Source organism: Variovorax sp. GW458-11-26-14-LB1 (assembly GCF_059423965.1).
In genome coordinates, this window is the sequence record NZ_JBWKYW010000002.1 from 226,766 (window position 1) to 282,326 (window position 55,561).

51 protein-coding genes and 1 riboswitch (2 of these 52 cut by a window edge) are annotated in these 55,561 nt (G+C 69.2%); of the genes, 14 read left to right on the forward strand and 37 right to left on the reverse strand.

Annotated elements, in window-relative coordinates:
- From rpsI to AC07YS_RS02440, 4 genes are all read right to left on the reverse strand, one after another.
- On the reverse strand, positions 1-103 hold the 5' end (the start) of the coding sequence (gene rpsI, locus AC07YS_RS02425) for a 30S ribosomal protein S9 (protein WP_062479216.1). 290 nt of this gene lie to the left of the window's left edge; only the first 103 of its 393 coding nucleotides appear in the window; the start codon lies at positions 101-103; the stop codon falls past the left edge of the window.
- A 12-nt stretch (positions 104-115) separates the two neighbouring features.
- Complete coding sequence (gene rplM / locus AC07YS_RS02430) at positions 116-547, reverse strand: 50S ribosomal protein L13 (protein ID WP_062479213.1); 432 nt, start codon at positions 545-547, stop codon at positions 116-118.
- Between the two features lie 205 nt (positions 548-752).
- A complete protein-coding gene (locus AC07YS_RS02435; RefSeq protein WP_495267104.1) occupies positions 753-1,994 on the reverse strand; it encodes a S1C family serine protease in 1,242 nt (413 codons plus the stop codon).
- 5 nt (positions 1,995-1,999) lie between these two features.
- On the reverse strand, positions 2,000-2,602 hold the full coding sequence (locus AC07YS_RS02440) for a hypothetical protein (protein WP_495266994.1): 603 nt from the start codon (positions 2,600-2,602) through the stop codon (positions 2,000-2,002).
- Between the two features lie 162 nt (positions 2,603-2,764).
- On the opposite strand from AC07YS_RS02440, the gene AC07YS_RS02445 reads away from it, so the two are divergent.
- Positions 2,765-3,724, forward strand: coding sequence for a 23S rRNA (adenine(2030)-N(6))-methyltransferase RlmJ (locus AC07YS_RS02445; RefSeq protein ID WP_493195635.1), 960 nt, complete (start codon positions 2,765-2,767; stop codon positions 3,722-3,724).
- Positions 3,725-3,734: 10 nt separating this feature from the next.
- Here AC07YS_RS02445 and AC07YS_RS02450 read toward each other — a convergent pair whose 3' ends face one another.
- Genes AC07YS_RS02450 through ahcY form a run of 4 tightly spaced genes read right to left on the reverse strand, consistent with a single transcriptional unit; the run spans position 3,735 to position 7,540 of the window.
- Entirely contained in the window at positions 3,735-4,373 is a 639-nt protein-coding gene (locus AC07YS_RS02450; protein WP_095746890.1) for a septal ring lytic transglycosylase RlpA family protein, read from the reverse strand.
- 53 nt (positions 4,374-4,426) lie between these two features.
- Entirely contained in the window at positions 4,427-5,251 is an 825-nt protein-coding gene (metF, locus tag AC07YS_RS02455) for a methylenetetrahydrofolate reductase [NAD(P)H] (RefSeq protein WP_070062884.1), read from the reverse strand.
- 10 nt (positions 5,252-5,261) lie between these two features.
- Positions 5,262-6,095, reverse strand: coding sequence for a TlyA family RNA methyltransferase (locus tag AC07YS_RS02460; protein WP_495266993.1), 834 nt, complete (start codon positions 6,093-6,095; stop codon positions 5,262-5,264).
- A gap of 5 nt (positions 6,096-6,100) precedes the next feature.
- On the reverse strand, positions 6,101-7,540 hold the full coding sequence (gene ahcY / locus AC07YS_RS02465) for an adenosylhomocysteinase (RefSeq protein ID WP_070062885.1): 1,440 nt from the start codon (positions 7,538-7,540) through the stop codon (positions 6,101-6,103).
- Between the two features lie 65 nt (positions 7,541-7,605).
- Positions 7,606-7,674, reverse strand: a riboswitch (S-adenosyl-L-homocysteine riboswitch).
- A 251-nt stretch (positions 7,675-7,925) separates the two neighbouring features.
- Here ahcY and phaP point away from each other — a divergent pair.
- The 6 genes from phaP (at position 7,926) to AC07YS_RS02495 (ending at position 13,255) form a co-directional block, all read left to right on the forward strand.
- Positions 7,926-8,423, forward strand: coding sequence for a TIGR01841 family phasin (gene phaP, locus AC07YS_RS02470; RefSeq protein WP_062482351.1), 498 nt, complete (start codon positions 7,926-7,928; stop codon positions 8,421-8,423).
- Positions 8,424-8,445: 22 nt separating this feature from the next.
- Entirely contained in the window at positions 8,446-9,375 is a 930-nt protein-coding gene (locus AC07YS_RS02475) for an alpha/beta fold hydrolase (RefSeq protein ID WP_159272801.1), read from the forward strand.
- Between the two features lie 45 nt (positions 9,376-9,420).
- On the forward strand, positions 9,421-9,861 hold the full coding sequence (locus AC07YS_RS02480; RefSeq protein WP_495266992.1) for a hypothetical protein: 441 nt from the start codon (positions 9,421-9,423) through the stop codon (positions 9,859-9,861).
- The gene (locus AC07YS_RS02485) at positions 9,858-10,931 is read left to right on the forward strand and encodes an alpha/beta fold hydrolase (RefSeq protein WP_495266991.1); all 1,074 of its coding nucleotides are present in this window, start codon (positions 9,858-9,860) and stop codon (positions 10,929-10,931) included. The genes AC07YS_RS02480 and AC07YS_RS02485 overlap by 4 nt, the downstream gene beginning before the upstream one ends.
- A gap of 25 nt (positions 10,932-10,956) precedes the next feature.
- Positions 10,957-11,550, forward strand: a complete 594-nt coding sequence (locus tag AC07YS_RS02490; RefSeq protein WP_390348412.1) for a GNAT family N-acetyltransferase — start codon at positions 10,957-10,959, stop codon at positions 11,548-11,550.
- Positions 11,551-11,626: 76 nt separating this feature from the next.
- Positions 11,627-13,255 (forward strand): peptide chain release factor 3, encoded by a 1,629-nt coding sequence (locus AC07YS_RS02495; RefSeq protein WP_095947934.1) that lies wholly within the window; start codon positions 11,627-11,629, stop codon positions 13,253-13,255.
- 4 nt (positions 13,256-13,259) lie between these two features.
- On the opposite strand, the gene AC07YS_RS02500 is transcribed toward AC07YS_RS02495, so the two are convergent.
- The 5 genes from AC07YS_RS02500 to AC07YS_RS02520 form a co-directional block, all read right to left on the reverse strand.
- Positions 13,260-14,063, reverse strand: a complete 804-nt coding sequence (locus AC07YS_RS02500; protein ID WP_495266990.1) for an ABC transporter permease — start codon at positions 14,061-14,063, stop codon at positions 13,260-13,262.
- A gap of 196 nt (positions 14,064-14,259) precedes the next feature.
- A complete protein-coding gene (locus AC07YS_RS02505) occupies positions 14,260-15,300 on the reverse strand; it encodes a DNA methyltransferase (protein ID WP_495266989.1) in 1,041 nt (346 codons plus the stop codon).
- Positions 15,297-16,487, reverse strand: coding sequence for a hypothetical protein (locus tag AC07YS_RS02510; protein WP_495266988.1), 1,191 nt, complete (start codon positions 16,485-16,487; stop codon positions 15,297-15,299). Before AC07YS_RS02510 ends, AC07YS_RS02505 begins: the two co-directional genes overlap by 4 nt.
- Positions 16,488-16,572: 85 nt before the next feature.
- Complete coding sequence (locus tag AC07YS_RS02515; protein ID WP_495266987.1) at positions 16,573-17,415, reverse strand: ABC transporter permease; 843 nt, start codon at positions 17,413-17,415, stop codon at positions 16,573-16,575.
- 8 nt (positions 17,416-17,423) lie between these two features.
- The gene (locus AC07YS_RS02520; protein ID WP_495266986.1) at positions 17,424-18,419 is read right to left on the reverse strand and encodes an ABC transporter ATP-binding protein; all 996 of its coding nucleotides are present in this window, start codon (positions 18,417-18,419) and stop codon (positions 17,424-17,426) included.
- A 95-nt stretch (positions 18,420-18,514) separates the two neighbouring features.
- Between AC07YS_RS02520 and AC07YS_RS02525 the strand changes: the two genes are divergently transcribed.
- A complete protein-coding gene (locus tag AC07YS_RS02525; RefSeq protein ID WP_495266985.1) occupies positions 18,515-19,339 on the forward strand; it encodes an HAD-IIB family hydrolase in 825 nt (274 codons plus the stop codon).
- A gap of 108 nt (positions 19,340-19,447) precedes the next feature.
- On the opposite strand, the gene AC07YS_RS02530 is transcribed toward AC07YS_RS02525, so the two are convergent.
- The 5 genes from AC07YS_RS02530 to uvrA form a co-directional block, all read right to left on the reverse strand.
- Positions 19,448-20,644: a porin gene (locus AC07YS_RS02530; RefSeq protein ID WP_492679886.1), complete on the reverse strand. Its 1,197-nt coding sequence runs from the start codon at positions 20,642-20,644 to the stop codon at positions 19,448-19,450.
- A gap of 321 nt (positions 20,645-20,965) precedes the next feature.
- Positions 20,966-21,934 carry a Bug family tripartite tricarboxylate transporter substrate binding protein gene (locus AC07YS_RS02535; RefSeq protein WP_495266984.1) on the reverse strand — a complete coding sequence of 323 codons (969 nt, stop codon included), beginning with the start codon at positions 21,932-21,934 and terminating at the stop codon, positions 20,966-20,968.
- Between the two features lie 105 nt (positions 21,935-22,039).
- A complete protein-coding gene (locus tag AC07YS_RS02540) occupies positions 22,040-23,086 on the reverse strand; it encodes a histone deacetylase family protein (RefSeq protein ID WP_495266983.1) in 1,047 nt (348 codons plus the stop codon).
- 34 nt (positions 23,087-23,120) lie between these two features.
- Positions 23,121-24,170, reverse strand: a complete 1,050-nt coding sequence (gene ocd, locus AC07YS_RS02545; RefSeq protein ID WP_495266982.1) for an ornithine cyclodeaminase — start codon at positions 24,168-24,170, stop codon at positions 23,121-23,123.
- Positions 24,171-24,287: 117 nt separating this feature from the next.
- Complete coding sequence (gene uvrA, locus AC07YS_RS02550; RefSeq protein WP_495267103.1) at positions 24,288-30,038, reverse strand: excinuclease ABC subunit UvrA; 5,751 nt, start codon at positions 30,036-30,038, stop codon at positions 24,288-24,290.
- A gap of 185 nt (positions 30,039-30,223) precedes the next feature.
- On the opposite strand from uvrA, the gene AC07YS_RS02555 reads away from it, so the two are divergent.
- Positions 30,224-31,354: an ABC transporter substrate-binding protein gene (locus tag AC07YS_RS02555; protein WP_062477357.1), complete on the forward strand. Its 1,131-nt coding sequence runs from the start codon at positions 30,224-30,226 to the stop codon at positions 31,352-31,354.
- A gap of 16 nt (positions 31,355-31,370) precedes the next feature.
- Here the strand turns inward: AC07YS_RS02555 and AC07YS_RS02560 are convergent, their stop codons facing one another.
- The 5 genes from AC07YS_RS02560 to AC07YS_RS02580 form a co-directional block, all read right to left on the reverse strand.
- A complete protein-coding gene (locus AC07YS_RS02560; RefSeq protein ID WP_056577413.1) occupies positions 31,371-31,559 on the reverse strand; it encodes a hypothetical protein in 189 nt (62 codons plus the stop codon).
- A gap of 134 nt (positions 31,560-31,693) precedes the next feature.
- Positions 31,694-33,388 carry an MFS transporter gene (locus AC07YS_RS02565; RefSeq protein ID WP_062477354.1) on the reverse strand — a complete coding sequence of 565 codons (1,695 nt, stop codon included), beginning with the start codon at positions 33,386-33,388 and terminating at the stop codon, positions 31,694-31,696.
- A 213-nt stretch (positions 33,389-33,601) separates the two neighbouring features.
- Positions 33,602-34,240 (reverse strand): 2-hydroxychromene-2-carboxylate isomerase, encoded by a 639-nt coding sequence (locus AC07YS_RS02570; RefSeq protein ID WP_495266981.1) that lies wholly within the window; start codon positions 34,238-34,240, stop codon positions 33,602-33,604.
- Positions 34,237-34,506, reverse strand: a complete 270-nt coding sequence (locus tag AC07YS_RS02575) for a DUF1289 domain-containing protein (RefSeq protein WP_082818188.1) — start codon at positions 34,504-34,506, stop codon at positions 34,237-34,239. The genes AC07YS_RS02570 and AC07YS_RS02575 overlap by 4 nt, the downstream gene beginning before the upstream one ends.
- On the reverse strand, positions 34,503-34,991 hold the full coding sequence (locus AC07YS_RS02580; protein ID WP_062477348.1) for a YbaK/EbsC family protein: 489 nt from the start codon (positions 34,989-34,991) through the stop codon (positions 34,503-34,505). The genes AC07YS_RS02575 and AC07YS_RS02580 overlap by 4 nt, the downstream gene beginning before the upstream one ends.
- Positions 34,992-35,440: 449 nt before the next feature.
- Here AC07YS_RS02580 and nirB point away from each other — a divergent pair, with 449 nt between their 5' ends.
- From nirB to AC07YS_RS02600, 4 genes are read left to right on the forward strand one after another with little or no spacing between them, the layout of a single operon-like run.
- Entirely contained in the window at positions 35,441-37,960 is a 2,520-nt protein-coding gene (gene nirB, locus AC07YS_RS02585) for a nitrite reductase large subunit NirB (RefSeq protein ID WP_495266980.1), read from the forward strand.
- Positions 37,961-37,986: 26 nt separating this feature from the next.
- Positions 37,987-38,328 carry a nitrite reductase small subunit NirD gene (gene nirD, locus AC07YS_RS02590; protein ID WP_159272787.1) on the forward strand — a complete coding sequence of 114 codons (342 nt, stop codon included), beginning with the start codon at positions 37,987-37,989 and terminating at the stop codon, positions 38,326-38,328.
- A gap of 50 nt (positions 38,329-38,378) precedes the next feature.
- Positions 38,379-39,191 carry a formate/nitrite transporter family protein gene (locus tag AC07YS_RS02595; protein ID WP_062477339.1) on the forward strand — a complete coding sequence of 271 codons (813 nt, stop codon included), beginning with the start codon at positions 38,379-38,381 and terminating at the stop codon, positions 39,189-39,191.
- Positions 39,192-39,208: 17 nt separating this feature from the next.
- Positions 39,209-40,960 (forward strand): bifunctional protein-serine/threonine kinase/phosphatase, encoded by a 1,752-nt coding sequence (locus tag AC07YS_RS02600; protein ID WP_495266979.1) that lies wholly within the window; start codon positions 39,209-39,211, stop codon positions 40,958-40,960.
- 13 nt (positions 40,961-40,973) lie between these two features.
- Here the strand turns inward: AC07YS_RS02600 and AC07YS_RS02605 are convergent, their stop codons facing one another.
- The 8 genes from AC07YS_RS02605 to AC07YS_RS02640 all read right to left on the reverse strand — a co-directional run bounded on the left by AC07YS_RS02605 (position 40,974) and on the right by AC07YS_RS02640 (position 47,938).
- Positions 40,974-41,894 (reverse strand): hydroxymethylglutaryl-CoA lyase, encoded by a 921-nt coding sequence (locus AC07YS_RS02605; RefSeq protein WP_495266978.1) that lies wholly within the window; start codon positions 41,892-41,894, stop codon positions 40,974-40,976.
- Positions 41,895-42,058: 164 nt separating this feature from the next.
- A complete protein-coding gene (locus tag AC07YS_RS02610) occupies positions 42,059-42,355 on the reverse strand; it encodes an acylphosphatase (RefSeq protein ID WP_495266977.1) in 297 nt (98 codons plus the stop codon).
- 9 nt (positions 42,356-42,364) lie between these two features.
- Positions 42,365-43,534 (reverse strand): acyl-CoA dehydrogenase family protein, encoded by a 1,170-nt coding sequence (locus tag AC07YS_RS02615; protein WP_495266976.1) that lies wholly within the window; start codon positions 43,532-43,534, stop codon positions 42,365-42,367.
- Positions 43,531-44,757 (reverse strand): CaiB/BaiF CoA transferase family protein, encoded by a 1,227-nt coding sequence (locus AC07YS_RS02620; RefSeq protein WP_495266975.1) that lies wholly within the window; start codon positions 44,755-44,757, stop codon positions 43,531-43,533. Before AC07YS_RS02620 ends, AC07YS_RS02615 begins: the two co-directional genes overlap by 4 nt.
- On the reverse strand, positions 44,754-45,767 hold the full coding sequence (locus AC07YS_RS02625) for a Bug family tripartite tricarboxylate transporter substrate binding protein (RefSeq protein ID WP_495266974.1): 1,014 nt from the start codon (positions 45,765-45,767) through the stop codon (positions 44,754-44,756). The genes AC07YS_RS02620 and AC07YS_RS02625 overlap by 4 nt, the downstream gene beginning before the upstream one ends.
- A gap of 24 nt (positions 45,768-45,791) precedes the next feature.
- Positions 45,792-46,181, reverse strand: a complete 390-nt coding sequence (locus tag AC07YS_RS02630; RefSeq protein ID WP_095746917.1) for a cupin domain-containing protein — start codon at positions 46,179-46,181, stop codon at positions 45,792-45,794.
- The gene (locus AC07YS_RS02635) at positions 46,178-46,927 is read right to left on the reverse strand and encodes an IclR family transcriptional regulator (protein ID WP_095947917.1); all 750 of its coding nucleotides are present in this window, start codon (positions 46,925-46,927) and stop codon (positions 46,178-46,180) included. Before AC07YS_RS02635 ends, AC07YS_RS02630 begins: the two co-directional genes overlap by 4 nt.
- A gap of 90 nt (positions 46,928-47,017) precedes the next feature.
- Positions 47,018-47,938, reverse strand: coding sequence for a 2-hydroxyacid dehydrogenase (locus AC07YS_RS02640; protein WP_492698820.1), 921 nt, complete (start codon positions 47,936-47,938; stop codon positions 47,018-47,020).
- A gap of 87 nt (positions 47,939-48,025) precedes the next feature.
- On the opposite strand from AC07YS_RS02640, the gene AC07YS_RS02645 reads away from it, so the two are divergent.
- Positions 48,026-48,340 (forward strand): EthD family reductase, encoded by a 315-nt coding sequence (locus tag AC07YS_RS02645; RefSeq protein ID WP_062477314.1) that lies wholly within the window; start codon positions 48,026-48,028, stop codon positions 48,338-48,340.
- On the opposite strand, the gene AC07YS_RS02650 is transcribed toward AC07YS_RS02645, so the two are convergent.
- The 6 genes from AC07YS_RS02650 to AC07YS_RS02675 all read right to left on the reverse strand — a co-directional run.
- Entirely contained in the window at positions 48,318-49,226 is a 909-nt protein-coding gene (locus tag AC07YS_RS02650) for a hypothetical protein (RefSeq protein ID WP_495273873.1), read from the reverse strand. The two genes, AC07YS_RS02645 and AC07YS_RS02650, sit on opposite strands and share 23 nt — an antisense overlap.
- 222 nt (positions 49,227-49,448) lie before the next feature.
- Positions 49,449-50,411, reverse strand: a complete 963-nt coding sequence (locus tag AC07YS_RS02655) for a DUF4349 domain-containing protein (RefSeq protein WP_307638115.1) — start codon at positions 50,409-50,411, stop codon at positions 49,449-49,451.
- A gap of 59 nt (positions 50,412-50,470) precedes the next feature.
- On the reverse strand, positions 50,471-52,471 hold the full coding sequence (locus AC07YS_RS02660) for an acetyl/propionyl/methylcrotonyl-CoA carboxylase subunit alpha (RefSeq protein WP_495266972.1): 2,001 nt from the start codon (positions 52,469-52,471) through the stop codon (positions 50,471-50,473).
- Positions 52,464-53,135 (reverse strand): DUF4126 domain-containing protein, encoded by a 672-nt coding sequence (locus AC07YS_RS02665; RefSeq protein WP_095947914.1) that lies wholly within the window; start codon positions 53,133-53,135, stop codon positions 52,464-52,466. Before AC07YS_RS02665 ends, AC07YS_RS02660 begins: the two co-directional genes overlap by 8 nt.
- A gap of 19 nt (positions 53,136-53,154) precedes the next feature.
- Positions 53,155-53,949, reverse strand: coding sequence for an enoyl-CoA hydratase/isomerase family protein (locus tag AC07YS_RS02670; RefSeq protein ID WP_159279449.1), 795 nt, complete (start codon positions 53,947-53,949; stop codon positions 53,155-53,157).
- Positions 53,950-53,962: 13 nt separating this feature from the next.
- Positions 53,963-55,561: the 3' portion of a carboxyl transferase domain-containing protein gene (locus tag AC07YS_RS02675; RefSeq protein WP_495266971.1), read on the reverse strand. The gene runs 24 nt beyond the window's last position; the window shows 1,599 of its 1,623 coding nt (coding positions 25-1,623); its start codon lies beyond the right edge, outside the window; its stop codon occupies positions 53,963-53,965.

Sequence of the window (55,561 nt, forward strand, 5' to 3'; positions counted from 1 at the left end):
TGTCCTTGCCGTTGACCGTGATCTTGCCGGTGCCTTTTTTCAGAAACACGCGGGCGACGCTGGATTTGCGACGGCCGGTGCCATTGTTCCATTCACCAATCATTCTCAAGGCTCCTTACAGTTCCAGCACTTTGGGCTGTTGGGCGGTATGCGGGTGCTCTGCACCACCGTACACCTTGAGTTTCTTGATCATCGCGTAACCAAGCGGGCCCTTGGGCAGCATGCCCTTGACAGCCTTTTCCAGGGCGCGGCCCGGGTGCTTGTTCTGCATGTCGCGGAAGTTCGTCGCCGTGATACCGCCCGGGTAGCCCGAGTGACGGTAGTACACCTTGTCGATCGACTTGGCGCCGGTGACGCGCAGTTGCGCGGCGTTGATGATGACGATGTAGTCACCGGTATCGACGTGAGGCGTGTAAATGGCCTTGTGTTTGCCGCGCAAACGGAGAGCAACTTCGCTGGCTACTCGTCCGAGGACCTTGTCGGTCGCGTCAATCACAAACCACTCGTGCGTCACGTCAGCGGGCTTGGCGCTGAACGTTTTGGTCATGAGTTTTTCTCTTGAAAGAGGGTTTGGCGAGCCCTTTTCCACGGTCGGCGTTCCTCTGATGGGAATCTCTTAGGTGGGTTTTCACGCCTTCCGCCCAATGAAAGGGCGGCTGGCATGCCTTCGCCGCGGGGCTACAAAAACGCTGCGAAGCCCGCGATTATATGAAGAAATGGCCAAACGGCCAATTTCCGGGCTTCCGGGGGCCTCAGCGCTGGATGCGGACGAGTTCCAGGCTCTCGTTGGTCACGGCGGCATAACCGCGTCGGTACATGGCCTCGAAGTTGACGATCCGCCTCAGGTCGGGGCTATACAAGACGGTTGCCTTGAACGGCGTGCCCACGGGTGAAGCGCCGGTGCCATAGGAGACGTAGATCCAGCCGTCATAGGCGATACGAACCACATTGAGCTCCACACCGTCCACGCGCACCGTGTGTTCAGCGCCCACCGAGGCATTGAGCTCATGCCGCAGCCGGTCGTCGGTGGTCGTCACGTAGTCCAGGTGCCAGCGCATGCCCGGCTGGACGTCGTCCTTCGGCGCCCAGCCGCCCGGCGGCGATGCGCTGTCGAACAGGCCGCCAACCGACGAGGTGAGGGTCACCACCTGCCCATTGGCCTTCTCGACCCGGCTGCCGGCGTTGAACGACACCTCGTCTCCCTGGACCCGGTCCACGCGGTAGATCACCGGCGTGCGGTTGCCGGTGAGCCGGTCGGTGCGCACGTACTCGAGCGCGTCGCCGGCGCGCAGCGGCTCCGCCAGCGCCACGCCGGCGCTGCGGCGGGCGCCGCCTTCGGGCTCACGCGCCCGAGCCGCCAGCTGCGCCTGGGCGCGGGCTGGCAGTTCCGCCAGGAACTCGGCCGGCATGGCGAAATTCAGGTTGCCGCCGTCGCGGGCGGCGAAGGTGGTGATGCCCAGCAGGCGGCCGTCGCTGTCGAACAGCCCGCCGCCGCTCGACCCGGGCGCGATCGCCGCCGTGGTCTGCAGCAGCCGCGCCTCCCCGTCGCCGCCGCGCAGGCCCGACAACAGGCCTTCGCTGAGCGTGTTTTCCAACCCGCGCGGGTTGCCGATGGCGTACACGCGCTGCCCCACCCGCGCGGTGCCAGCAGGCGCCAGCGCCACCGGCGGCGCCGTGAAGTTGGCGACCTTGATCTGGCACAGGTCGCGCCCCGGGTCCGGGTATTCGAGCGTGGCGCCGTAGGTGACGTTGTCGCGCTTGACCACGAAATTGCTGGCCTTGGCGAGCACGTGGCAGTTGGTGACGAGCCGGCCGGGTGCGATCACCACGGCGCTGCCGGCGCGCAGCGGACGCTCCTGCGCGTCGAAGGTGCGCACGGCCCAGACGCTGCCGGTCAGCTTGGCGAACAGGGCGTCGGGCTCCAGCGCGGCGGCCGGGCCAGCGGCCAGCAGGGCGCCCGCGGCGCACAGCCACGGCGCGGCGTTCTTCCACATCGGCTTCACGGCTTGGCGGGCAGCAGGCCGCGCAGATCGTCCATCGAGACGCGGGCGTCGGGCGCGGCGGACGGTGCTGCGGGCGCGGGGCGCGCCGGAGCGGGCGGCGCAACCGCCACGGGAGGCGGCGGTGGCGCGACCACGGCCGGCGCGGGCGCAGGCACAGGCGCTGCCACGGCCGTCTTCGGCGCCGGCGCAGCCGCGATCTCGGTCGTGCCGATCTTCATGCCGACGGTCGCTTCATCGCCGGTCTGCGCGCTGCGGTCGAAGCTGCGCACCTCGCCGAAGATCAGCTGGATCCAGCTCGGGTAGTTGAAGCCCGCCCCGGTGCCGGTGTCGATCGCCACGCCGACCAGGCCGCCGATCATCACGTTGCCGACCAGTCCCACGTTGACGCGCGAAATCGCCTGGCCGCGGGCCGGCGGCAGGCCGGACTGGGTGCATTCGATGTTCAGGTTCTCGCCCGAGCGCCGCACCGGCAGGGTCAGGCCGGAGCGCACTACCGCATCATTGCGGTCGTTGGAGACCCGGCAGCGGGCGCCGTCGACCACCTTGCCCTCGGGCGACAGGGTCTCGACCTTCACGTTCTGCGTGGTGCCGTGGGTCACGGAGGCGCAGCCCGTCAAAATAGACAAAACACCCGCGCCGACGCACAGGCCCCAAAATCGCCATCCGGCTCCTCGCATTGCTGCCCCTCGTTGTGTTTTGTAAATCAATGTAGCGCCGCGCGAGTCTAGCGCTCCCCTTTCCACTTTTTCAGGCCTCATTCCATGTTCAGTTACCGCCACGCGTTCCATGCCGGCAACCACGCCGACGTGCTCAAGCACACGGTCCTGATTGCCACCCTCGATCACCTGCTTGAAAAAGACGCCGCGCTGACCGTCGTCGACACCCACGCCGGCGCCGGCCTGTACCGGCTCGACGGCGACTACGCCGGCACCAGCGGCGAAGCGGCCGACGGCGTGCTGCGCTTCTTCGCCGCGCCGGACAAAGCCCCCGACACGCCCGCCCCGGCCGCCAAGTCGACGGGCAAGAAGCCCGCAGCCCCCGCCGAAGACAAGCCGGTCGCCGAAGCCATCGCCCGCTACCTGAGCGTGATCCACGACTTCAACCCCAAGGGCGGCGCCCGCGTCTACCCCGGCTCGCCGTTCATCGTGCAGCACCTGCTGCGCGACCACGACAAGCTCAAGCTGTTCGAGCTGCACCCGACCGACGCCCGCACGCTGGACGCCAACATCGCCCAGCTCGAGGCCGGCCGCCGCATCGCCGTGCTGCGCGACGACGGCTTCGGCAGTGCCACCAAGTTCCTGCCGCCGCCCTCGCGCCGCGCGCTGGTGCTGATGGACCCGAGCTACGAAATGAAGACCGACTACGGCCGCGTGCTCGACTTCGCGGCCGAGGCGCTCAAGCGCTTCGCCACGGGCACGTATGCCGTCTGGTATCCGATCATTCCGCGCCCCGAGGCGCACGACCTGCCACGCCGCCTGAAGACGATGGCGACCAAGGCCGGCAAGCCGTGGCTGCACGCCACGCTGACGGTCAAGTCGAGCAAGATCACGAAGGACGCCGCCTCGGGCGAAACGCAGCGCCCGGGCCTGCCGGCGAGCGGCATGTTTTTGATCAACCCGCCCTACACGCTGAAGGCGCAACTGGCCGAGGCGCTGCCCCAGCTGGCCGAGCGCCTGGCCCAGGACCGCAACGCCGCCTACTCGCTCGAGAGCGGCGGCTGAGGCCGGCCGCTCAGCGGCGCTTGCGCGGCGGCACGATCACCCGCTTGCGCGCGGGTGCCGGCGCGCGCACGCGCGAGGTCGGCGCCTCCGGCAACAGCGCGGGCTGCAGATCTTCCGCCGCCACGGCCTGGCCGCCACAGCGCATGCCCTCGCGGTCGATGACCGACAGCGCCACCTGCTTGATGCCCATGCTCGTGAGACCGATGCGGTCGGCCGCGGCGCGGCTCAGGTCGATGATGCGGCCCGGCGTGAAGGGCCCGCGATCATTGACGCGCACCAGCACCTCGCTGCCGTTGACCAGGCTGCGCACGCACACGCGCGTGTTGAAGGGCAGCGTCTTGTGGGCCGCCGTCATGGCGCCCATGTCGAAGCGCTCGCCGTTGGCGGTCTTGCGCTGGTGGAACTGGATGCCGTACCACGACGCGCCACCACGCTCGAAGATCTCGCGCGGCTCATCGCCGGGCACGCCGTCGTCCAGCGACTCGCCGGTGCCCGACACCGCGAGGTCGTAGCGCACCGACGGCACGGCCGAGCGCGGGGCGGCGCCGGGCGGCACGGCCAGGCCGCGTCCCAGCGGCTGCAGCCGCTTGCCGGACGCCGCCGGCGCAGCGGCGGTGTCCGCGTCTTTCTCCTGCGTGGCAGGCGGCATGGTGCACCCTGCGAGCACGCAGGAGACCGCGACGGCGACCGCGCGCAGCCCTCTCAATCCAGGCGCTCCAGGATCGCCAGCGTGGCCGCCGACTGGTTCATCGTGTAGAAGTGGATCGCGGGTGCCCCGCCTTCTTGCAGGCGCGCGCACAGGTCGGTCACCACGTCCAGGCCGAAGGCCTTGATGGAGGCCGTGTCGTCGCCGAAGCCCTGCAGCCGCAGGCGGATCCAGCGCGGAATCTCGGCGCCGCAGGCGTCCGAGAAACGCATGAGCTGCGTCGAGCTCGTGATGGGCATGATGCCCGGCACGATCGGCGTGTCGAGCCCCAGCTTGCGCGCGTCGTCGACGAAGCGGAAGTAGGCCTCGGGGCTGAAGAAATACTGCGTGATGGCCGAGTCGGCCCCCGCCTTCATCTTGGTGGCGAAGGCTTGCAGGTCGGCTTCGGGCGAGCGCGCCTGCGGATGCACTTCGGGGTAGCAGGCCACCTCGATGTGGAAGTCGCGCCCGGTCTCCTCGCGGATGAAGGCGACCAGGTCGCTCGCGTACTGGAACTCGCCGCCGATGCCGTAGCCGCTGGGCAGGTCGCCGCGCAGCGCGACGAGGCGCTTCACGCCCATGGCCTTCAGCTCGGCCAGCTGCTCGCGCACGGTGGCGCGCGTGGCGCCGATGCACGAGAAGTGGCTGGCAGCGTCCACGCCCTCGGCCAGGATCTCCTGCACCGCACCGAAGGTGCCCTGGTGCGTGGAGCCGCCCGCGCCGTAGGTGACGGAGCAGAACTGCGGCTTGCGCGCATACAGCTGCTGGCGCACAGCGCGCAGCTTGACCGCGCCTTCGGGCGTCTTGGTCGGGAAGAATTCGAAACTCAGCGGAAGGCGCACCTGCGTCTCCTTAGGAACCGTCGCCCGCCTTGGCAGCAGCACGAACGGCGTGAATGAAAAACTCGCGGTTGCCGTCGCCCCCGGCGATCGGGCTGTCGAACCAGCGCAGCACCTTCAGCTCGAGCGCCGCGCAGGCGTCGTGCAGGCGCTTCTCGACCACAGGGTACATCGCCTCGTCGCGCACGATGCCGCCCTTGCCGACCTGGCCGGGCTGCAGCTCGAACTGCGGCTTGACCAGCATCAGCAACTGGCCGTCGTCGGCCAGGAACTGCACCACGGCCGGCAGCACCAGCGTGAGCGAGATGAAGGACAGGTCGCCGACGATGAGGTCGAAGCGCGGCTCAGGCGGGGCTTCGACAACTTCGACAGCCTCACCCACCTCGTCGTCCTCGCCATCGTCCACCTGCAGATCGGCCGGCGACAGCGCCCGCGCATTGACGCCTTCGATGGCGACCACGCGTTCGTCCTCGCGCATGCGCGCATGCAGCTGCCCGTGGCCGACGTCGACGCCCACCACCTTGGCGGCGCCATGCTGCAGCAGGCAGTCGGTGAAGCCGCCGGTCGACTGGCCGACGTCCAGGCAGAGCTTGCCCGTCGGGTCCACGCCGCTGGTCTTCAGCGCGCCTTCGAGCTTGAGGCCGCCGCGCGACACGTAGCGTGCCTCGGCGGCATCGGCGAGCTCGAGCTCGGCCGACTCGGGCACTTCGTCCTTGTTCTTGGCGACGTTGCGCCACGCGTCGCCCGTGCCCGCGTCACGCCAGCGCATGCCGCCGGCGATGAGCCGGACGGCTTGCGAACGCGACGCGGCCAGGCCGCGCTCTACCAACAGTTGATCGGCGCGCACGCGGATCAATAGCGGTAGGTGTCCGGCTTGTAAGGGCCGTTCTTGTCCACGCCGATGTAGGCGGCTTGCGAGTCGGTCAGCTCGGTGAGCATGGCGCCGACCTTCTTCAGGTGCAGGCGCGCGACCTTCTCGTCCAGGTGCTTGGGCAGCACGTAGACCTTGCCGGCCTGGTAGGCGTCGGGCTTGGTGAACAGCTCGATCTGGGCGATGGTCTGGTTGGCGAACGACGACGACATCACGAAGCTCGGGTGGCCCGTGCCGCAGCCCAGGTTCACGAGACGGCCCTTGGCCAGCAGGATGATCTTCTTGCCGTCCGGGAAGGTGATGTGGTCGACCTGCGGCTTGATCTCTTCCCACTCGTACTTCTCGATCGACGCAACGTCGATCTCGTTGTCGAAGTGGCCGATGTTGCAGACGATGGCCTGGTCCTTCATGGCGGCCATGTGCTCGTGGCGGATCACGTCGCGGTTGCCGGTGGTGGTCACGAAGATGTCGGCCTTGTCGGCGGCGTACTCCATGGTCACGACCTTGTAGCCTTCCATGGCGGCCTGCAGGGCGTTGATGGGGTCGATTTCAGTCACCCACACCTGGGCGCTCAGTGCGCGCAGCGCCTGGGCCGAGCCCTTGCCCACGTCGCCGTAGCCGGCCACGCAGGCCACCTTGCCGGCGATCATCACGTCGGTCGCGCGCTTGATGCCGTCGACCAGCGATTCGCGGCAGCCGTACAGGTTGTCGAACTTGCTCTTGGTGACCGAGTCGTTCACGTTGATGGCGCGGAACAGCAGCGTGCCCTTGGCGCTCATCTCGTTCAGGCGGTGCACGCCGGTGGTCGTCTCTTCGGTCACGCCGATGATCTCGGCCGACTTGCGGGTGTACCAGGTGTCGTCCACGGCCAGCTTGGCCTTGATGGCGGCGTACAGAATGCGTTCTTCTTCGCTGGTCGGGTTGGCGAGCACGCCCAGGTCCTTTTCGGCGCGCTGGCCCAGGTGCATGAGCAGCGTGGCGTCGCCGCCGTCGTCCAGGATCATGTTCGGGCCTTCGCCCTTCGAGCCCTTGGGACCGAAGTCGAAGATGGCGTGGGTGTAGTCCCAGTAGTCCTTCAGCGACTCGCCCTTGATGGCGAACACCGGCGTGCCGGCGGCGGCGATGGCGGCGGCGGCGTGATCCTGCGTCGAGAAGATGTTGCACGAGGCCCAGCGCACTTCGGCGCCCAGGGCTTGCAGCGTCTCGATGAGCACGGCCGTCTGGATGGTCATGTGCAGCGAGCCCGTGATGCGTGCGCCCTTCAGGGCCTGGCCCTTCGAGAACTCTTCACGGATGGCCATGAGGCCGGGCATCTCGGTTTCGGCGATCTTGATTTCCTTGCGGCCCCAGGCGGCAAGGGACAGGTCGGCAATCGCCTGGTCGGCGGTCGAGACGGGGGTGGGCTTGAGTACAGCGCTCATGTGAACTCCAAAACTGGTTTGAAAGATGCCACTGCGTACGGGGAAGAAAGACTCACCGCGAGAACAGCGGGTGAGCGTGGTTGCGATGTGGTCCGAGCCTCACGCCTGACGGCGCTGCAACGCTCCTCGGAGCGCCGGATTGTAGTCGCGGCCGCCCGGCCCGCCAATCGACCGGGGCATCCCACATCACGGAAAGCGCGGGCGCCCGCCAGGCCGGGCCGTGCGGCGCGGGCCACCCCGGGAAACTCCGCAGGCAAATCCGCGCTTGGAGCGCCCTGAGCCGCGCCGGCCCGGCGTATCGTGGCGGCGGGCCCCGGCCGCCCGGCCGCTGCCTGCATCCACCCGTTCGATTGTTTTCATCACCCGACACAGGAGATTCCGCACCATGGCCACTGCCAAGAAAGCCGCCGCGAAAAAAACCACCGCCAGCAGCGCCGGCGCGAAGCAGGCGGCGCCGTCCGCCGCGGACATGCTCGATCCGATGAAGAACCTCAAGGGCATGGCCGAGCGCCTGCAGAACCTGAACCTGACCGGCGGCGCCGGCAAGCTGCTGGACAGCGGCCGCAAGGACCTGCAGGCGCTGATGCAGGCCAATGAAAAGTCCTACCAGGGCCTGCAGACCGTGGTGCAGCGACAGACCGAGATGATCAAGACGGCCATCGCCGAATGGCAGACCGCCGCCAAGGCGATGCCGGGCAAGGACCCGAAGGAAAACCTCGCCAAGCTCGACGAGCTGGGCCGCCAGTCGTTCCAGCGCGCCGTCGACGACATCAAGGAGCTGGCCACCCTGGCCGCCAAGTCGCAGGCCGACGCCTTCGACGTGGTGCGCCAGCGCATCCAGGCCAACGTGGACGAGGTCACGAAGCTGCTGCAGCGCAAGTAACAGGAAGAAAAGAAAGGCCCGCATGACCGCCGTCGCGCCCCGCACCGAACGGCGCACCCGCGCCAACGGCATCGAACTGGCCTGGGACAGCTTCGGCGACCCCGAGGCGCCGCCGCTGTTGCTGGTCATGGGCCTCGGCGCCCAGATGGTCGCGTGGGACGACGCGTTCTGCGCCGGCCTGGCGCAGGCCGGCGGCCACCATGTGATCCGCTTCGACAACCGCGACATCGGCCACTCCACCCACCTGCCGCACGCCGGCGTGCCCGACATCCAGGCGCTGATGCTGCAGGCCATGGCCGGGCGCCCGCTGCAGGTGCCCTACACGCTGCGCGACATGGCCGACGACTGCGCCGGCCTGCTCGACGCGCTGGGCATCGCACGCGCCCACGTCGTGGGCGCGTCGATGGGCGGCGCCATCGGGCAGGAGATGGCCATCCACCACCCGGGGCGGATGCGCTCGCTCACCAGCATCATGTCGAGCACCGGCGACCCGGCCCTGCCGCCGCCCACGCCCGAGGCGCTGGCGGTGCTGTTCGCGCCCGCGCCGACCAGCTTCGAGGCCTACCTGCCGCACCACGCCAAGCTGTGGCGCGTGCTGCGCGGGCCCGACGCCTTTCCGCTCGACGAGGCGCGCGACGCCGAACGTGCGCAGCTCGCATTTCTGCGCGGCCTCAACCCAGGCGGCGTGGCGCGCCAGCTGGCAGCCGTGTTCGCGTCGGGCAACCGCAAGCCGGCGCTGCGCGCGGTGCAGGTGCCTACGCTGGTGATCCACGGCGACGTCGACCCGCTGGTGCCCGTGGCCTGCGGCATCGACGTGGCCGAGGCCATTCCCGGCGCGACGCTGCTGCGCATTCCGCGCATGGGCCATGCGCTGCCGATCGCGATGTGGCCGCAGATCATCGAAGCCATCGCCGCGCACACTGCACGGGCGGCGCGGCGCGACGATCACTGAAGAAAAAAAGAGACACGACAACGAACCCAGACGGAGGTGTTTTTCATGAGCCAGTTTCCGTCCCTCGATCCCATGGCCCTGTGGCGCGAGCTCACGGCCCAGTGGGAAAAAAGCACCAACGAGTTCGCCAACGAAGCCATGGCCTCGGACCCGTTCCGCCAGGGCATGCACGGCGGCATGAACGCCTCGCTCACCGCGCAGAAGGCGGTGGGCGACCTGATGGCGCGCTACCTCACGCTGCTGAACCTGCCCACGCGCGCCGACCTGCAGGCGCTGGGCGAGCAGCTGCACCGCATCGACGACCACCTGGCGGGCATCCGCCGCGCGCTGGAAGGCGGGGCCGGGCCGGCCGCGCGGACCGCCGATACGGCCACTGCACCGCCCCGGCCGCGTCGCACCAAGCAACCGCCGGCGGCGGCAGTGCCTGCACCGGCAGCCAAGGCCGCCGCCCCCAGGAAACGCACCGCCGGAAAGCGCCGCCCATGAGCGCGCCGCCCGACACCTTCCAGCTGCCCGACATCCGCGGCGAGATCGAGCGCACGATCCAGCGCAACATCAAGGGGCTGGACTTCCTGACCTCGACCGCGCCTGCCGTCGGCCTCACGCCCAAGGACGAGATCCACCGGCGCGGCACGCTGAGCCTGTACCACTACCGCCCGATGGTCGACGAGATCTACCGCGTGCCGGTGCTCATGGTGATGGCCACCACCAACCGCGCCTACATCTTCGACCTCGCGCCGGGCCAGAGCATGGTCGAGTACCTGCTGCTCAAGGGCTACGACGTCTACGTGATGGACTGGAACGCACCGCGCCCCGACGAGAAGCGCCTGCGCATCGAGGACTACGTGCTCGACTTCATTCCCGACTCGATCCGCCGCGTGCAGGAAGACTCGGGCGAGGAAGACGTCACCATCGCCGGCTACTGCATGGGCGGCGTGCTCTCCACGCTGTACGCGGCCCTGCACCCCGGCGGTCCGATGAAGAACCTCGCGCTCTTCACCACGCCGATCGACTTCAGCCGCATGAAGCTCTTTCACGCGTGGTCCGACCGGCGCTACTTCGACGTCGACCGCCTCATCGACACCGTGGGCAACGTGCCGCCCGAGATGCTGTTCGCCTCCTTCGACATGCTGCGCCCCGCCGGGCGCGGCGCCGGGCTGGTGCAGCTGTGGGACAACATGGCCAACGACGAGTTCGTCAAGTCGTACCGCATGTTCGACCGCTGGGGCGCCGAGATGCTGCCGCTGGCCGGCGAGTACTTCCGCCAGACCGTGAAAGAGCTCATGTGGGACAACAAGCTGCACAAGGGCGAGCTGGTGCTCGGCGGGCGCCCCGTGCTGCTGAAGAACATCACCGTGCCGGTGCTGCACGCGCTCGCGCAACACGACCACATCGTGCCCTACGAGGCGGGCCAGCCGCTGATCGCCGGCATCGGCTCCACCGACAAGGAAGAGGTGGTGCTCAAGGGCGGCCACGTGAGCCTGGCGGCCGGCACCAACGCCGTGCGGCGGCTGTGGCCCAAGCTCGACGAGTGGCTGGGCATGCGCTCCACCTGACGAACACAAACATCCCCCTACGCTCATGACCGCATCTTCTTCCCGCACCTACCCGCGCACCGTCGCCCACGCGGACGGCGACATCGCCCTGCGCCTGATGACCGGCGCCGACGCGCCCGCCGTGCTGGCCTTTGCGCAGGCGCTGCCGGCGCACGACCTGCTCTTTCTGCCGCGCGACATCACTGAGCCCAAGGTGATGGCCGCCTGGGTCCGCGCCATCGAGCGCGGCGACATCGACAGCGTGCTCGCCGTGCGCGACGGCGCCGTGCTGGGCTGCGCCGCCGTCATCCGCGACCCGCATTCGTGGTCGGGCCACGTGGCCGAGCTGCGCGTGCTGGTGTCGCCCGCGCTGCGCGGCGGCGGCCTGGGCCAGCAGCTGGCGCAGGAGGGCTGCGCGCTGGCCTTCGCCCACGGGCAGGAAAAGATCGTCGCCCAGATGACCGTCGACCAGCGCGGCGCCATCGCTGTCTTCCAGGCCCTGGGCTTCCGGCCCGAGGCCCTGCTCACGCGCCACGTGAAGGACCGCGAGGGCAAGGCGCACGACCTCGTGGTGCTGAGCCAGGACGCGGCGCAGGTCGAGGCGCAGATGCGGGCGTACGGGGTGACCGAGGCGTTTTAGGCCCATCGGCGGGGGATTGAGGGGGTTGGCGAGGCGGCCTCCTAAAATCGGGGGATTCCCCTGCAGATTGCCCACCTTGTCTTTTCTCGCCGAAACCCGCCGCCGTCGCACCTTCGCGATCATTTCCCACCCTGACGCCGGCAAGACCACGCTGACCGAAAAACTGCTGCTGTTCTCGGGCGCGATCCAGATCGCCGGCTCGGTGAAGGCCCGCAAGGCCTCGCGCCACGCCACCTCCGACTGGATGGAAATCGAGAAGCAGCGCGGCATCTCGGTGGCCTCGTCGGTGATGCAGATGGTGTACCGCGAGCACGTGATCAACCTGCTCGACACGCCCGGCCACAAGGACTTCTCGGAAGACACCTACCGCGTGCTCACGGCCGTCGACTCGGCGCTGATGGTGATCGACGCGGCCAACGGCGTGGAAGCGCAGACGCGCCGGCTGATCGAGGTCTGCCGCCAGCGCGACACGCCCATCATCACCTTCGTCAACAAGATGGACCGCGAAGTGCGCGAGCCGCTGGACATCCTGGACGAGGTGGAGCGCGAACTCGGCATGCCCTGCGTGCCCATGACCTGGCCCGTGGGCCAGGGCAAGAGCTTCCGCGGCATCATGAACCTGCGCACGCAGGCGATGACGGTGTTCGAGTCGGGCAGCGAGCGGCTGCCGCACGACTTCGAGACCATCCCGCTGAGCGAGCGCGACACGCTCGTCAAGCGTTTCGGTGCCGACTTCGAGCACGCCATGGAAAGCATGGAACTGGCCACCGGCGCCTCGCCCACCTGGGACCGCGAGGCCTTCCTGGCCGGCAAGCAGACGCCGGTGTTCTTCGGCTCCGGCGTGAACAACTTCGGCGTGATGGAAGTGCTCGACGCGCTGGTCGACCTGGCGCCCTCGCCGCAGTCGCGCACCAGCACCACGCTGGTCAACCGCCAGCCGGTGGTGAAAGAGATCCAGCCCGAGGACAAGGACTTCGCGGGCGTGGTGTTCAAGGTGCAGGCCAACATGGACGCCAACCACCGCGACCGCATCGCCTTCGTGCGCATGGCCTCGGGCAAGTACACACCGGGCATGAAGCTGAAGGTGCAGCGCACATCGAAAGAGCTGCGCCCCACCAGCGTCGTGACCTTCATGAGCCAACGCCGCGAGGCGGTGGAAGAGGCCTACGCGGGCGACATCGTGGGCTTCACCACCCACGGCGGCGTGCAGCTGGGCGACACCATCACCGACGGCGCGAACCTGCAGTTCACCGGGCTGCCCTTCTTCGCGCCCGAGCTGTTCATGACCGTCATCCTGAAGAACCCGCTGCGCACCAAGCAGCTGCAGCAGGGCCTGGCCCAGTTGGGCGAGGAAGGCGCGATCCAGGTCTTCCGCCCCGAGGTCGGCGGCCCGATGCTGCTGGGCGCGGTCGGCCAGCTGCAGTTCGAAGTGGTGCAGCACCGCCTGAAGGCCGAGTACGACGCCGACGTGCGGCTCGAAGGCTGCCAGTACACGGGCGCGCGCTGGATCACGGCCGACACCCCGGCCGAGCTGCGCGAGTTCGTCCACGCCTACCCGGTGCGCATGGCCAAGGATGCGGCCGACACGCTGGCCTTTTTGTGCACCTCGCCGTACGACGTGCGGCTGGCGCAGGAGCGTTTTCCGAAGATCCACTTCCATCCGCTGCGCGAGCACGCGGGGCTGGCGCTGCAGAGCGCCGGCTGATCGGCTAGCTGCCCGACGAGGTGTAGTGGCGCAGCCCGAGGCGCCACGCACCGAACGCCGCCGCGAGGAACACGAAGCCCGCGAGCGGCGACACCCACCCCACCCAGGCCGGCGCGCCCAACGGGTCGGGCTTGCCCAGGATCGCCAGCACCGGGTAGTACGCCACGCAGGCCAGCGGCACGATGAAGGTCAGCACGCGGCGGAACCACTGCGCATAGAGCGCCAGCGGGTACTGCGCCGCCTGCACGCCGCCGTAGGTGAGCACGTTGGCGATCTCCAGGCTTTCGACGGTCCAGAACGACAGCGTGCCCTGCAGCACGAGGATGCCGAGGAACAGCGCGATGCCGCCGGCCAGGGCGAACAGTGCGATTGCCACGGCGCTGGGGGTCCATGCGATGTCGGCCTGCACGGTCGCGAAGGCCAGCACGAGCAGGCCCTGCAGCAGACGGCCGAGGCGGCTGATGCGCACGTCGTGGCCCATGAGCTGCAGCGCCAACGGGCGCGGACGCAGCAGCAGCCGGTCGAAGGTGCCGGTGCGCAGGAATTCGGTGCCCAGCACGTCGAAGCCACGGCCCAATGCGTCGGCGAGGGCGAACATGCAGTTCACGAGGCCATAGAACAGCGCGACCTCGCCGATGCCCCAGCCCTGCACCTCGCCGAAGCGATGGAACAGCGCCCAGACGGCGACGACCTCGATGCCTGTGCCGAGGAACTGGCCGAGGGTCAGCAGCAACGCGGACGCGGGGTACCTGGCCTGGCCGCTGATGGAGGCGGCCATGAGGCGGAAGAAGAGAGGGAGGGCGCCCATCTTCAATGGCCCTCGCGGCCTGTATCGCCGTGGTTCAGGGCGCGTGCACAGGCCACCGGGTACTTCCCTCCGCGAATGTCCCCCGGGCTTCGCCCTCCTCCTTGATTTCGCTGCGGGAAGCACCCGCTGTCCTGCGCACACCGAGCGCGGTCGTGGTGCGGGTCGGTCCACCGCTGTGCGGGTTGCGTCATGCCGCTCATTGCTCGTAGCAGATGTCGAGCCGGATCAATGCGCCGCGGGCATCGATGCGGTCGGCGCGGAAGTAGAAGCGGCCGCGGTAGCTGTCGAGGTGAAGGGGTGTGGTGACCGGGTCGCCCCAGCTCGTCACCGAGAAGCCCTGCCCTTGCAGCCATCGCAGCAGGGCGTCCAGGCGCTGCGGGTCGGCGTCGACGCGGATGTCGGCGTCTGCGGGCGGAGGGCCCTGTGGGTCCTGCTGCCAGCGCGCGAAGCTGCCGAACAGCGTGAAGACGTGTCCTGCGGCGCGCATGGCATCGAGCAGCGCAGCGGTGGCCGGCAGGTCGATGCGCTCGCGCTGCTTGCGAAAGACCAGTGCGTGCTCGTGGCGCCGGTCGGTGCGGGCATCGGTGTCGTTGTCTGCCGCGTCGTGCGGATAGACCAGCACGCGCTCCTCCTCCATCGTGAAGAGCGAACCCAGGATGCGGGCGAGATCGAAGGCCAGCGGCAGCACGCGATCGCCGATCCGGAGGTTCTCCACCATCGCGATGCAGGCACCGCCCTCGCGCAATCCGGCGCGCACGCGGTGGAAGACGTTGCGCAGGCCATCGAGGTGCTGCGCGTAGCTCGGGCTGTCGTAAAGCTGGGAGGTTGCCTGCGCACCGGCCCAGCGGCAACCGAAGTAGGGCACGTTCGTCAGGCAGAGGTCGAAGGGCGGGAGCGCGGCGTCTTCGAGCGCATCGCACGAGGCGTGCAGGAGCGTCGTGCCGTGGGCGAGGCCGTGGCGTGCCAGCCGCTCGCGGATGAGGTCGATGCGGCCTGCATCGACTTCGCAGCCCAAGGCCCGTCGGTCCTCGAGGCGCGCCGCGAGCAGCGTCGTGCCGAAGCCGGCGAAGGGGTCGAACACCATGTCGCCCGGTTGCGAGAACCGGCGCACGAAGGGCAGCATCTGCTCGAGCCATCCGCAATCGCGCCCGCCCATCGGGTCCCGCGTGCGCAGGTCGTCCGGCAGCCGGTAGCGCGGCGATTCATGGTCGAGCTTCAGCCAGCTGTGACTGCTCATGGGCAGGCCTTCGCGGTGCGCGTGTCGAGCAGCACGTCGTGCCCCGGCTCCCAGCCGGCGCAGAGCTGTCCGTCGGCAAAGTAGACGAGCTTGTAGACATCGCCGGTCGCGTGGCGCGCGTGCATGGCGCCGTAGTCGGCGCTTTCGAAGACGACCGTCAGGCCGCTGTCGGTGCGCAGGCGCAGGTTCCAGAAGTAGTAGCCCTCGGTGAGGCTTTCGAGGGTCCACCCGCGCGAGATGTCGGGGTCGTCGAGGCAGGCCGTCAGCAGCGCGTCCATCGAGACCCGCTGCGCGCGCAGGTAGCGCGCGGTGGCGTTGTCGCGGTAGCCCTCGTCGAGCCGCGAGAACTCCCGGAAGACGACGGTCCCGGCGCCGCATTGCCGTGCCCACGCGAGGTACGCGGCCACGTCGGTCGGCTGCGCGACGCCGCCGCGCTGGAGGATGCACACGAGCCGCAGCGCCACCGCATCGGCGAGCTGGCGCGCGGTGCGCTCGAACACGACGGGATCGCCGATGGCCACCTCGGGCCGGAATCGCATGATGGCCTGGTTGACCGCGCCGTCGTGGTGGTGGCGGGACAGCTCCAGCCAGCTCATTTCGAAGCCTTGCAGCGCTCGCCGCAGCACCTCGCCCTGCGGGCCGGCAAAGCCTGCGCCGTTGGTATAGAGCACACGATCTTCGACCACCGGGCCCTGGCTTTCGCCCGCGGCCAGCGTGTGCAGCAGCCGAAGCATCCAGTCGGCGTCGTCGCTCGTTTCCAGGCCCGAGAGCGACCACGACAACGGCACGCCGCGCAAGGCGCGCAGCGCGCGGGACAGGCCGTCGAAGTAGTCGGGCGCCGGACGCAGCCGGGACGCCGAGGTTCCGCCCTCGGTCTTGCGCAGGTTTTCCGAGCAGAAGCCGCAACGTGCCGAGCAAGACTTCACGGACGCGTACGGCGTGAACGTGAGGGGCTGCGCAAGGCGCCGCGCGACGCCGCCGATCGTGTGCGTGTGCCAGCGCGCGGCCTCGTGCGAAGGCGGCGTGCGAAGCGTCACGCCGCGCACGGAGCGGCGAAGGCGTTCGAAGAGTGGGGAGCTGGCGCTGCGCGGCAGATCGGCCACGGCGATCTGGTCGATCGCGCAGGTCACGGTCCGCACGGCGAGGGGCGTCGGCGCATCGGCTTCAACGGGAATGACGGGGCGCATGGCAGGGGCGGGGTTGTCGCACCCGCCACCATGCGACAGTGCTGCCTCCGAGGGCGGGAGTGGCTCCCTGCGCGCGCCCGTCACTCTAGCCACCCTGCACCTGCAGACTGCGCATCGTGCGCCCCATCGCCATCCGCCCGAACGCGACCAGCGCGACGATCCAGAAGCACTGCAGCCCCAGCGCGGCCAGCGCATGCCAGCCGCTCAGGTGCCCGAAGTACAGCCGTGCCGGAATGTCGAACAGCCCCGCCAGCGGCTGCACCAGCAGCGCGGTCTGCCAGGCGTCGGGCAGCAGCGCCAGCGGCAGCAGGTTGCCCGAGAACACGATGACCACGGGCGTCGCCACCGCCTGGATGCCGCGCTCGTTGAGCGCCGCCGTGGTCGCCACGTTGAGCAGCATCACCATCGCGGTCGAGAGCAACAGGCCCAGCCCCACCGACAGCAGGAACGCCGCGCCGGCCAGCGCGTTCGCGGGCAATTGCCAGGCCCAGTCGCCCAGCCCGACCAGCGGCAATGCGACCGCCGCGAAGGCCGCCATCAGCGCCACGCGCGGCAGCAGGCGCGCCGCGATCCAGCCGGCCGTGCGCGCGAACCACAGCGCGTAGGCGTCCACCGGGCGCAGCCGGTCGTAGGCCACCGCGCCGGTGCGCGCGGCCTGCGCCACTTCCGGGTCGCCCAGCCAGGGCATCAGCACCAGCAGGCCTTGCGCGAGCCAGGTGTAGGTGATGGCCTGGGCCAGCGACATCGACGAGGCCGCGCCCGCGATGGCGCTGCCGCTGTAGAACGCGGCGAACACCATCACCTTGATGCCGCCCCACCAGCACTGGGTGGCAAAGCCTGCGAGCGCCGCCGTGCGGTACTGCAGCATCTGCAGGAAGCGCGAGACGAACGCCGCGACATACGGCCGGGCGAGGTCGCGCGGGCCCATGGCCGGCCTCACGCCTCGGCCGCTCCGTGCATGGCGTAGAAGCGCGCGATCACGGCTTCGATCGCGAGGCCTTCGAGGCGGATGTCTTCCACGGCGTGCGCGCCGGCGATGCGGGCGATGAGCGCGGGCGCGGGGGTCTGCTTGGGGTCGAAGTCGAGCACCAGCGTCTGGCCGTCGCGCGAATGCACGGTGGCGCCGTCGACGTGCGCGGGCAGCGTGGCGTCCTGTGCAAAGTCGACCACCAGCCGGCGCTCGGCCATCACCTGCGCGCGCAGCGCCTCGACCGGGCTGTCGGCCAGCACGCGGCCGTGGCCGATGACGATCACGCGCTGGGCCAGGGCCTCGATGTCGTGCATGTCGTGCGTGGTCAGCAGCACGGTGGTGCCGCGCTCGCGGTTGGCACGGCGCACGAAGTCGCGCACGGCGAGCTTCGAAGGCGCGTCGAGGCCGATGGTCGGCTCGTCGAGGAACAGGATGTCGGGCTCGTGCAGCAGCGCCGCCGCGATCTCGGCGCGCATGCGCTGGCCCAGCGAGAGCTGGCGCACCGGCTGGTCGAGCACGCGCTCCAGGTGCAGCAGCGCGACCAGCTCGTCGCGCGTGCGGCGGTAGCGCTGCGGATCGACGCGGTAGATGTCGCGCAGCAGGTCGAAGCCGTCGCCCACGGGCAGGTCCCACCACAGCTGCGTGCGCTGGCCGAAGACCACGCCGATGCGCGCCACGTGGCGCTCGCGGTCGGCGAAGGGGTCGCGGCCGTCGACTTCCACGCGCCCGCCGTCGGGCCGCAGGATGCCCGAGAGGATCTTGATGGTGGTCGACTTGCCCGCGCCGTTGGGCCCGATGAAGCCCAGCAGCTCGCCGCGCTCCAGCGCGAACGACACGCCCGACAGCGCCTCCACCGAGCGGTGGCGGCGCTGCAGCAGGCCGTGCAACGCGCCGCGCAGACCGGGGTCGCGCTCGGACACACGGTAGGTCTTGCGCAGGTTGTCGACGAGGATGTGAGGCATGGTGGAAGGTGCCGCGCCGGCCTGAAAGCGCGGCGGGGGCGGGATGCTACACGAAAGCGCCGGTACGATCACGGGCCTCTTCGAGAATCCTGTCCATGTCTTCGCCTCCCCTGCCCGCCTCGCCCCACCACCTGTTGCCGCTCACGCGCTGGCCCGCCGACGCGCGCGCTGCGCTGGTCGGCGTGTTCACCGACATCGACGACACGCTCACCACCGACGGCGCGATCACGCCCGATGCGTTGAAGGCGCTGGCCGACCTGAAGGCCGCCGGCCTGGCGGTGGTCGCCATCACCGGCCGGCCCGTGGGCTGGAGCCTGCCCTTCGTGAACAGCTGGCCGGTCGATGCGATCGTGGCCGAGAACGGCGCGGTGGCGCTGCGCCCGGCAGCCGATGGCGGCGTCGAGAAGCGCTACCAGCAGGACGCCGCCACGCGCGCCGCCAACTTCGCGCGCATGCAGGCCGTGCTGGCGCGCATCGAGCACGAGATTCCGGGCGCCGGCCGCGCCACCGACTCGCCCGGGCGCGAGACCGACATCGCGATCGACCACAGCGAGTTCGTGACGCTCGATGACGACACCATCGCGCGCGTCGTCGCGCTGATGCGCGGAGAAGGCATGCACGCCACCGTGAGCAGCATCCACATCAACGGCTGGTACGGCGACAACGACAAGCTCGAAGGCGCGCGCTGGATCGTGCGCGAGCTGTGGGGCCGCACGCTCGACGACGAGATGGACCGCTGGGCCTACGTGGGCGACTCCACCAACGACCAGCTGATGTTCCGCAGCTTCGCGCACAGCATCGGCGTGGCGAACGTCGCGCGCTTCGTGCCGCAGTTGGAGCACCTGCCGCGCTACGTGACGCAGGGCGAGCGCGGTGCGGGGTTCGCGCAGGCCGCGCACGCGGTGCTGTCGGCGCGCTGAGCCGCGCACGAAAAAAGGCCCGCGCAGGGCGGGCCGAATGGACCGGTTGAACGACCCTTGGAGAAACTTGCAGGGGTGGGGGCGCGCGGCGCGCGACCGCTCAAACCATCAGAACGTGTGGCGGATGCCGAACTCGTAGCCCATCGAGCTCTTGGCCTGCAGCGCGGTGCGGTTGAACGTGGTGGCGTACGACGGGCCTGCACCCACCGTGAGCCCTGCGCCGTTCTTGTTGCTGACGCGCGCGACCGTGCCGTACAGCGCGGTGCGCTTGGACAGGTTGTGCACATAGCCCAGCGCGAGCTTGTTGGCCTTCGGATCGGCGTTGTTCACGCCGAACACGGGCACGCGGTTGAAGTCGTACTTGACCTGCGAATACGACGCGCGGATCACGCCCGGGCCGACCGGCACGGTCACGCCCAGCAGGTAGCCGGTGAGGTCCACGTCCTGGCCGGGCGTGAAGATGTTCAGCGCGTTGCGCTCGTCCTTCGAACGCGAGATTTCGCCGAACAGCTTGGCCACGCCGAAGTCGTAGGTCGCGCCGAGGTTGAAGGTCTTGACCTTGCCCGGGCGTGCCACGGCGGCGGCGCCGCTGCCGGTCGTGAAGCTGGTGTCGTTCTGCGCGTAGCTGGCGGCGATGTCGAACGGACCCGTCGTGTAGCCCAGGCGACCGCCGATGTGGCGGCCGGTGTTGGTGCTGGCGGCGGTGTCGGGCGACAGGCGCGTCTGCTCGGCCAGGCCGTAGGCCACGTTGCCGTAGAAGCCGCCCAGGCGCGGCAGGAAGTACTGCACCATGTTGCTGGCGCGCTTGTAGGTGCCGTTGCTGCCGTAGCCGCTGCCCGGCACGCTGGCTTCGTTGGCGTCGATGATCAGCGAGCCGCCGATGCCCGTGTCGCCGAACGGGTCGAACTGTTCTTCGTTCATCACCGTCGCGGTCTTGTCGCGGCCCAGGCGCAGTTCGCCGAAGCTGCCCGCCAGGCTCACCGTCGAACGGCGGGTGAAGTTCGAGACGCCGGTGGCGCCGTCGTCATTGGTGATCGGGGCTTCGAGCCAGAAGCTGGCCGACAGGCCGCCGCCCAGGTCTTCCACGCCGCGGAAGCCGAGGCGGCTCGAGCTCAGGCCCGAATTCGCCAGCTCGGTGCGGCTGGCCTTCACGCTGTAGGCGGGGCCGAAGGGGGTGGTCGAAACGCTCTTGTTCGCTACGTTGCGGTAGGCGGCATCGACCACGCCGAACAGGGTCACGGTCGATTGCGCCGACGCGGCGCCGCAGGCTGCGATGGCAGCCAGAACAAGCAGGGATTTTTTCATTGGTGTCACTCCAGGAGGGGGATGTCGCTGCGCCGAGACCGGGCGCGACTTTGGGACGTCCGGGCCTTGTTGCCGCGAGACTGGGTCCGAGTTTTCCTTCACTGGAAGACAAAGGGATTACATAGGGTTAACGCCTAGATTACGGAGGGTTTTAGGGGGTGAATTTGGGACGCCGATCGTGGATCGGGTAGGCGCTGCATGGCGCAGGCCGAAAACGCGCATCGAAAAATCGAATTTCTATGCACGTCGTCGACGACGTGCATAGAAACGGACGGAATCCATGTTCAGCAGCGACCGTGGCCGCTGCCGTGTTCACCTGCCTTACTTTTCCTTCGCCAACCCCAGCTTGTCGATGATCACCTTCTCGCGCACCACCGTGTCCTGTGCGAACTTGGTGTACGTGGCCGAGCTCATGTAGTTCGGCAGCATGTCGTAGCGGCCGAGCGAGGCCACGTAGCTGGGTTCTTCCATCGCCTGCTTGAAGGCGTCGTGCAGCTTCTTCACGACCTCGGGCGAGGTGCCCTTGGGGGCGCCGATGCCGAAGGGCGAGTTCTGCACCACGTCGTAGCCCAGCTCCTTCAGCGTGGGCGCGTCGGGGAACTTGGCCAGGCGCTTCTCGCCCCAGGTGTTGAGCACGCGCAGCTTGCCGGCCTCGACCTGCGGCGCGAAGCCGGTGCTGTCGGCCGCGGCCATGAGCTGGCCGCTGACCACCGCGAGCATCAGGTCGGCGCTGCCCTTGTAGGGCACGTGCTGCAGCTGGATGCCGGCCTTCTGCGCCACGATCTCGGTCGTGAGGTGCGGGCTGGTCAGGTTGCCGGTCGAGCCGTAGGTGAGCTTGCCGGGGTTGGCCTTGGCGTAGGCGACGAAGTCGGCCCAGGTCTTGAAGGGGCTGTCGGCCGGCACGACGATGCCGAAGGCATAGCCGGTGACGTTCAGCACGTAGGTGATGTCCTTGAGCGGGTCCCAGTTGATCTTGGTGGTGTAGCCCAGGCGGAACACGCCCAGCGGAATCTGCGCGACGGTGTAGCCGTCGGGCTGCGCGGTCTGCAGCGCCTGCGCGGGCAGCGTGCCGCCGGCGCCGGGCTTGTTGTCGACGATCACGGGCTGGCCGAGGATCTTGCTGGCGTTGTCGGCCAGCTGGCGCATGGTGATGTCGGTCGGGCCGCCCGCGGGAAAGGCGATCACGAGCTTGATGGGTTTCGCGGGAAAGGCCTGTGCAAGCACCGCCAGCGGCGCGGCGAGGCCGCAGGCGGCCAGCGTGGCGGCACGGAGAAGGGAACGGCGAAACATGACGGAAGGCTCCTGAAGCGTGGATCGAGCCGCGCATTGGGCCCTGCCCCGCCCGGTGCAGCAATCGGGGCTCACCCGACTGCTGTCGCCGAAGCAACTCCGCCCTCAGCCCGCGGCTTGCGCGAAGCCGTCGAGAACGTTGACCGCGTTCACACCCACCTCGGCGACCGCATAGCCGCCCTCGAACACGAACACCGTCGGCAGGCCGGCGCGCGCGAGGTCTTCGCCCATGCGCAGGTAGTCGCCGCTCTTCAGCTTGAAGCCCGAGATCGGGTCGCCCTCGAAGGTGTCGACGCCCAGCGAGACCACGAGGGCGCCGGCCTTGACCTTCGCGATGCCGTCGAGTGCCGTCTTGAGCGCCGCGCGCCAGGCCGTGAAATCGGTGCCGCGCGGCAGCGGCAGGTTGTGGTTGAAGCCCTCGCCCGCGCCCGCGCCGCGCTCGTCGGCATGGCCCAGGTAGTACGGGTAGTCGGTGAGCGGATCGCCGTGCAGGCTGGCGAAGTGCACGTCGCTGCGCTCGTAGAAGATCGCCTGCGTGCCGTTGCCGTGGTGGTAGTCGACATCGAGCACGGCCACGCGTTCGACGCCCGCGTCGCGCAGCGCCTGCGCGGCGACGGCGGCGTTGTTGATGAAGCAGTAGCCGCCGAAGAAGTCGGCGCCCGCGTGGTGGCCCGGTGGGCGCGTGAGCGCGAAGGCGCTGCGCTCGCCGCCGAGGACGCGCTGCGTCGCCGTCCACGCACAAGCCGCGCCATGGCGCGCAGCGGCCCAGCTGCCGGCCATCAGCGGCGTGCCGGCGTCGAACGCAAAGAGGCCCAGGCGCGCGGGAAAACTCTTCGGCAACACGTCGGTGCGCATGCCGCGCGTGGGCCAGTACGAGGGCAGCGCGTCGCGCGTGGCGTTGGCGGCGTCGAGCGCCACCCACTCGCTCCAGGCATGGGCGATGAAATCGAGGTAACGCGGCGCATGCACCTTCGCCAGCAGCGCGTCGTCGAACGCGTCGGGCGCCTGCAGCGGACCGAGGCCGCGCCGTTCCAGTTCGTGCCTCACATGGTCGACGCGGGCGGGCACCTCGAAGCAGGGCACCAGCTCGCCCCGGAACATTTCGACTTGGCCTTGGTGCAGGGCGTGCTGGTCGTTGTAGATGGTGAGCATGAAGCGGCGAAGGGCGTGACGACAGGGCCTGCCATCATGCCGCACGCCGCAGCACCGCCCGGCGCCGCCCCGAGGCGGTGAGACCGAACAGGTCCTTCGGGTCGTCGAGCTCGGGCACCAGCGCGATCTGCCGGCCCACGCCGCGCTCCAGCGCCAGCTGCTGGATGCAGCGCAGCGCCGTGTAGTCCTCCAGCGCGAAGCCGACCGAGTCGAACACCGTGACCTGCTCCGGCCGCTCGCGCCCCGGCACTTCGCCCAGCAGCACGCGCCACAGTTCGTGCACCGGGAAGTCGGGCGCCAGCTGCTGGATCTCGCCCTCGATGCGGGTCTGCGGCTCGTACTCGACGAACACGCGCGCGCCACGCAGCACGTCGGGGTGCAGCTCGGTCTTGCCGGGCGAATCGCCGCCCACGGCGTTGATGTGCATGCCGGGCTCGATCATGTCGGGCGTGAGCACGGTCGCGTGGCCCTGGTAGGCGGTGATGGTGGTCACGATGTCGGCGCCGCGCACCGCCTCGGCGGTGGAGTCGGCGCGCACGATCTCCATCGGCGTGCAGGCCGCGAGGTGGCGCACCAGCTTGTCGGTGGCGCGCGGGTCGATGTCGAACACGCGCACCTGCTCGATGCCCAGCAGCGCATGGAAGGCCAGCGCCTGGAACTCGCTCTGCGAGCCGTTGCCGATGAGCGCCAGGCTGCGCGAATCGGGCCGCGCCAGCGCCTTGGCGGCCATGGCCGAGGTGGCGGCCGTGCGCAGCGCGGTGGTGAGCGTGAGTTCGGACAGCAGCACGGGGTAGCCCGTGTCGACCTCGGCCAGCACGCCGAAGGCCATGACCGTGGGCAGGCCGACCTGCGTGTTGTGCGGGTGACCGTTGACGTACTTGAAGGCATAGGCGCCATCGTCCGCCACGGGCATGAGCTCGATCACGCCCAGGTGCGAATGGCTGGCCACGCGCGCCTTCTTGTCGAACTCGCGCCATCGCAGGAAGTCGTCGCGCAGCGCGTCGGCCAGCGTGACGAGGAACTCCGGGACGCCGGTCTCATCCACCAGGCGAACCAGGCTGTGCACATCGATGAAGCGGGTCATGGCGCGGCTCCTTGCGTAGCCCCCGGCACGGCGCTTCATCCGTTCACACGGTCTCCACCATGGCTGATTCAGGATGCGCCTGCGCCAAGGGTTCAAGCCATTGTGCGCCTGTGCGCGTCAACGTGCCAACACGGCCTTAAGAGCTACGCCAGTGTGCGTACCCAATCGCACCACCTCCTCCGGCGGCGCCGCCGCCACGATGCGCCCGCCGGCGTTGCCGCCCTCGGGCCCGAGGTCGAGAATCCAGTCGGCTTCGGCGATCAGGTCGAGGTCGTGCTCGATCACCACCACGCTGTGGCCGCCGTTCACCAGCCGGTGCAGCACGTGGATCAGCTTCTCGACGTCGGCCATGTGCAGGCCCACGGTCGGCTCGTCGAGCACGTACAGCGTGTGCGGCGCCTTCTGGCCGCGGCGCGTGATGTCGTCGCGCACCTTGCTCAGTTCGGTCACCAGCTTGATGCGCTGCGCCTCGCCGCCCGACAGCGTGGGCGACGGCTGCCCCAGCGTGAGGTAGCCCAGGCCCACGTCCTTCAGCAGTTGCAGCGGATGCGCGATGTTGGGCATGCTGGCGAAGAACTCCACCGCCTCGTCGACCTCCATCTTCAGCACGTCGCCGATGCTCTTGCCGCGCCAGCTCACGGCCAGCGTCTCGGGGTTGAAGCGCGCGCCGTGGCAGACCTCGCAGGGCACCTTCACGTCGGGCAGGAAGCTCATCTCGATGGTGCGCACGCCCGCGCCTTCGCAGCCCGGGCAACGGCCTTCGCCGGTGTTGAAGCTGAAGCGCGCCGGGCCGTAGCCGCGCGCCTTCGCTTCGAGGGTGTCGGCAAAGAGCTTGCGGATGGTGTCCCAGAAACCGATGTAGGTGGCGGGGCAGCTGCGCGGCGTCTTGCCGATCGGCGTCTGGTCGACCTCGAGCACGCGGTCGATGACCTCGTAGCCGTCGACGCCGCGGCAGCCGACCCAGGCCGGGCGCTTGCCCGCGGCATCGGCGTCGCGGCCGGCCTTGGTCATGCGCTGCACCACGATGCCCTGCACGCTGGCCAGCAGCACGTCGCGTGCCAGCGTCGACTTGCCCGAGCCGCTCACGCCCGTGACCACCACGAGGCGGTGCAGCGGCAGCGTGGCGGTCACGTCCTGCAGGTTGTGCAGGTCGGCGCCGTGCACGGTGAGCCAGTTGCCGCTGTCTTCGGCCTTCGGATCGGGCGAGGGAATCAGGCGGCGCGCCTGCAGCGGGTGCTTGATGGCGTCGCGCAGGTAGCGGCCGGTCTGCGAGTCGCCGGCCTTCTGGATGTCGGCCACCGTGCCCTCGGCCACGAGGCGGCCGCCGCGCTTGCCGGCGCTGGGGCCGATGTCGATGATGTGGTCGGCGCGGCGGATGGTGTCTTCGTCGTGCTCCACCACCACCAGCGTGTTGCCCTTCTCGCCGAGCTTGTGCAACGCGTTCAGCAGGATCTGGTTGTCGCGCGCATGCAGGCCGATGGTCGGCTCGTCGAGCACGTAGCACACGCCCTGCAGGTTGCTGCCCAGCTGCGCCGCCAGGCGGATGCGCTGCGCCTCGCCGCCCGAGAGCGTGGGCGCGCCACGGTCGAGCGTGAGGTAGCCCAGGCCCACTTCCTCGAGGAATTCGAGGCGGCTCTTGATCTCGGGCACGAGGTCGCGCGCGATCTCGGCTTCGCGGCCGTTGAGCACCAGCCCTTCGAACCACTGGCGCACCTCGGTCACGCTCATGCGCGCCAGCTGCGTGATGCCGATGCCGCCCGAGCCGTCGGCCGCGGTGCCGAAGCCCACGGCGCGCGCGGTGGCGTTCAGGCGCGTGCCTTCGCAGGTCGGGCAGGCCACGTCGGCCAGGTCTTCGACCTCGGGCTCGGCGAAGGTCTGCTCGCGGCCCTTGCTGTCGTCGTCGCGGATCGAATCGTCGAAGACCTTGCGCTGATCCTTGCTGAGCTTCACGCCCGTGCCCACGCAGTCGGGACACCAGCCGTGCTTGCTGTTGTAGCTGAACAGGCGCGGATCGAGTTCGGCATAGCTGGTGCTGCACACCGGGCAGGCGCGCAGCGTGGAGAACACCTGCACGCGGCCGATGCCCACGGCGGACACGCCGGCCATCATGGCGGCGCGCAGGCCGTCGAGTTCGCTCAGCACATGGACCACGCCCTTGCCGTGCTCGAGCGCCCTGGTGAGCGCCGCGCGCAGCTCGTTCTCCTGCGAAGGCAGCACGTCGAGGCTGGCCACGGGCAGCTCGATGCTGTGCTCCTTGAAGCGGTCGATGCGCGGAAAGCCCGTGGTCGGCAAAAAGTCGCCGTCCACGCGCAGGTGGGTGAAGCCGCGCGGGCGCGCCCAGTCGGCCAGCTCGGTGTACACGCCCTTGCGGTTGCTCACCAGCGGCGCGAGCAGGCCGATGTGCTGGCCCTTGAAGTTGCGCATGAGCTGCGCGGCGATGCTGTCGGGCGTCTGCGGCTGCACGGCCGCGCCGTCGTGCACGCAGTGCTGGATGCCCAGCTTCACGTACAGCAGGCGCAGGAAGTGCCACACCTCGGTGGTGGTGCCCACCGTGCTCTTGCGCCCGCCGCGCGACAGGCGCTGCTCGATGGCCACGGTCGGCGGAATGCCGTACACCGCGTCCACCTCGGGCCGGCCCGCGGGCTGCACGATGCTGCGCGCGTAGGCGTTGAGCGATTCGAGGTACCGGCGCTGGCCTTCATTGAAAAGAATGTCGAACGCCAGCGTCGACTTGCCCGAGCCGCTCACGCCCGTCACCACGCTGAACTTGCCGCGCGGAATGTCCACGCTGAGGTTCTTCAGGTTGTGCTCGCGCGCATTGACGATCTCGATGGCGTTGCCGCCGGGCGCCGTCTTCGCGTTGGCGATGTAGCGTCGCGCCGCGCGCTCGGCCACCTTGTAGGCGCCCGGGCCGACGGCGAGTTCGTAGTCGGCCAGCGCCGCGCCGGTGAGCGAGGCGCGGTTCTCGCGCAGCTGCTCGGGCGTGCCCTCGGCCACCACCTGGCCGCCGGCGTCGCCGCCTTCGGGACCGAGGTCGATGAGCCAGTCGCTGGCGCGGATCACGTCGAGGTTGTGCTCGATGACGATGAGCGAATGGCCGGCGTCGAGCAGCTTGCGCAGCGCGCGCATGAGCCGCGCGATGTCGTCGAAGTGCAGGCCGGTGGTCGGCTCGTCGAACAGGAACAGCGTGCCCTTGCGCGCCACCATCTGGCGGCTCGCGGTCGCGCTCTTGGCGGCCTCGGCCAGGAAGCCCGCGAGCTTCAGGCGCTGTGCCTCGCCGCCCGAGAGCGTGGGCACGGGCTGGCCGAGCTTCACGTAGTCCAGGCCCACGTCGACGATGGGCTGCAGCACGCGCAGCACGTCGCGGTCGGTGTCGAACAGCGCCGCGGCCTCGGCCACGGTGAGCTCCAGGATGTCGGCCACGTTGTAGCCGCGGCCCTTGCGCTCGATCTTCACTTCGAGGATCTCGGGCCGGTAGCGCTTGCCGTCGCAGTCGGGGCAGCGCAGGTACACGTCCGACAGGAACTGCATCTCGACGTGCTCGAAGCCCGAGCCGCCGCAGGTCGGGCAGCGCCCGTCGCCGGAGTTGAAGCTGAACTTGCTCGCGGTGTAGCCGCGCTGGCGCGACAGCGCCGCGGTGGCGAAGATCTCGCGGATGGCGTCCCACGCGCCCACGTAGCTCGCGGGGTTGGAGCGCGCGGTCTTGCCGATGGGCGACTGGTCGACGAACACCACGTCGCCCAGGTGATCGGCGCCGAGCATGCGGTCGTGCGCGCCCGGCGTCTCGGTGGCCTTGCCGAAGTGGCGCATGAGCGCGGGCGCCAGCACGTCCTGGATGAGCGTGGACTTGCCCGAGCCGCTCACGCCGGTCACGCACACCAGGCGCGCGAGCGGAAAGTCGACCGTGATGTTCTTCAGGTTGTGCTCGCGCACGCCTTCGAGGATGAGCCGGTGCGTGTTCTCGCTCACGAGCCGCTTGAAGCCCATGCCGATCTTCTTGCGCCCGCCCAGGTACTGGCCGGTGAGCGTGTCGGCGTCGCGCAGCTGGTCGGTGCCGCCGTCGAACACGATCTGCCCGCCGCGCGCGCCGGGGCCGGGGCCCATGTCGATCACGCGGTCGGCCGCGAGCATCACGGCCGGGTCGTGCTCGACCACCACCAGCGTGTTGCCGGCATCGCGCAGGCGCAGCATGGCCTCGGTGATGCGGTTCATGTCGCGCGGGTGCAGGCCGATGCTGGGCTCGTCGAGCACGAACAGCGTGTTCACCAGCGAGGTGCCCAGCGCCGTCGTGAGGTTGATGCGCTGCACCTCGCCGCCGCTGAGCGTGCGGCTCTGGCGGTCGAGCGTGAGGTAGCCGATGCCCACGTCGTGCAGGTAGCGCAGGCGCGTGGTGATTTCCTCGAACAGCAGCTTCAGCGCTTGGGCTTCCCCTTCGCTCGCGGGGCTGCCGTTGCCGTGGTGCTCCACGCGGTCGAAGAACTTGCGCAGCCGCTCGATGGGCAGCAGCATCAGGTCGTGCAGGCACAGGCCGGGCAGCGCCTCGAGCTGCGCGCGGCTCCACTTCGCGCCGGTGGGAAGAAAGCGCTTTTCAGGCGGCAGCACCGCGTCGGCGTCGTCCTTGCTGCCGATGCGCCACAGCAGCGGGTCGAGCTTCAGGCGCGCGCCGCTGCAAACCGGGCACGGCGTGTAGCTGCGGTACTTCGACAAGAGCACGCGGATGTGCATCTTGTAGGCCTTGCTCTCCAGGTAGCCGAAGAAGCGGCGCACGCCGTACCACTGCTTGTTCCAGTTGCCGTCCTTGTAATTGGGCGTGCCCTCGATCACCCAGTGCTTCTGCTCCTCGGTGAGCTTGTTCCACGGCGTGTCGCGCGGAATGCCCGCCGCCTCGGCGTGGCGCATGAGGTCGTCCTGCGCCTCTTTCCACGCGGGCGTCTGGATGGTCTTGATGGCGCCGGCGCGCAGCGTGAGCTTGTCGTTCGGGATCACGAGCCCCAGGTCGACGCCGATCACGCGGCCGAAGCCGCGGCAGGTGTCGCAGGCGCCCACCGCCGAGTTGAACGAGAACATCGACGGGATGGGGTCGGTGTAGCGGATGTCGCTTTCCGGGCAATGCAGGCCGGTGGAGAACTTCCAGACGTCGGTCGGCGCGTTTTCCTCGGCGCCGGTCGCATGCACGGTGACGCGCCCGCTGCCGCGCTTGAGCGCCACCTCGATGGCCTCGACCACGCGCGCGCGCTCCGCGCTCGAGATGCGGAAGCGGTCGGCCACCACGTCGAGCACCTTGCGCGGGCCCGTGGGCGTGGCCACCTCGCGTTCGGACTGCACCCGCGTGAAGCCGCTGGCCGACAGCCACTGCGTCACTTCGTCCGCCGTGGTGCCGGCCGGCAGCTCGACCGGGAAGGTGATGACGATGCGCGGGTCGCCCGCCGCCGCCGCGCGCTCGGCGATCTGCGCGTAGATGCTGTCGGGCGAGTCGTGGCGCACCGGCAGCGCGGTCTCGCGGTCGAACAGCTGGGCCGCGCGCGCGTAGAGCAGCTTCAGGTGGTCGTTCAGCTCGGTCATCGTGCCGACCGTGGAGCGCGAGGAGCGCACCGGGTTGGTCTGGTCGATGGCGATGGCGGGCGGCACGCCCTCCACCTTGTCGACGGCGGGCTTGTCCATGCGGTCCAGGAACTGGCGCGCGTAGGCGGAAAAGGTCTCCACGTAGCGGCGCTGGCCTTCGGCGTAGAGGGTGTCGAACACGAGGCTCGACTTGCCCGAGCCGCTGGGCCCGGTGACCACGGTCATCTCGCCGGTGCGGATGTCGAGGTCGAGGTTCTGGAGGTTGTGCTGGCGCGCGCCGCGAATCCGGATGGAGCCCTGTGTCATGAGTGCCTTGGGGGGTGGGGCAAACATTCTAGGGAGTGCTTCGTGACGCTTCGGCCCGCCCCGGCGCATGGGCGGCGCCCGCGCAGGGGTTTGTCTGGATGCGTCCAAAGACACTTTATGAAACAAATGCGACATTTGTTTTCACAATTGTTCAGCGAGTCTCCCGAAGGCTCCGAAAGGCTTTCATGACGAAGAAGAAAGTGGCAGGTTCACGGCACGCGCTCGGCGTGGCGGCCCTGCTGGCGCTGTGCGCAATGGGCGCCTCGGCCCAGATCGTGATCGGCCAGACCGCGGGCATGACCGGCTCGGTGGCCGCGAGCGTGAACGAGACCATCGGCGGCGCGCAACTGGTGATCGACGCGGCCAATGCCCAGGGCGGCATCCACGGCGAGAAGATCGAGGTCATCCGCATGGACGACGCCTTCGACGTCAAGCGCGCGGGCGATAACGCGCGCGTGCTGATCGAGGACAAGAAGGTGCTGGCGCTCTTCATGAGCCGCGGCACGCCGCACTCGCAGGCCATCATCCCCTACCTGGACAAGAACGAGGTGGCGCTCATCGGCCCCTCGACCGGCGCGATGGTGTTGCACAAGCCGCTGCAAAAGCATGTGTTCAACGTGCGCGCCACCTACCAGCGCGAGGCCGAGAAGGCGGTGCAGCACCTGCTGACCATCGGCCTCACGCGCATCGCCGTGGTCCACGTGACCGACTCGTTCGGCGCCGACGCGCTCCAGGGCGCGATGAACGGCTTCACCAAGGGCAAGGCCCAGCCGATCGCGACCGTTCCGGCCGACCGCGAGAAGCCCGACTACAAGACCATCGTGCCCGCCATCATGAAGGCCGACGCGCAGGCGGTGGTGTGGATCGGCTCGGGCGTGGCGGTGGTCGACGGCATCAAGGCGCTGCGCGCCGCGGGCTCGGCGGCGCAGGTGGTCACGCTGTCGAACAACGCCTCGTCGGGCTTCATCAAGCAGCTGGGCGACGCCAGCCGCGGCGTGATCGTGACGCAGGTGTTCCCCAGCGAACGCTCGATGGGCCAGCCGATGGTGAAGGAGGCGCTGACGCTCGCCCGCGCCAAGGGCCAGGGCGAGCTGTCACCGGCCGCGCTCGAAGGCTTCGCCTCGGCCAAGGTGCTGGTGGAGGCATTGCGCCGCGCCGGCCCCAAGCCCACGCGCGCCAAGGTGCTCGCGGCGCTCGAAAGCCTCAAGGGCTACGACCTGGGCGGCGGGCTCGAGGTGAGCTACTCGCCGCAGGACCACAGCGGCATCGACTTCGCGGACCTCGCGATCATCAGCGAAGGCCGCTTCAAGCGCTGACGCGCGCCCCGTTGCGTTACTTCGCGGCGGAGGCCGCGGCAGCCGGTGCCGATGCGCCAGGCGCCGGCGTGGCCGCCGGTGCGGGGGCGTGCGTCGTGTCGCCGCCGTGCTTCTCGCCGGACATGTCGATCTTGTCGCCGCCCATCGAAATCACATACAGGGCAATGGCGGCGAAGATGACGAAGCCGACTACGATTTTCCACATGGGGACTGTCTCCTGAGAAGGTGAAACGGGGGATGAAGAGGGTTCAAGAAAAAGGCCTCATGCCGCGGGGCATGAAGCCTCTTTGTTGAACGGAGGGCAGCCGCCGCGCGGCCCCCTCCAGATGCCGCCGAGGATCAGTCGTTGGCGTAGATGTCCACGTCCTTGGTCTCGCGGATGAACAGCGTGCCGATCACCAGCGTGATGCCCGCGATGATGATCGGGTACCACAGGCCGTTGTACATGTTGCCGGTCGAGGCCACGATGGCGAAGGCGGTGGTCGGCAGCAGGCCGCCGAACCAGCCGTTGCCGATGTGGTACGGCAGGCTCATCGAGGTGTAGCGGATGCGCGTGGGGAACATCTCGACCAGCATCGCGGCGATCGGGCCGTAGACCATGGTCACCAGCAGCACCAGCCAGAACAGCAACACGATGGTCAGCACCTTGTTGATCTTGGCGGGATCGGCCTTGGACGGGTAGCCCGCGACCTTCAGGTCTTCGGCCACGCCCTTCTTGAAGGCGGCGATGGCCTTGACGCTGGTCTCGTCGAACTTGGAGTTCGCGACCACGCCGGTGGGCGCCTCGACGGTCTTGTCGCCGATCTTCACGACGGCCGCGGAGCCGGGTGCGCCGGCCACGTTCTCGTAGCTCACCGAGTTCTGCACCAGGTAGCGCTTGGCGATGTCGCACGAGCTCTTGAAGTCGATCTCGCGGGCCACGGGGTTGCCCTGGAACGAGCAGGTCTTCGGGTCGGCCGTCACGGTGACGCCGGCCGTGGCCTGTGCACGGGCCAGGTCGGGGTTGGCGGCTTCGGTCAGCATCTTGAAGACCGGGAAGTAGGTGACCACGGCCAAGAGGCAGCCGGCCATGATGATCGGCTTGCGGCCGATCTTGTCGGACAGCGTGCCGAACACCACGAAGAAGGGCGTACCCAGCAGCAGCGCGGCGGCGATCATCAGGTTGGCCGTGGTCGCATCGACCTTGAGCTGCTGCGTCAGGAAGAACAGCGCATAGAACTGGCCCGAGTACCAGACCACGGCCTGGCCGGCCGTGAGGCCGATCAGCGCCAGGATCACGATCTTCAGGTTCTTCCACTGGCCGAAGGATTCGGCGAGCGGTGCCTTCGAGGTCTTGCCCTCGGCCTTCATCTTCTGGAAGGCCGGCGACTCCGACAGCGTCAGGCGGATCCACACCGAGATGGCCAGGAGCAGGATGGAGACCAGGAACGGAATGCGCCAGCCCCACTCGCCGAACGCCTGCTCACCGAGCCAGGTGCGCACGCCCAGGATCACAATCAGGCTCAGGAACAGGCCGAGCGTGGCCGTGGTCTGGATCCACGAGGTGTAGGCACCGCGCTTGCCGTGCGGCGAGTGCTCGGCCACGTAGGTGGCAGCACCGCCGTACTCGCCGCCGAGCGCCAGGCCCTGCAGCATGCGCAGCGCGATCAGGATCACCGGCGCCGCGACGCCGATGGTCGCGTAGCTGGGCAGCAGGCCGACGATGAAGGTCGACAGGCCCATGATCAGGATCGTCACCAGGAAGGTGTACTTGCGACCGATCATGTCGCCCAGGCGGCCGAACACGATGGCGCCGAACGGACGCACCAGGAAGCCGGCGGCGAACGCCAGCAGCGCGAAGATGAAGGCCGCGCCCGCATCCAGGCCGCTGAAGAACTGCTTCGCGATGATCGCGGCGAGCGAACCGTACAGATAGAAGTCGTACCACTCGAACACGGTGCCGAGCGAGGAGGCGAAGATGACCTTCTTCTCCTCCGCGGACATGGGCCGGGGGGCCGGATGCGGCACTCCCCTTGAATCTAGCGTGGCTGCCATCGTCGTCTCCTGGTGTGTATGTATGCGTCCATCGGTTCCCGGCATTCGGGACCGTGGGGCATTCTTGGAGGCGCGACTGACCCGAGGCTTTCGCGAAACTGAACGGGCGCTTACGGTTTAGGGTGAAACCCGCGCTGCTCGTTTCAGCTTGTAAGAAACAAGGACCCTGCGCGGGTTTGTCCTCAGTCCTTGCTGCAAAGCAGCAAAAAAGCCTCAGCCCTTGCGCAGCAACGAGGGCCGCTGGTCGGCGCCGGTCCATTGCGGACCGTCGAACCAGGCATCGCCCTGCAGGTAGGCGCGCAGCATCGCCAGGCCGTCGAAGCCCCAGAACAGGCGACCGTCGACCACGTAGCAGGGCACGCCGAACACGCCCTGCGCCACGGCCTCGTCGGTGTTGCGCTTGAGCAGGGCCTTGTTCTCGTCGCCGTTCACGTCGCGCTTCGGCTGCAGCTGCGCCGTGAGCGCGGCCAGCCGCGTGGCATCGCCCGCCTCTTCGCCGCCGCGCCACACGTGGCGAAAGAGGGTTTCGGCCGCGAGGCGGCTGATGCTGCCGTCGTCGCCCGTGGCCACGGCCAGGCGCAGGTGCGGCAGCGGGTTGTACGGGTGCGAGGCCGGCATCTCGATGGGGATGCCGTGCGCCTGGCCCAGCCACAGCACGTGGCGGTAGGTCCAGCTGCGCTTCGAAGGAATCTCGGCCGGCCCGAGCTGGCCGTGGTGCTTGAGCAGCGCGCCCAGCAGCACCGGCTTGTAGGCCACGCTCACGCTCAGGCCTTCGAGCGCCTCGGGCAGGTGCTCGAACGCGAGGTGCGCGTAGGGCGAGATGAAATCGAGATAGAAGTCGATGTGCTTCATGCGTCGTGGTCTCCTGTGGTGGGTTCGGGCACGCGCCAGATGCCGGCCTGGGCCCGCAGTTCGATCGCGCGCCACACCTGGCGGCGGCTGTCGTCTTCCATCTTGCTCCAGCCGGCGATCTCGGGGATGGTGCGCAGGCACCCTTCGCAGAAGCCGCTCAGGCGGTCCATGCGGCACACCGACGAGCACGGCGAGGGCACCTCGCCGTCCATGCGCTGCACGGTGCCCGCGCGCTCGGCGAGCGCATGCGCTTCGTCGAAGTTCACACCACGTCGGCCACCGGCGCGCCGGTGAGCTTCTCGAGATCGGTCGGGTGCAGCTGGAACACCGCGTGCGGATGGCCCGCGGCGGCCCAGATCTCCTCGAAGCGGAACAGCTCGCGGTCGATCAACACCACGGGCTTGGTCACATGGCCCACCGGCGACACGCCACCGATGGTGAAGCCGGTGCGCGCCTTCACGAAGTCGGCGTCGGCGCGGCCGGTCTTGCCGACGATGGCATCGACCTTCTTCTCGTCGACGCGCTTGTCGCCCGAGGTGATGACCAGCACCGCCGCCTCGTCGCTCTTGCGGCGGAAGATGATGCTCTTGGCGATCTGCCCGACCGAGATGCCGAGCGCGTCGGCGGCCTGCTGCGCGGTGCGGCAGGCGTCGTCGAGCATGCGGGGCGCATGGGGATGGCCGGCGTCCTGCAGCACGCGGGAGACGCGCTGGACACCTTCAGGAAGGGAATGGAGTTCGGAGCCGCACATGGCAAGTTCTTCGGGGTTCGTGGGGGCGTTCGCCCTGCGTTGCAAGGCCCCGAGCATACGGAAAAGCCCCGCGCACCGGCGCCGCCGCCCCCATCCGCCCTTCAACCCCGGCGCACCAATGCGGAGAGCGCCGGCGCACGACGCCCGTGCGCGGCGCGCCGGCGCCGGTCCGCTTTCGGTGCGCCACCGGCCGATGAGGCCCGCCGCACGGGCTTTTGAGCGCGGCACGCTTATTGCTGAACAGGGTTGCGACCCACCGGCTTCTGCGGCGGGTTCGCAGTGCCTCCGCTAACGACGGCGGGGTTCAAGCGCACCGATGGCCGCCCGCCGCCGGTTCGTCTGCTCCAACCCATTTCGCATCCGTTCCGTCGCGGGGGCCCCAACGACGCTGTCTGTTCGACAGCGGCTGAGGGGGCGCCTTCCAGGGCCGGTTGCGTGCAGGACCCCCAATGAAGATCGCAGTCATCGGCCACGGCATGGTCGGCCACAAGTTCCTCGAGCAACTCCACACGCTCGGCATTCCCGACGCACAGGTCACCGTGCTGTGCGAAGAGCCACGCCCGGCCTACGACCGGGTGCACCTGTCCGAATACTTCTCCGGCAAGACGGCCGACGACCTGTCGCTGGTCGAGCCCGGCTTCTTCGAGCGCAGCGGCTTCACGCTGCGCCTGGCCGCGCGGGCCGTGGCCGTCGAGCGGCGCAACAACACCGTCACCACGGCCGACGGCGAGGTCATCGCCTACGACAAGCTGGTGCTGGCCACCGGCTCCAACCCCTTCGTGCCGGCCGTGCCGGGCCGCGACCGGCCGAACTGCTTTGTCTACCGCACCATCGAGGACCTGGACGCCATGAAGGCCTGCGGCGCCAAGTCGCGCAGCGGCGTGGTGGTGGGCGGCGGCCTGCTGGGCCTGGAATGCGCCAAGGCACTGCGCGACATGGGCCTGGAGACGCACGTGGTCGAGTTCGCGCCGCGCCTGATGGCGGTGCAGGTCGACGAAGGCGGCGGCCGCGCATTGCGCGGCAGCATCGAGGCGCTGGGCCTGCACGTGCACACCGGCCGCAACACGGTGGAGATCGTCGACGGCGCGAGCGCACGGCACCGCATGGTGTTCGCCGACGGCACGCACCTGGAGACCGACATGATCGTGTTCTCCGCCGGCATCCGCCCGCGCGACGAACTCGCACGCCAGAGCCTGCTGGCCGTGGGCCCGCGCGGCGGCGTGGCGATCGACAGCCACTGCCGCACCAGCGACCGCAACGTCTACGCCATCGGCGAATGCGCGTCGTGGAACGAACAGACCTTCGGCCTCGTCGCGCCGGGCTACGACATGGCGCGCGTGGCCGCCCGCCACATCGCCGGCCAGGACGACGCCGCCTTCACCGGCGCCGACCTGAGCACCAAACTCAAGCTGATGGGCGTCGATGTCGCCAGCATCGGCGACGCGCACGGCAAGACGCCGAAGTCGCGCGCCTACCTGTTCATCGACGAGCGCAAGCAGGTCTACAAGAAGATCGTGGTCAGCGAAGACGGCAAGCAGCTCTTGGGCGCGGTGCTGGTCGGCGACGCCAGCGAGTACGGCACGCTGCTGCAGCTGGCGCTCAACGGCATCGCGCTGCCCGACGAGCCCGAGTTCCTCATCCTGCCGTCGAGCGACGGCAAGGCCAAGCCGGGCCTGGGCGTCGAGGCCCTTCCCGACACCGCACAGATCTGCTCGTGCAACAGCGTCACCAAGGGCCAAATCTGCGAGGCCGTGGGCCAGGGCGTGTGCACGCCCGCCGAGATGAAGGCCTGCACCCAGGCCGGCGCCACCTGCGGCGGCTGCGTGCCGCTGGTCACGCAGGTCATGAAGATGGAAATGGCCAAGCGCGGCATGGCTGTGAACAACCACCTGTGCGAGCACTTCCCGTACTCGCGCCAGGAGCTGTACCACCTCATCCGCGTGGGCGAGATCCGCAGCTTCGCCGACCTGCTCGCCAAGCACGGCAAGGGCCTGGGCTGCGACATCTGCAAGCCGACCGCCGCGAGCATCTTCGCCTCGTGCTGGAACGAGTTCGTGCTCAAGAAAGACCTGGCCGGCCTGCAGGACAGCAACGACTACTTCCTGGGCAACATCCAGAAGGACGGCACCTACTCCGTGGTGCCGCGCATGCCGGGCGGCGAGGTCACGCCCGAGGGGCTGATCGCCGTGGGCCAGGTCGCGAAGAAGTACGGCCTGTACACCAAGATCACCGGCGGTGCGCGCGTGGACATGTTCGGCGCGCGCGTGGAGCAGCTGCCGGCCATCTGGGAAGAACTCATCGCCGCCGGCTTCGAGTCGGGCCATGCCTACGGCAAGTCGCTGCGCACGGTGAAAAGCTGCGTGGGCTCCACCTGGTGCCGCTACGGCGTGGACGACAGCGTGGGCCTGGCCGTGGAACTGGAGAACCGCTACAAGGGCCTGCGCGCGCCGCACAAGATCAAGTTCGGCGTGTCGGGCTGCACCCGCGAATGCGCCGAGGCGCAGGGCAAGGACGTCGGCATCATCGCCACCGACAAGGGCTGGAACCTCTATGTGTGCGGCAACGGCGGCATGAAGCCGCGCCACGCCGAGCTGCTGGCGAGCGACCTGAGCAAGGCCGACCTCATCCGCATGATCGACCGCTTCCTGATGTTCTACGTGCGCACGGCCGACCGCCTGCAGCGCACGAGCACCTGGCGCGAGAACCTCGAGGGCGGCCTCGAATACCTCAAGGGCGTGCTGCTGCAGGACACGCTGGGCCTGGGCGCCGAGCTCGAGGCGCAGATGCAGCACGTGGTCGACACCTACCAGTGCGAATGGAAGACCGCGGTGAACGACCCCGCCACGCGCCAGCGCTTCCGTTCCTTCGTGAACAGCGAGAAGCCCGACGAGCACATCGTCTTCGTGCAGGAACGCGGCCAGAACCGCCCCGCGCGCCCCGAAGAGCGCCGCGAAACCAGCGCCGCCTGAGCCAACGACAAGGAAGAAAACCCACCATGACCACCGACACCCAGACCTGGACCGCCGTGTGCGCCGCCGGCGACATCCTCCCCGACACCGGCGTGTGCGCGCTGGTCGACGGCGTGCATGTCGCGATCTTCCGCGTCGGCCAGGAGCCGTCGCTCTTCGCCATCGACAACGTCGACCCGAAGGCCGGCGCCAGCGTGCTCTCGCGCGGGCTGGTCGGCAGCCTGGGCGAGCGCATCGTCGTGGCCTCGCCGCTCTACAAGAACCACTTCGACCTGCGCAGCGGCGAATGCCTGGAGGCGCCCGAGCACTCGGTGCGCGCGCATGCGGTGCGCGTCGAAAACGGCCGCGTGCTCGTCGCGCTGGCCTGACGCCACTTCGCCCTCTTCCGATTTTTTCAGCCTCTCTCCAAGGACCCCGAATGGCCTACCTCGCCCCTGCCGAATTCGTGACCAAGATGGTCGACGCCGGTGAATCCAAGCTGCTGATGTCCACGCGCGACACGCTGATCCGCTCGTACATGGCCGGCGCCATCCTCGCGCTGGCCGCGGCCTTCGCCGTGAGCATCACCGTGAACACCGGCAATGCGCTGGTCGGCGCCATGCTGTTCCCGGTCGGCTTCATCATGCTGTACCTGCTGGGCTTCGACCTGCTCACCGGCGTGTTCACGCTGGCGCCGCTGGCCGTGCTCGACAAGCGCCCCGGCGCCACCTGGGGCGGCGTGATGCGCAACTGGAGCCTGGTGTTCGTCGGCAACTTCGCGGGCGCGCTGACGGTGGCGGTATTCATGGCGATCATCTTCACCTTCGGCTTCAGCGAGGCGCCCAACGCCATCGGCGAGAAGCTCGGCCACATCGGCGAAGGCCGCACCGTCGGCTATGCGGCGCACGGCGCGGCCGGCATGCTCACGCTGTTCATCCGCGGCGTGATGTGCAACTGGATGGTCTCGACCGGCGTGGTCGCGGCCATGATGTCGACCACCGTGTCGGGCAAGGCCATCGGCATGTGGATGCCCGTGATGGTCTTCTTCTACATGGGCTTCGAGCACTCCATCGTCAACATGTTCCTGTTCCCCGCCGGCCTGATGCTGGGCGGCAAGTTCACCTTCATGGACTACCTGATCTGGAACGAACTGCCCACCGTGATCGGCAACCTCGTCGGCGGCCTGACCTTCGTGGGCCTCACGCTGTACGCCACGCACTACAAGACGGCGGCCAAGCGCGTCGCCGGCTGAGCCACCGCATCGTTCGCATGCCCGCGCCGCCGCGCAAGCAGCTGCGCGTGACGCTCGGCCAGCATTCGCTGGCGGGGCTTCACGCGCCGGTCAACCAGGACTTCCACGGCGCCATGCTGCCCGAGGGCGCGCTGCGCGTGTCCAAGGGCATCGCCGTGGCGCTGGCCGACGGCATCGGCTCCAGCCGCGTGAGCCAGGTGGCGAGCGCGGCGGCCGTGCGCGGCTTTCTCGACGACTACTACGCCACCTCCGACACCTGGTCGGTGCAGCGCGCGGCGCAGCGCGTGCTGGGCGCCACCAACGCCTGGCTGCACGCGCAGACGATGCGCAGCGACGCGCGCTTCGACAAGGACAGCGGCTACGTCTGCACCTTCAGCGCGCTGATCCTCAAGGGCCGCGACGCGCACCTGCTGCACGTGGGCGACGCGCGCATCCACCGACTGCACGCCGGCGCGCTCGAGCAGCTCACCGAGGACCACCGCGTGCGCGTGTCGTCGGTGGAGTCGTACCTCGGGCGCGCGCTGGGCGCGGGCGCCCATGTGGAGATCGACCACCGCTGCTGGCAAGCCGAGGTCGGCGAGGTCTACCTGCTGGCCACCGACGGCGCCTACACGCACCTGGACGCGGCCGCCGTGCACGAGGCGCTGGCGCTGCACGCCGACGACTTCGACGAAGCAGCACGCTGGCTCGCGGAAACCGCGCGCACCCGGGGCAGCACCGACGACATCACGGTGCAGCTGCTGCGCATCGACGAGCTGCCCGACGCCGCCGCGCCGCCCGCGCAGCTGCAGCGCGAAGGCCTGGCGATGCCGCCGGCGCTGGCGCCGCGGGCCCGCTTCGAGGGCTTCAGCCTCGTGCGCGAGCTGCACATGAGCGCGCGCAGCCACGTCTACCTGGCCACCGACGACGCCACCGGCCAGCCCGCCGTGCTGAAGCTGCCATCGGTCGACCTGCGCGACGACCCCGGCTACCTCGACCGCTTCGTGCTCGAGGAATGGGTGGCGCGGCGCATCGACAGCCCGCACGTGCTCAAGGCCAGCGCCGTCGAGCGCCCGCGCGCGCACCTGTACGTGGCCATGGAGTACGTGGACGGCCACACGCTCGCGCAGTGGATGGTCGACCACCCCCGGCCCGACCTGGACAGCGTGCGCGGCATCGTCGCGCAGCTGGCGCGCGGGCTGCAGGCGCTGCACGGCAAGGAGATGCTGCACCAGGACCTGCGGCCCGAGAACGTGATGATCGACCGCACCGGCACCGTGAAGATCATCGACCTGGCCGCGACCCACGTGGCCGGCCTGGCCGACGGCAGCGGCGAGGCGCGCGCGCTCGCCATCGAAGGCACGCTGCAGTACACCGCGCCCGAGTACTTCACCGGGCACGGCGGCAGCGCGCGCTCCGACCTGTTCTCGCTGGCCGCGATCGTCTACCAGATGCTGTGCGGCCAGCTGCCCTACGGCCTGCAGGTGTCGCGCATCCGCACACCGGCCGACGTGGGGCGGCTGCGCTATGTGCCCGTGCGCCACCTGCGGCCCGAGCTGCCCGCCTGGGTCGATGCCGTGCTGCAGAAGGCGCTGCACCCGCAGGCCGCGAAGCGGCAGCAGGCGGTGTCGGAGTTCGCGCACGACCTGCGCGCGCCGGGCCCGGAGTTTTTGAGTGCGCGGATGCCGCCGCTGATCGAGCGCCGCCCGGTGCTCTTCTGGCAGTGCACCACCGTGCTGCTGGCCGCGGCGGTGGTGGTGCTGCTCGGGCTGCGCGCCTTCGGGCGCTGAGAAGAAAGAAGGCTCAGCCCGCGCGCTTGGTGCGGATCGCCTTCGAGGCGCGCGAGTTCGGTTCACGGCCCAGCGCTTCGCTGATGTACACGCCCGCGTCGATGAGCTTGTCCAGGTCGATGCCGGTGGCGATGCCCATGCCGTGCAGCATGTAGACCACGTCTTCGGTCGCGACGTTGCCCGTCGCGCCCTTGGCGTAGGGGCAGCCACCCAGGCCGGCCGAGGACGACTGGAAGTTCCACACGCCGAGTTCGAGCGCCGCCAGCGTGTTGACCAGCGCCTGCCCGTAGGTGTCGTGGAAGTGGCCGGAGATGGCGTCGACATCGAAGTGCGCCAGCGTGGCCTCCATGGCCGCCTGCACCTTGCGCGGCGTGCCCACGCCGATGGTGTCGGCCACGTCCACGCGCTGCACGCCGATGCCCTTCATCAGTTGCGCGAGGTAGCCGACCTTGGCCGGCGCGATCTCGCCTTCGTAGGGGCAGCCCACGGTGCACGACATGGCGCCGCGCACGGCGATGCCCTTGGCGCGCGCCGCCTCGACCACGGGCGCGAAGCGCTCGATGCTCTCGGCGATCGAGCAGTTGATGTTCTTCTGGCTGAAGGCCTCGCTCGCGGCGCCGAACACCACGATCTCGTCGGGCCACTCGTCGCGCGGCGCGGCGATGGCGGCCTCGAAGCCCTTCATGTTGGGCGTGAGCACCGAGTAGAGAACGCCCGGCTTGCGCGTGATGCCGTGCATCACTTCGGCGTTGTCGGCCATCTGCGGCACCCACTTGGGCGAGACGAAGCTGGTGACCTCGATCTCTTTCAGGCCGGCGTCCTGCAGGCGGTGCACGAGGCCGATCTTGACCTCGGCGGAGACGGGTTGCTTTTCGTTCTGGAGGCCGTCGCGCGGACCGACGTCGACGAGCTTGACCTGGGTGGGGAGTTTCATGGGATGTCTCTGGTGTCGCTGTCGCGGGAGGGTGATGAAAAACCGGCTTCGATTGTCTGACACATGGGCTTGCGCTGCTTGGTACACAAGTCGCAGAAGGTAGCAATGCGCGCCTGTGGGGTTGCAAATGGTGCCAACCGGTCGGCCCCGCAGGAAAACAGCCGCTAGACGGTTTCGCGCTGCACGAAGCCGTCGGGCAGGTCGCTCGCGGCGTCGGCCTCGCTCACATCGACCGCCTCCACGCGCGCACCGGCCGGCCCCTGGCGCGCCCAGTGCACCAGCGCCTCGACCGCATCGGCCTCGCCGGCCACGAGCGCTTCGACCTTGCCGTCGCGCCGGTTGCGCACCCAGCCGCGCACGCCGAGACGCTGCGCGGCCTGCACCATCGACCAGCGGTAGCCCACGCCCTGCACGAGGCCGTGGACGACGAGATGGCGGGTGATGGTGGCGTGTGGGTTCATGGGCAGTGGTCAGTACGACTTCGGCAGCCCCAGTGCTTTTTCGGCGATGAAGTTCAGGATCATCTGCGGGCTGACCGGCGCGATGCGCGGGATGTAGCTCTCGCGCAGCAGGCGCTCGACATGGTATTCCTTCGCGTAGCCCATGCCACCCAGTGTGAGCACGGCGTTCTGGCAGGCATCGTGCGCCGCCTCGGCCGCGAGGTACTTGGCGGCATTGGCCTCGATGCCGCAGGGCTCGCCCGCGTCGTACAGCGTGGCGGCCTTGAGCATCATGAGATCGGCCGCCTCCAGGTTGGCCCAGGCGCGCGCGAGCGGATGCGCCACGCCCTGGTTCTGTCCGATAGGCCGGCCGAAGACGACGCGCTCCTGCGCGTACTGCGAAGCGATGCGCAGCGCGGCGCGGCCGATGCCGATGGCTTCGGCCGCGATCAATATGCGCTCGGGGTTCAGGCCGTGCAGGATGTATTCGAAGCCGCGCCCTTCCTCGCCGATGCGGTCTTCTTCGGGCACTTCGAGGCCGTCGATGAAGAGCATGTTGGAGTCGACCGCCGCGCGGCCCAGCTTGTGGATCTCGCGCACCTCGACCTTGCTGCGGTCCAGCGCCGTGTAGAACAGCGTGAGGCCCTGCGTGGGCTTCTTCACCTGATCGAGCGGCGTGGTGCGCGTGAGGATCAGCATGCGGTCGGCCACCTGCGCGGTCGAGATCCAGATCTTGCGGCCGTGCAGCAGGTAGCTGCCATTCGGCTGGCGCACCGCCTGCGTCTTGAGGCTGGTGGTGTCGAGCCCCGCGTCGGGCTCGGTCACGGCGAAGCAGGCCTTCTCGGTGCCCGCGATCAGCGGCGGCAGGAAGCGCTGGCGCTGCGCCTCGGTGCCGAACACCACCACCGGGTTGAGCCCGAAGATGTTCATGTGCACCGACGACGCGCCCGACATGCCCGCGCCCGACGCGCTGATGGCACGCATCATCAGCGCCGCCTCGGTGATGCCCAGCCCCGCGCCGCCCTGCGCCTCGGGCATGGCGATGCCGAGCCAGCCGCTCTCGGCGACGGCGCGGTGGAATTCGTGCGGGAACACGGCGCGGTCGTCGTGGTCGCGCCAGTAGTCGATGGGGAAGTCTTCGCACAGGCGCTCGATGGCAGCGACGAGCGAGCGCTGGTCTTCGTTCAGGGAGAAATTCATTCGCTGTCTTTCATGGGTTCCGGCTGCAGCGTGACGCCGCGCGCGAGCAGGCGGTCGATGGCGTCGTCCGCGTAGCCCGCTTCGCGCAGCAGCTCGACGCTCTGCTCGCCGATGCGCGGCGCGGGCCGGCGGATGGCCGCGGGCGTGGCGCTGTAGCGGCCGACGGGCGCGAGCGTGCGGATGCGGCCTTCGCTCGGGTGGTCGAACTCGGGGAAGAAATCGACGGCGCGCAGGTGCGGGTCGTCGAGCAGGCTCTCGGTGGTGTGCAGGCGGGCGACGGGAATGTCGGCGGCTTCCAGCAGCGCCATCCATTCGTCGCTGCCGCGTGTGGCCATCACCTCGGCCACGAACGCATAGACCGCGCCGATGTTCGCGGCGCGCGCCGTGTGCGTGCCGAACATCGGCGAGCTGCGCAGCGCGGGCCGGCCGATCACGTCGAAGAAGGCCTGCCAGTGCTTGTCGTTGTAGATGAGCACGCCGAGGTAACCGTCGGCCGTGGCGTAGGGCTTGCGGTGCTCCGCGAGCAGGCGCGCATAGCCGGTGGGCCCGAGCGGCGGCTCGAAGCTGTGGCCGCCGAGGTGGTCGCCCATGACGAACTGCGAGAGCGCCTCGAACATCGGCACTTCCACGGCCTGGCCCTGGCCGGTGCGTTGCGCGCTGAGCACGGCCGCGAGCAGCGCGATGGCGGCCTGCAGGCCCACGGCGCGGTCGGCCAGCGTGACGGGCGCGTAGCGCGGCGCGCCGCCGCTTTGCTGCGCGAAGAGCGAGGCGACGCCGGCCGCACCCTGGATCAGGTCGTCGTACGCGGGCTTGCCGGCGTACGGGCCTTCTTCGCCGTAGCCGAAGGCGCCGAGGTACACGATCTTCGGATTGACCGCGGCCACGGCCTCGTAGCCGAGCCCCAGCCGCGCCATCGCCTGCGGGCGCGTGTTGTAGATGAGCGCATCGCAGCCCGCCGCGAGCCGCAGGCAGGCCTCGCGGCCTTCGGGCTGCTTGAGGTCGAGCACGATGGAGCGCTTGTTGCGGTTCAGGTGCATCGCCATCGCACCCATGCCCGCATGGCGCATCGGGCCGACGGCACGCAGGTTGTCGCCCGACGGCGGCTCGACCTTGATGACGTCGGCGCCGAGGTCGCCGAGGGTCTGCGTGGCGTACGGGCCCATCACCACGGCCGTGAGGTCGAGGATGCGGATGCCTTCGAGGGGGCCGGTCGCGTCGCTCATTCGGGTTGGATGCCCGCGGCCTGGATCAGCTTCTTCCACTTCGCCAGCTCGGACACGGTGAAGGCGCCGAGTTCTTCCGGCGTGCTGCCGAACGCATCGAAGCCCAGCTTCGTCACGCGCTCACGAAACGCCGCGCCGTTCGCCATGTCCGCGAGCGCCTTGTTGAGCTTGAGCACGACATCGCGCGGCGTGCCGGCTGGCGCGAACACGCCGTTCCACGAGGTGATGTCGAAGCCCTTGAGCTCGGGCGTGTCGGCCAGCGGCGGCAGTTCGGGAAAGAGCTTGGTGCGCTCCTGCGTGGTGACCGCAATCGCGCGCATCTTGCCGGCCTTGACCGTGGCGAGCCCCGCGGCGAGGTCGACCACCATCATCGACACCTGTCCGCCGATGAGGTCGGCGATGGCCGGCGGCGTGCTCTTGTAGGGCACGTGCAGCATCGGGATGCCGCTCATGCGCGACAGCGTGGCGCCGCTCACGATGCCGGTGCTGTTGCCGCTGGCGTAGGTCAGCTTGCCCGGATGCGCGCGGCCCCAGGCCAGCAGCTCGGCGACGCTCTTCACGGGCAGGTCGTTGTTCACCACCAGCATGAACGGCAGGTTGCCCATGCGGCTGACGGGCGCGAAGTCTTTCACCGGGTCGTAGGGCAGCGACTTCATCAGACTCGGGTTGGCCGAGTGTGTGGTGTTGGTCGTCATGAAGAGCGTGTAGCCGTCGGGCGGCGCCTTGGCCACCAGCTCGGCCGCGATCACGCCGCTGGCGCCGGCCCGGTTGTCGACGATCACCGAGGCCTTGAGCGCCTCGCCCAGCATCTGCGCGGTGATGCGCGCCACCGCGTCGGTGCCGCTGCCGGCGGCGAAAGGCACGACGAGCTTGATCGGCTGCTTCGGGTAGCCGCCGTCCTGTGCGAAGGCCCAGGGCGCGGCGCCCACGAGGCCCGCCGCAGCGCCGATGGAAATGAAACGGCGGCGGCTTTCCACCGCGACTGTTTCTGTCGCGTTCTTCGTCTGCATGGTTGTGTCTCCGGGGGTTGTCGTTCAGGGCCGGATCACGCGCTCCGGCGATTCCTCGTACGGCGGGCTGTAGATCACCAGCACGCGCACCGGCTCGTCGCTCACCACCGTGAAGGTGTGCATCGCGTCGGCCGGAAAAAAGCAGCTGTCGCCAGGGTGCAGCTCCTGCCGCTGGCCGCCCACCTCGGCGACCGCGCGGCCTTCGAGCATGTAGCAGACCTGTTCGATGCCCGGGTGCGCATGCGGCAGCGCGCCCTTGCCCTTCTGGATGTGGCCCACCAGCACCTCGAGCTGCTTCGCACCCACCGTCTCGGGACCGATCAGGCGCTTGTTCAGCGTGCCGGTGTGGTTGGCGGGGTGGTAGCCGGTGATCTCGTCCTCGCGGACGAAGTAGCGCGCAGCGGTGGCAGTCATCGGGGGCTTTCTGTCTTGGGTTCGATGGCGAGGCAGGCCGAGCGCAGCATCGCGGCGATGTCGTCGATGCGCGCTTCCATGCGGTAGCGCGGGCCGGCCACCGAGATCGCGTAGGCCTCGCCACCGATGCGCAGCGGCCAGGCCAGGCCGATCAGGTCGGGAATGCTTTCGCCGAGGTTGCCGTACCAGCCGCGCGCGGCGCCGCGCTGCAGCTCGGCCTCGATGGCATCGGCGGTGGTGAGCGTGGCGTCGGTGAGCGGCGCGAGCGTCATGCCCTCGAGCAGCTTGCGGCGCGCCTCGGGCGCGAGCGTGGACAGCAGCGCGCGGCCCAGCGAGTTGGCGTACGCGGGGCGCGTTTCGCCCGACTCGGCCGTGTAGCGGATGCGCTGCGGCGCGCTCAGCACGTCGAGGTAGACGACGTGCTCGGCATCGCGGAACTTGCCGAACACCACCGTTTCGCAGGCGGCGTCGCGCAGCTCCTCGAGCGTGGCCTTCACCCGGTCGAGCACCGGGTCGTGCGCGGCGATGACCTGCGCCATGGCCAGCAGCCGCCCCGTGGGGTAGTAGCCCTGGCGGCGGCCGGTCTCGTACATGTAGCCCTGCTCTTCGAGCGTGCGGATCAGGCCCAGGCAGCTGGACACCGGCATGTCGAGCAGCCGCGCCATCTCGGACAGGGCCAGCGGCTGCTTCTCCCGGGCGAAGAGCTCGACGATCTCGATCACGCGGAACGCTGTTTTCACAACCATGAAGAAATTTTCTCGTATGTGAAAAACAAAAGCGTCGGGGTTTTCCCCCGCCGGCCGCGTGTCGGCCGGACCGTCGTCGGCGCAGGGCCGTCAGTAGCCGCGGACGGGATCGACGATGCCGGCGATCGGCAGCCCCTGCTCCATCGCGCGGATCTTCCCGGCGATCTGGGCGATGGACTCCTCGCGCAGCGTGCGCGCCGAGCCGTGCGGCGTGACGGTGATCTTCGGGTGGCGCCAGAAGGCGTGGTCGGCCGGCAGCGGCTCGACCTGGAACACGTCGAGCGTCGCGCCCGCGAGCTGGCCGGCGTCGAGCATCGGGATCAGGTCGTCTTCCACCAGGTGGCCGCCGCGCGCGATGCTGATGAGGTAGCCCTCGGGCTTGAGCTTGCCCAGCGTGGTGCGGTTCAGGATGCCGCGCGTGGACTCGGTCAGCGGCAGCAGGTTGACCAGCACGCGCGTGGAGGCCAGGAACTCGTCGAACTGTGCTTCGCCGCTGAACACCTGCACGCCGTCGATGGCCTTGGCAGAGCGGCTCCAGCCGAGCACCGGAAATTCGAACTGCGCCACGGCCTTGGCCACGCGCTCGCCGAGCACGCCCAGACCCATGATGCCGACCGGGAAGTCGCGCCGCAGCTTCGGCTTGCGGTAGCTCCACTTGCCCTCGCGCGCATCGGCCTCGTACACGTCGAATTCGCGGAAGTGGCGGATGAGCGTGTGGCACACGTACTCGGCCATCTGCACCGACATGCCCGCATCGTCCAGGCGCACGATGCGCGTGTGCGCCGGCACCTTGAGCTTGAGCAGCGCATCGACGCCCGCGCCGATGTTGAACAGGCCGCGCAGGTCGGGCTGCTCGTCGAGGAACTGCTGGGGCGGCGCCCACACCACGCCGTGGTCGGCCTGCGGCGCGCCGGGCGTCCAGGCTTCGATGGTGGCTTCGGGGAGTTCGGCCTTCAGGCCATCGATCCAGGGATCGGGACGGTTGTCGGTGAGGTAGACGGAGATTCGCATGGGCGCCATCTTAGAAGGCACCGGCTTGTTGCGTCGCGCGCCATCTCCTATGCTCGACCGCATTCAGCCACCCAGGAGACACCTTCCATGATCAAAGTCAGCGTGATGTACCCCCACACCCCCGGCGCGCGGTTCGACCACGACTACTACCGCGACCAGCACATGCCCATGCTCAAGGCCCGCATGGGCGACGCCTGCCTCTCGTACACCATCGACAAGGGCCTGGGCGGCGGCGCACCGGGCTCGCCGCCCACCTACGTCGGCATGTGCCACGTGTTCGCCGAATCGGTCGAGTCCTTCCAGAAGGCCTTCGGCCCGCACGTGAAGGAGATCATGGGCGACGTGAAGAACTACACCGACATCGCGCCGGTGATGCAGATCAGCGAAGTGGTGGTGGGCTGACGGGCTCCTGTCCCAGGTCCGTCGGAACACGGGCCATCAACCCCACGCCCGGCAAGTAACCCCGGTCCGCTTCGTCGAGCCGCGTCGGGTCGACACTCCACGCATCAGCAAGCGCCGTGACGTCCTCTTCGCCGGGCATGACGCTACGGCCAGTCGGACGGACCTGGCGGTCGGCGTCGCGGTGCGACATGCCTGAGGCGACCAGCGCTGCCTCCCGTGCGAATTCATCCTCGAGCAGGTCCGAGAGCCGATCGCGCGCATCGACCGGCGACAGTCCGCTGAGCACGGCAAAGCCCAGTGCGGCTTCCTCGGCGCTCTGTGCGCCCACGTTCGCATACACCTCGCCGCTGCTGCCTGCATAGCAGAACTGCCGCCCGGGCTCGCCGCGCCGTGCGCGCGCCCAGGTGACGAAGTCGGCGACACGGTGGCTGCCAAAGAATTGCGCTTCGCCGAAGTGGTCCTTCAGGCGCGTGAAGATCACGTCGAAGGCCTGCCCGATGCCTTCGAGGCGGTCCTCCGGGTACACGGCGGGATACGGCAGGCCGTCCCCCACGAGCAACACCCAGCCGTCGACGGGCGGTGATGCGAACACCCAGGGGGCCTGTCCGCCAGACGTCCGGCGGTAGGCCGCCGCGATGCCGGTGTGCCAGTTGGCCGGCCCTTCGGACGCCCACCCGAGGGCATCGAGCACTTGTGCGGGGTCCGAGGCGCGCACGGCAAACCAGCAGACCTTGTAGCCGAAGGGCTCCGGCAGATCCGGGATCGCGTCGAACTGCGGCGGAGGTGCCTCGACGGGTGGCGCGGGCGGGTTCCGTGGTGGGCGCTTCAAGGGCTTCGGCGGCGTCGGGGGCGCCGAGGCCCACGGGGCGGCAATCAACCGTTCCATGGGCTGGGCAAGTTTGACGTCGAAGGTGTAGCGCAGTGCAGGGGGCGCTGCGGACGGTGGCGCCGGTTCAGGCGCAGCCGGCACAGAGGCAGGCACCGCCCCATCGTCCTGCGCCTTCCCCAGGCCCAGTCCCGCAAGAAACTTCCGAAATCGACCCGCCATGCGGCCCCTCCTTCTTGTCGTGCGGCCGCGCTGTGTCAGGCGCGGCCGGCGCGCAGTGTCTCACGCCACCTTGGCGCGACGACGACGCCACAGCACCCGCACCAGCCACCCCACGGGCAGCACCACCAGCAGCAGCCACGGCAGGGCAGCGGCCACGAAGGTGATGAGCGCGCCCACGCTTTCGGCCAGCACGTCGCCGGCGTTGCGCAGCGCGTGCGCCATCGGGCTGTAGCCGTCGCTGCCGCTCACCAGCGCGCGCTTGGGCGTGAACTGGATCTGGATGTGCTGCTTGCTGGTCTGCTGCGCCAGCACCTTGCGCTGGGTGGCGATGGCGTCGAGCTCGGCCTGGGTGTCCGACAGCGTGCGCTGGATCGCCAGCAGGTCGGCCATGGTGCGCTTGGTGACGGTGTCGCGCAGCATGACGCGCAGGCTGTCGCGGAACTCGGTGCGGTTCTTGATGCGGGCCTCGACGTCGATCACCTCGGAGGTCTTGTCCTCGCTGGTGGTGGTGTGCGAGACCACGTTCGCCACGCCGGCCAGGCCACCGAGCAGCTTGTCGACGTCGGCGGGTTCCACGCGCATCTCGAGCAGGGCGTTGCCCGGCTGCTGCGGCGTCTCGCGCAGCAGCGAAGACGACAGCAGTTCGCACTTCAGCGTGCCGCACAGGTCGCGCACCTTGCCCCAGGCATCGGCCAGCTGTTCGGCCGGCACTTCGACGTTCAGGTCCTGCCGCACGGCCAGGAAGCGCTGCAGCGCGGTCTCGCCACTGCCGCCCCGCGCCTCGTCGGACTGCGACGCGGCGATCTCGGCCTGCGGTGCGCTCGCCCGCTGTGCTTTCATGGCACCGCCATAGCCCATCGGCGGCGCCGGCATGGACGCGGAGGCCGGCGCGGCCGACTCGGCACTGCGCTGGCGGTCGCAGCCGGCCAGCGACAGGGCGGCCGCCAGGGCCAGCAGGACAGCGCCTGCGCGGTGGCGCACGGCGGCGCGGGGTGTCGACATGGAAAGGGTGCGGCGGCTCATCAGGACTCCTTGAAAAGAATGACTACCACCGCTGATACGGGCGAGCGCCCGGATCGGGGTTAAGCGGCAGCCGCCATTCGCAACAATTCGTCGCCCTCCGCCACCTGCTCGCCCGGCGAGAACATCAGTTCTTCCACCGTGCCGTCGGCCGGCGCGGCGATGGTGTGCTCCATCTTCATGGCTTCCATCACGGCCAGCGGCTGGCCGCGGCTGACCTTGTCGCCGGCCTTGACCGCGAAGGACACGACCTTGCCGGGCATCGGCGCCGTGAGGCGGCCGCCTTCGGCGTGGGTGTCGCCCGCGTGGGCGAGGCGGTCGATGGCCGTGAGGCGCGTGGCGCCCTTCGCCGCGAACACGTGGGCGGTGGCGCCATCCAGGTGCACGTCGAGGGTCTGGCGCGTGCCGGCGAACTCGAGCTCGAACTCGCCCGTGGGAAAGCGCCCGATGGTGAGCGGGCCTTCGACACCGCCCACGGCGAGGTGCAGGCCGCCGTCGCGACGGTAGGTCAGCAGCGCGCTGTGCTCGGCGCCGCGGAACTCGAAGTCGAAGCGGCGCTTGTACTCGCCGTGCGCACGCCAGCCATCGCGGCGCTCGAAGGGGTCGGGCAGTTGCGTCGGCCACTCGGTGACCAGCGTGCGCGTGATGGCGGCGGCCGCGGCCAGCGGCAGGCCCAGCGGCTCGCGGTCGAACAGCACGGCGCGCTCGCGCTCGATGAGCGCGGTGTCGAGGTTGGCCTTCGAGAACGACTCGGTCGCCAGGATGCCGCGCAAAAACTGCACGTTGGTCGACACGCCCACGATCTGCACCTGGGCCAGCGCGGCATCGAGCCGGGCCAGCGCTTCGGCGCGCGTGCTGCCGTGCACGATGAGCTTGGCGATCATCGAGTCGTAGAAGGGCGAAATCTCGCCGCCCTCGCGCACGCCGTCGTCGATGCGCACGCGGCTGCGCTGGAAGGCGGTGGCCTGCGGCTTGCGGTACACGCGCAGCGTGCCGGTGGCGGGCAGGAAGTTGTTGTCGGGGTTCTCGGCGCAGATGCGCGCCTCGATGGCGTGGCCGTGGATCTGCAGTTCCGATTGCTTGGCAGGCAGCGGCTCGCCCGAGGCCACGCGCAATTGCCATTCGACGAGGTCGAGGCCCGTGATCGCTTCGGTCACCGGGTGTTCGACTTGCAGGCGCGTGTTCATCTCCATGAAGAAGAAGTTCATCTCGCCGCCTTCGCGCTGCTCGACGATGAACTCCACGGTGCCCGCGCCCACGTAGTTCACGGCGCGCGCCGCGGCCACGGCGGCCTCGCCCATCTGCTTGCGCATCGCCTCGGTCATGCCGGGCGCGGGCGCTTCTTCCAGCACCTTCTGGTGGCGGCGCTGCACCGAGCAGTCGCGCTCGAACAGGTAGACGTAGTTGCCCTGTGTGTCACCGAACACCTGGATCTCGATGTGGCGCGGGCGCTGCACGTACTTCTCGATCAGCACCGCGTCGTCGCCGAAGCTGTTGATGGCTTCGCGCTTGCACGAGGCCAGCGCGGCCTCGAAGTCGGCGGCCTTGTCGACCGCGCGCATGCCCTTGCCGCCGCCGCCGGCGCTGGCCTTGATGAGCACCGGGTAGCCGATGCGGTCGGCTTCGCGCTGCAGCAGCGCCGGGTCCTGGTCGGCGCCGTGGTAGCCGGGCACCAGCGGCACGCCGGCCTTTTCCATCAGCTGCTTCGACTCGGCCTTCAGGCCCATGGCCTTGATCGCCGAGGGCGGCGGGCCGATGAAGGCCAGGCCGGCGTCGGCGCAGGCCTGCGCGAACTCTTCGTTCTCGCTGAGGAAGCCGTAGCCGGGGTGCACCGCTTCGGCGCCCGTGGCCTTGGCGGCCTCGAGGATCTTTTCCCAGCGCAGGTAGCTGTCCTTCGGGGCGCTGCCGCCGAGGTACACCGACTCGTCGCAGGCGCGCACATGGTTGGCGTGCGCATCGGCATCGGAGTACACGGCGACGGTGCGAACCGCCATGCGGCGTGCAGTGGCCGCGACACGGCAAGCGATCTCGCCACGGTTGGCGATGAGGATCTTCTTAAACATTCGGAGTGTCTCCCGGAGGATTCTTTTTCAGTTGAAAGGCGGACGTGACGCCCGGATCGGGCCGGCCACTGAAGATGCGTGCCACGCGGCTGAACAGCGCGCGCAGAAAACGCCAGCTCTTGCGGATGAGCCACACGCTGAGCACGAGCACGAAGACGAAAAGCACCAGAAAGACCAGCGGATGCGCCACCGCGAGCCACAGCCCGGCCGGCACCATCGAATCTTCGACCAGCGACGCGCCGACGTTCGAGAACGGCTCGGGCGAGGTGTTGATGGCCGCGCGCGTGGTGGCCTTGGCCGCATGCGCCGTGGCCGCGAAGCCGCCGCCCAGCAGCGCCGCGACAACGGCCATGGCGCCATGGTCGGCACCGAACACGCTGGCCGCGAGCGCCGCGCCGGCGGGGATGCGGATGGCGGTGTGCACCACGTCCCAGAGCGAGTCCAGCCCCGGGATCTTGTCGGCGAAGAACTCGACGAACACCATGAAACCGCTGACCGCGAGCACGATCGGATGCGCGAGCATCTGCAGCCCCGCAGGCAGCGGCACCCAGCCGAAGTAGCCGACCAGGCCGGTCAGCAGCACGACGAGGTACAGGCGCACGCCGCTGGCCCAGCCGATGGCGGCGGCCAGTGCGAGCAGTTGCGGCATGTCGAGTGCGTTCATGGCGGTCCTTGGTTGGCTGTCAGCCGGCGAGCCAGGACGGCTTGCGCTTCTGCAGGAAAGCCTGCACGCCCTCGCGGCCTTCGTCGCTGGCGCGGATGTCGGCGATGCCTTCGACGGTCTTGGCGATGAGCGCGCTGTCGATCTCGCGGCCGGCCACGTCGGCGATCAGCTGCTTGCAGGCACGCACGGCGGCGGGGCTTGCGCCGGTGAGCGCCTTCAGCAGCTCGTCGACCTTGGCGTCGAGCGCGTCGGCGGCCACCACTTCATGCACGAAGCCGATGCGGTGCGCCTCGGCGGCGGTGAAGCGCTCGGCCGTGAGGAAGTAGCGCTGCGAGGCGCGCGGGCCCATGGCGCGCAGCACGTAGGGGCTGATGGTCGCGGGCACGAGGCCGATCTTCACTTCGCTCAGGCAGTACCACGCGGTGTCGACGCTCACGGCCATGTCGCACGCAGCCACGAGCCCCATGCCGCCCGCGTACACGTCGCCCTGCACGCGCGCGATGGTGGGCTTGGGGCACTCGGCGATGGTGCGCAGCATGTCGGCCAGCTTGCCCGCGTCGGCGAGGTTCTCGCCCCGCGTGTAGTCGGCCATGCGGCGCATCCAGTTGAGGTTAGCGCCCGCGCAGAAGGCCGGGCCGTTCGCGCCGAGCACGACGGCCTTGACCTGCGGCGCGGCGCCGGCTTCGAGAAAGGCCTGCGTCAGCTCGGCGATCACGACGTCGTCGAAGGCGTTGCGCGCGTCGGGCTGGTCGAGCCAGATGCGTGCCACCGCGCCGTCGATGGCGAGGTTCAGCTTGGTGAAGGTGCTGCTCATGCGGTGCCCCTGGTCACATGCGGAAGATGCCGAACTTGGGCTCGGGGATCGGCGCGTTGCGCGATGCGGCCAGGCCCAGGGCGAGCACGCGGCGCGTGTCGGCCGGATCGATGATGCCGTCGTCCCACAGGCGTGCGGTGGCGTAGTAGGGGTGGCCCTGGTCTTCGTACTGCTGGCGGATCGGGGCCTTGAAGGCTTCTTCTTCGTCGGCGCTCCAGCTGCCGCCCTTCAGTTCGATGCCGTCGCGCTTCACCGTGGCCAGCACGCTCGCGGCCTGCTCGCCGCCCATCACGCTGATGCGCGCGTTGGGCCACATCCAGAGGAAGCGCGGGCTGTACGCACGGCCGCACATGCCGTAGTTGCCGGCGCCGAAGCTGCCGCCGATGATGATCGTGAACTTGGGCACGTTGGCGGTGGCCACGGCCGTCACCATCTTGGCGCCGTGGCGCGCAATACCTTCGTTCTCGTACTTGCGGCCCACCATGAAGCCGGTGATGTTCTGCAGGAACACCAGCGGGATCTTGCGCTGGCAGCACAGCTCGATGAAGTGCGCGCCCTTCTGCGCCGACTCGCTGAACAGGATGCCGTTGTTGGCGATGATGCCGACCGGCATGCCCTCGATCTCGGCAAAGCCGCACACCAGCGTGGCGCCGAAGCGGGCCTTGAACTCGTGGAACTCGCTGCCGTCGACGATGCGCGCAATGATCTCGCGCACGTCAAAGGGCTTGCGCGTGTCGGTGGGGATCACGCCGTACAGCTCTTCGCGCGGAAAGTCGGGCGCGCGCACCGCGGTGCCTTGCGGCGTGTCGGCGGCCTTTGCGTTGAGGTTGGCCACCGCCGAGCGTGCCAGCGCCAGCGCGTGCAGGTCGTTCTGCGCCAGGTGGTCGACCACGCCCGACAGGCGCGTGTGCACGTCGCCGCCGCCCAGGTCTTCGGCCGACACGACCTCGCCGGTGGCCGCCTTCACGAGCGGCGGGCCGCCCAGGAAGATGGTGCCCTGGTTCTTCACGATGATCGATTCGTCGCTCATCGCCGGCACGTACGCACCGCCGGCCGTGCACGAGCCCATGACCACCGCGATCTGCGGAATGCCCTGGGCGCTCATGTTGGCCTGGTTGTAGAAGATGCGGCCGAAGTGCTCGCGATCGGGGAACACCTCGTCCTGGTTCGGCAGGTTGGCGCCGCCCGAGTCCACGAGGTAGATGCAGGGCAGGCGGTTCTGCTCGGCGATCTCCTGCGCGCGCAGGTGCTTCTTGACCGTCATCGGGTAGTAGGTGCCGCCCTTCACCGTGGCGTCGTTGCACACGATCATGCAGTCGACACCGTTCACGCGGCCGATGCCCGCGATGATGCCGGCGCCGGGCGCCGACTCGGCCCCCTTGGCATCGAGGTACATCGCATGCGCGGCCAGCGGCGCGATCTCGAGGAAGGGCGTGCCCGGGTCGAGCAGCTCGGCCACGCGGTCGCGTGGCAGCAGCTTGCCGCGCGCCGTGTGCTTGGCACGTGCGGCCTCGCCGCCGCCCTGCTCCACTTTCGCGAACTGCTGCTGCAGGTCGTCGACCAGCGCGCGCATGGCGGCCGCGTTGGCCTGGAAGTCGGCCGAACGCGCATT

Excerpts from the sequence above, each read along its gene's own strand:
- rplM (WP_062479213.1), bottom strand. The coding sequence starts at position 547 with ATGACCAAAACGTTCAGCGCCAAGCCCGCTGACGTGACGCACGAGTGG.
- AC07YS_RS02435 (WP_495267104.1), bottom strand. The coding sequence starts at position 1,994 with ATGTGGAAGAACGCCGCGCCGTGGCTGTGCGCCGCGGGCGCCCTGCTG.
- AC07YS_RS02445 (WP_493195635.1), top strand. The coding sequence starts at position 2,765 with ATGTTCAGTTACCGCCACGCGTTCCATGCCGGCAACCACGCCGACGTG.
- AC07YS_RS02450 (WP_095746890.1), bottom strand. The coding sequence starts at position 4,373 with ATGCCGCCTGCCACGCAGGAGAAAGACGCGGACACCGCCGCTGCGCCG.
- ahcY (WP_070062885.1), bottom strand. The coding sequence starts at position 7,540 with ATGAGCGCTGTACTCAAGCCCACCCCCGTCTCGACCGCCGACCAGGCG.
- phaP (WP_062482351.1), top strand. The coding sequence starts at position 7,926 with ATGGCCACTGCCAAGAAAGCCGCCGCGAAAAAAACCACCGCCAGCAGC.
- AC07YS_RS02475 (WP_159272801.1), top strand. The coding sequence starts at position 8,446 with ATGACCGCCGTCGCGCCCCGCACCGAACGGCGCACCCGCGCCAACGGC.
- AC07YS_RS02480 (WP_495266992.1), top strand. The coding sequence starts at position 9,421 with ATGAGCCAGTTTCCGTCCCTCGATCCCATGGCCCTGTGGCGCGAGCTC.
- AC07YS_RS02485 (WP_495266991.1), top strand. The coding sequence starts at position 9,858 with ATGAGCGCGCCGCCCGACACCTTCCAGCTGCCCGACATCCGCGGCGAG.
- AC07YS_RS02490 (WP_390348412.1), top strand. The coding sequence starts at position 10,957 with ATGACCGCATCTTCTTCCCGCACCTACCCGCGCACCGTCGCCCACGCG.
- AC07YS_RS02500 (WP_495266990.1), bottom strand. The coding sequence starts at position 14,063 with ATGGGCGCCCTCCCTCTCTTCTTCCGCCTCATGGCCGCCTCCATCAGC.
- AC07YS_RS02505 (WP_495266989.1), bottom strand. The coding sequence starts at position 15,300 with ATGAGCAGTCACAGCTGGCTGAAGCTCGACCATGAATCGCCGCGCTAC.
- AC07YS_RS02510 (WP_495266988.1), bottom strand. The coding sequence starts at position 16,487 with ATGCGCCCCGTCATTCCCGTTGAAGCCGATGCGCCGACGCCCCTCGCC.
- AC07YS_RS02515 (WP_495266987.1), bottom strand. The coding sequence starts at position 17,415 with ATGGGCCCGCGCGACCTCGCCCGGCCGTATGTCGCGGCGTTCGTCTCG.
- AC07YS_RS02520 (WP_495266986.1), bottom strand. The coding sequence starts at position 18,419 with ATGCCTCACATCCTCGTCGACAACCTGCGCAAGACCTACCGTGTGTCC.
- AC07YS_RS02525 (WP_495266985.1), top strand. The coding sequence starts at position 18,515 with ATGTCTTCGCCTCCCCTGCCCGCCTCGCCCCACCACCTGTTGCCGCTC.
- AC07YS_RS02530 (WP_492679886.1), bottom strand. The coding sequence starts at position 20,644 with ATGAAAAAATCCCTGCTTGTTCTGGCTGCCATCGCAGCCTGCGGCGCC.
- AC07YS_RS02535 (WP_495266984.1), bottom strand. The coding sequence starts at position 21,934 with ATGTTTCGCCGTTCCCTTCTCCGTGCCGCCACGCTGGCCGCCTGCGGC.
- AC07YS_RS02540 (WP_495266983.1), bottom strand. The coding sequence starts at position 23,086 with ATGCTCACCATCTACAACGACCAGCACGCCCTGCACCAAGGCCAAGTC.
- ocd (WP_495266982.1), bottom strand. The coding sequence starts at position 24,170 with ATGACCCGCTTCATCGATGTGCACAGCCTGGTTCGCCTGGTGGATGAG.
- uvrA (WP_495267103.1), bottom strand. The coding sequence starts at position 30,038 with ATGACACAGGGCTCCATCCGGATTCGCGGCGCGCGCCAGCACAACCTC.
- AC07YS_RS02555 (WP_062477357.1), top strand. The coding sequence starts at position 30,224 with ATGACGAAGAAGAAAGTGGCAGGTTCACGGCACGCGCTCGGCGTGGCG.
- AC07YS_RS02560 (WP_056577413.1), bottom strand. The coding sequence starts at position 31,559 with ATGTGGAAAATCGTAGTCGGCTTCGTCATCTTCGCCGCCATTGCCCTG.
- AC07YS_RS02565 (WP_062477354.1), bottom strand. The coding sequence starts at position 33,388 with ATGGCAGCCACGCTAGATTCAAGGGGAGTGCCGCATCCGGCCCCCCGG.
- AC07YS_RS02570 (WP_495266981.1), bottom strand. The coding sequence starts at position 34,240 with ATGAAGCACATCGACTTCTATCTCGATTTCATCTCGCCCTACGCGCAC.
- AC07YS_RS02580 (WP_062477348.1), bottom strand. The coding sequence starts at position 34,991 with ATGTGCGGCTCCGAACTCCATTCCCTTCCTGAAGGTGTCCAGCGCGTC.
- nirB (WP_495266980.1), top strand. The coding sequence starts at position 35,441 with ATGAAGATCGCAGTCATCGGCCACGGCATGGTCGGCCACAAGTTCCTC.
- nirD (WP_159272787.1), top strand. The coding sequence starts at position 37,987 with ATGACCACCGACACCCAGACCTGGACCGCCGTGTGCGCCGCCGGCGAC.
- AC07YS_RS02595 (WP_062477339.1), top strand. The coding sequence starts at position 38,379 with ATGGCCTACCTCGCCCCTGCCGAATTCGTGACCAAGATGGTCGACGCC.
- AC07YS_RS02600 (WP_495266979.1), top strand. The coding sequence starts at position 39,209 with ATGCCCGCGCCGCCGCGCAAGCAGCTGCGCGTGACGCTCGGCCAGCAT.
- AC07YS_RS02605 (WP_495266978.1), bottom strand. The coding sequence starts at position 41,894 with ATGAAACTCCCCACCCAGGTCAAGCTCGTCGACGTCGGTCCGCGCGAC.
- AC07YS_RS02610 (WP_495266977.1), bottom strand. The coding sequence starts at position 42,355 with ATGAACCCACACGCCACCATCACCCGCCATCTCGTCGTCCACGGCCTC.
- AC07YS_RS02615 (WP_495266976.1), bottom strand. The coding sequence starts at position 43,534 with ATGAATTTCTCCCTGAACGAAGACCAGCGCTCGCTCGTCGCTGCCATC.
- AC07YS_RS02620 (WP_495266975.1), bottom strand. The coding sequence starts at position 44,757 with ATGAGCGACGCGACCGGCCCCCTCGAAGGCATCCGCATCCTCGACCTC.
- AC07YS_RS02625 (WP_495266974.1), bottom strand. The coding sequence starts at position 45,767 with ATGCAGACGAAGAACGCGACAGAAACAGTCGCGGTGGAAAGCCGCCGC.
- AC07YS_RS02630 (WP_095746917.1), bottom strand. The coding sequence starts at position 46,181 with ATGACTGCCACCGCTGCGCGCTACTTCGTCCGCGAGGACGAGATCACC.
- AC07YS_RS02635 (WP_095947917.1), bottom strand. The coding sequence starts at position 46,927 with ATGGTTGTGAAAACAGCGTTCCGCGTGATCGAGATCGTCGAGCTCTTC.
- AC07YS_RS02640 (WP_492698820.1), bottom strand. The coding sequence starts at position 47,938 with ATGCGAATCTCCGTCTACCTCACCGACAACCGTCCCGATCCCTGGATC.
- AC07YS_RS02645 (WP_062477314.1), top strand. The coding sequence starts at position 48,026 with ATGATCAAAGTCAGCGTGATGTACCCCCACACCCCCGGCGCGCGGTTC.
- AC07YS_RS02650 (WP_495273873.1), bottom strand. The coding sequence starts at position 49,226 with ATGGAACGGTTGATTGCCGCCCCGTGGGCCTCGGCGCCCCCGACGCCG.
- AC07YS_RS02655 (WP_307638115.1), bottom strand. The coding sequence starts at position 50,411 with ATGAGCCGCCGCACCCTTTCCATGTCGACACCCCGCGCCGCCGTGCGC.
- AC07YS_RS02660 (WP_495266972.1), bottom strand. The coding sequence starts at position 52,471 with ATGTTTAAGAAGATCCTCATCGCCAACCGTGGCGAGATCGCTTGCCGT.
- AC07YS_RS02665 (WP_095947914.1), bottom strand. The coding sequence starts at position 53,135 with ATGAACGCACTCGACATGCCGCAACTGCTCGCACTGGCCGCCGCCATC.
- AC07YS_RS02670 (WP_159279449.1), bottom strand. The coding sequence starts at position 53,949 with ATGAGCAGCACCTTCACCAAGCTGAACCTCGCCATCGACGGCGCGGTG.